Consider the following 41,428-nt stretch of genomic DNA (forward strand, 5'->3'; position numbering starts at 1 on the left):
AGATGTGTATAAGAGACAGGCCTGGGAGCTGGCGGTTTGGGTTTGGGTGGTGGGGGAGGCGCGATTTCCACGGCTTCGACCACTTCCTCCTCCGGTGGTGGCAACTCGGCGACCTGCTCGGGCTCCGGTTCAGGCTCGGGAGGGGGAGGCAGCAGTTCATCCAGATCTATCAGGGCCACTTCGACGCTGCTGTCGTCGTATTTGGGCGTGATTTTCAGGTCCGTGTCCATGCTGCTATGGACGGCCACCGCCAGCAGGCAGATGGCCGGCAAACAGGCGATGGCTTTGCGTGATTTGAAAAAAACCGACATGGCCTACAGCTTCCGCGTCGCAATGGAGACAGACGAGAAGCCGCTGCCCTTGAGCACATCCATCACGCTGACCAGACGCGCCACCTCAACACCTGCATCGCTGTTGAGGATGATCACCATTTTTTCGTCAGGGTTTTCCATGGCCTTGAGTTGAGCCACCAGATCGCTCTGGTTCAGATCCTTGCCATCCAGTTGCAGGCGCTCGTCCAGGCCCAGGGTGATGACCGCCTTGTTTTGCGGCTTGAGCTGCTGCGCATGAGCGGCACCTGGCAACTGGGTCTTGATGCCGAGTGCGGGTATCACGTTGAGACTGATCAATACAAAAAACACCAGCAGGAACATCATCACGTCGATCATCGGGATGATTTCGATATGCAGACGCTTTTTCTTGGGTTCTTCCCAGCTTCGCATTGCGTGTACTCCAATCCACAGAGGGGATCAAAAAGCTGAACATCCGTTCAGGTTTTCACTTGCGGTTTGCCAGGACGCAGAAGAAATGCCCAGAACCTGTCTCAAGTGACAGGTTGCAAAGGTAGAGGGGGGCTGTTTCATTTTGATTTCAGATTTTGTGTATTTTTTTGTTTTTTTTAATATCGAAACTAAACTGATTTTTGTGGTTAAAAGTGCCGTCTTTTCAGGATTTTGCAGGCATTTACTTGAAAGAGTATTTCGTTGCAGGGTGGCCAGGATAAATTTTTATAAACTTGACAGGCCTGTCAGCTTATAGATTTGGCATCAGGAATCATTCGCCATAACTCTGTTTTTCCACGGTTTTGGCTGTGCAGATGTCAAAGTGCTACTAATCTATTGTTGTTATGCAAAGGCATTGGCATGATGATATTAATCTGAAGTGCCGGCTGTTGAGATCAAGGGTTTAGCGGAGCGAACGCCATGCAGTTATTCAAAAAGCTGTTGAATATTTTGGGGCAGGCTGAGCGCAGCCGTGCTCACGTGGATAACCCTTTTCTGGTACCGCTTGAATTTGAAAGCCTCAAGCGTGAGCTGAATATCGTCGAGCAAGCCCGGCGCCATGGCGAGCAAGGCTATCCCCCTGTGGAGGCCACCCGGCTGACGGCCATTGAAGAACAGATCCGCACGACCCTTGAGTCAGAACGGCACAAGGTGCTGGCCTGGGCCGAGGCGCGCATCGCCCTGGTGCAAACCCGCCTGACAGCGCTGGATATTGTTGGCACGGTAAAACGTTGCGGCGAATTTGATCAGGCGTTCGAGCGAGCGGCACAGGACCTGCTGAACAATTACGCCGTACGCCTGCAACGTCTGGAATACCGCGCACGGGAGCGCGAGGCTGAATTGTGCGCCTTGCGTGCGCAAAATCACGCCGGGTATGGCAAACAGCAGAAACGTCGCAACGAAGCACTGGGTGTGTACCAGGACGAAATTGCAGATGTACGCAACGAACTGATGGCACTCAAGCATGAGTTCCTTGAACAGCTGGAGTCCGATGTGCTGGCCTGCAATGAGCAACTGGTGAGGTATCAGTCAGTTCTGGACGAAAAACGCAATCTGAAACCGCGCCTGGCCAGTGGCCTGAACAAAGCCGAAATGGTCATGGCGGGGCTTGTGCAATGCTATCGCGCCGAAAACCAGCTGCACCGTAATGGTCGGCGGGTGCCGGCTTACTTCAGTGACAGTATTGTGTTGCAGTCGCTGGCACTGCCCGACAGCAATACGGCCGAGGATGAAGTGAACCTGGCTTTGCAACAGCAGGCACTGACGCAGCTGATTGAGCAGCTTGAGCCGATTCGCGGGCGGATCCAGTCCTCGTTCTTTCAAAAGTACAATCAGCTGATGCCCCTGTCCTGGCTGCCTGAATACCCTCCGGCCATGGAAAACCGCATCGCCGCAGAGCCGGTTTGACACCCCGCAGGCTGGTTGTCTAGGACCAGCCCAGGGTTGCCGCGGTCAGTAGCAGGTACCGGGTACCTTTGGCCAGGGTGACGATCAGCACGAAACTCCACAGCGGTTCGCGCATGACCCCGGCGATCATGGTCAGCGGATCGCCGATAATCGGCATCCAACTCAGCAGCAGTGACCAGCGCCCGTAACGCAGATAGAACTGCTGGGCCCTGTCGAGCTTTTGCTCGCTGACCGGAAACCAGCGCTTGTGCCGAAAGCGTTCCACCGAGCGGCCCAACAGCCAATTCAGTAACGAGCCCAGCACATTGCCCAGGGTGGCGATAGCCAGCAGGGTCAGGGCTGCATATTTGCCTGACAGCAGCATGCCGACCAACACGGCTTCCGACTGCATGGGCAGCAGCGATGCTGCGCCAAAGGCGGCGAGGAACAGACCCAGATAGCTGGTTAATTCAAACACGTAAGCTTCCAGGGTAGATGGACACCGCCGCATACCTTGTGGGAGCGGGCTTGCTCGCGATACAGGCGCTGCAGTCTGCCAGACCAACCGAGGCGCTGCCATCGCGAGCAAGCCCGCTCCCGCAAAAGTTGGCTGGGCTGGCAGCGGCTACAAGTTTTGCAATACCCGCCGCAGCGAAGCCGGCAGGGTTTCGCCGTGGCTCATGCCGTCGAATGTCTGATAGTCAACCGCCAGTCCCGGGATATCACTCAGTTCACCCGCCAGTTGGCGGATCAGTCTGTCTGGCTCGCCGTCGCTCGGGCCGCGCGGGTTAGCGGGTTCGGCCGTGCCGCGCATCAACAGCAAATCGGCCTTGTGCCCGTTCATGCGTTGCTTGAAGTCCGCGCCGGGGTGGATGTCGGCCCACCACAGCGACGGGCTGGCCGCTGCGTAACGGGCAAATTCGCCGGGGCGGGTGAGCAGGGCGTGCAGCACCAGCAGGCCGCCATAGGAATGGCCCCACAAGGTTTGCTCCTGCAGGTTGATCGGTGCCTTGGCCGCCACCGCCGGGCGCATGCGCTCGCGCAACAGGTCCAGGAAGACATCCGCACCGCCACTGGGCAACCCGCTCAGCGGGTCGGTTTGCACGGTCAGGCCAGGCCTGTTCGGGGTGTAGTCGTAAGTGCGGGCAGTGCGCTCGATGCGCAGTGGTGTCTGGTAGCCGATGGCGACCAGTAATGGTGCCTTGCCACGGGCAAGATCCCGCAGCAGGTCGGCATCCAGTGCGCCGATGGCGGCATTGCCGTCGAGCATCCACAGCACCGGGAAACCGTTTTTCGGCGGCGCGGCATTGGGTCGACCGATCCATAGCTGATAATGGCGCTGGCCATCGGCGGAGTCGATCAGCAAGCGGCTGAAGCGGTAGTCCATATCTGTACGCTGCAGCAGGCGGGTGTCCATCAGCTGGTCAGGCGCGGGCCGGGCCTGGGCGGCTTGCCCGGGGAGGGCCAGGGCAAGCAGCAGCGTCAATGGCAGGGTCAGGTTTCTCATCAGGCGATCTCGTTATGCTTTAAAACGACGCGGTCAGGCTGGTGTAGAGCGTACGCCCCGGCTCGTTGTAAGTCGCCGCCCCGGCCCCGGCGATATTGGTCACACCCTGGGCGTTGCCCTCACGGAACAGGCGCTTGTCGAACAGGTTATCGATACCCGTGGTCAGGCTCAGGTTGGCGGTAATGGCGTAGGTACCGCTGATGCCGGCAATGGCATAAGGCGAAAGCTGGTTGTTGGCGGTGCCGGTGACGCGGTCACCGTGGTAGTCGAATTTTTTCGGTGTCTGTTTGCCGTACCAGGCCACGCTCGCTTGCAGCGACAGGTCATCGGTTGCCTGCCAGTCCAGCATGGAGTTAAGGGTGTAGCGCGGGGTGACGGACAGGGCGTCACCGGTCTGCTTGTTTTTCGATTGCAGCATATAGGTGAAGTTGTTGGTCCAGGTCAGTTGCGGCGCCAGGGGCAGGGTAAGGGTGCCTTCAAGGCCTTCGACCAGTGCCTTGGGTACGTTTTCCCACTGGTAGATCGCGGCATTGGCATAGGTGCCTGTTCCGCCCACGGCATTGCCGATGGGGCTCATGCCGGATTCGATCTTGTTTTTGTAATCGTTGCGAAAGTAAGTCAGGCCCGCGACGACGCCGTTTTCCTTGTACTCGATGCCCAGTTCCTTGTTGACGCTGGTTTCGGCTTTCAGGTCGGCGTTGCCTTGCAGGTAGCAACTGGTGCTCTGGCCATAGCAACCCTGGCCGCGGCTGTAGAGCAGGTAATCGGGGTTGAGCTGGTACAGGTTAGGCGCTTTATAGGCGCGGGCGATGCCGGCCTTGAGGGTGACTGTTTCGGTCAGGGCATGGGACAGGTTAAGCGACGGGCTCCAGTTGTTGCCGACCACGCTGTGGTGGTCCAGACGCAGGCCGGGGGTGAGCATGGTGCCGGGTAGCAGCTCGATATTGTCGGCGGCAAACAACGAGAAAATCTGCGCCGAGGAGGTGGTGCTGCGATTGCTGCTGCTCAGGCCGCTGACCGAACCGCCTTCGCTGGTGGACTGGGTATTGGCGCTGGGGTCGTCGAGTTTTTGCTGGGTCCATTCGCTGCCCAGGGTCAGTGTCTGGTCGAAACCTGCGTGCAGCGGCAGATTGACCTCGCCGTGGGCGGTCAGGTCGCGCAATACCGCAGTATAGAAATCACCACTGCTGAAAATGCCTTCGGTGCCGCCTGCCAGGCCTTCGTTGATCCGCGTATTGCGGGTTTTTTCGTATTGCAGGTAGGCCATGCTGTTACCAAAGTCCCATTCACCACGGTGGGTCAGGGCATAGGTTTCGCGGTAGGTACGGTTGGTCTCGTGGCCCAGCAGGCTTTTGACGTAGGCGTTGCTGTTGGTGTTTTGCGTATCGCCGGTATAGAGGTTGCCCTGACGGCTGTAACCAGCCTCGAAGTCGAGGGTCTGCTGCGGGGTCATGCGCCAGCTGAGCAGGCCGTTGACATCCTTGTTGCGCACGCCTTCGCGGCCAGCGGGCAGGGTGCCGGCCTGATTGCCGGTGCGCTCTGATTCATGGCCTGAGTTGATGTCCCAGTCATCGGGGTCGGTCTTGGCGATATTGCCGTATACGCGATAGCTCAGGTTGTCGGTGAGCGGGCCGTTGAGGCCGAAACTCACGCGTTTGCTGGCGCCTTCGTCCTTGTGGGTCGGGAAGTTGGAATAGACCGTGACGTCGCCGTGGGTTTCGGCCCCGGCCTGCTTGGTGATGATATTCACCACGCCGCCAGCTGCGCCGTTGCCGTAGAGGGCGGCGGCCGGACCGCGCAGCACTTCGATGCTCTCTACCTGATCGGCAGGTACCCAGTTGGTATCGCCACGGCTGTCACGCTCGCCGCGCCAGCCGTAGCGCACCGAATTGCGGCTGTTGACCGGTTTGCCGTCGATCAGGATCAGGGTGTTTTCCGGGCCCATGCCGCGGATGTCGATCTGACGGTTGTTGCCGCGCTGGCCGCTGGTGGAGTTGCCCGTGAGATTGACCCCGGGCATGGTGCGGATGATCTGCGACAGATCGTTGGACGGTGGGCGTTTCTTGATGTCCTCTGCGGTGATCACCGAGACCCCGGGTGCCTGTTTGGTTTCTTCCAGGGCGGTGGCAACCACGTTGGTGTTTTCCAGCTCCAGCGCGGCAGCGGCATGCACGGAGCTGGCCAGCAAGCAGCAGCCGGACAGAACGAAGGGAGCGATAGGGCGCAGCGCATGTTGCAACATCGGGTGATCTCCGGGACAGCCTGATACAGGAAGATCACGAATGATAATGACTGCTAATTGAGAGTAAAGCGCATTAACTTTCTAAACACTTCACTGTGGGAGCGGGCTTGCCCGCGATGGGATCGCCGCTGTTTGTCTGTTGAACCGAGTTGGCGGCATCGCGGGCAAGCCCACAGGGTTTTCTGTTTCAGTCAGGAGGACGCGCCACCGGAAACAGCACATGCATGCACAGCCCCGGCTGGCCATTGCTGGCCCACAACCGGCCCTGTTGCAGTTCAATGGCACGTTGGGCGATGGCCAGGCCCAGGCCGAAGCCTTCGCCTAGCGAACCCTTCAGGCGCTGGTAGGGCACGAACAGGCTGGGCAGGTCCTGCGGATCGACGCCGGGGCCTTGGTCGCTCAGGCACAGGTGCCAGGCATCACCTTCACGCCAGCCGCTCAAAGTCACTTTGCCTGCAGGCGGTGAATAACGTATTGCATTGCGCAGCAGGTTTTCCAGGGCCTGGGCCAGGCTGTCGAGATGCACTTGCACGTAACAGTCTTCGCCCAGCAGACAGGGCAGTCGCTCGACCGGCCAACCGCTTTCAAAGCAGGCGTCTTCACACAGGGCTTCCCATACGGACAGTACCAGCACCGGCTCGCTTGCCAGTTGCGGGCGCTCGGTGTCCATCCAGGCGAGGTTGAGGGTGTCTTCCAGCAGGCGCTGCATATCGTCGATCTCGCGATCGAGTCGCTGGCGCATGTGCTCAGCCGGTAAATGGCTGTCGTGGGCGATGCGCAATCGTGCCAGGGGGGTACGCAGTTCATGGGACAGGGTGCGCAATAAAAGGCGTTGCTGGTTGAGGCTTTGGCGCAGGCGGCTGGCCATGTGTTCGAAGGCCTGGGCCAGTTCCCCCAGTTCATCCCTGCGTTTGATCAGCGGCAGCGGTGCTTCACTGTCCAGGTCATCGGCACGCAAGGCGTCGGCGCGGTCACGCAAACGGTTGAGTGGCAGCACCAGGTGGCGGTAGATCAGCAGCCCGAGGAGCGCGGCCAGCAGCGTTGGCATCACGCCGTGACTGAGCACATGGGTCCAGGGTGTCAGGCCTCCGGGCAACAACCGCTCGGGAAGCTGGATCACCAGCTGGCCTTGTTGCGGCTGCCCGGGAAAGGGGATGCTGACATAGGGCAGCTCGTCCTGCAGACGTCGGCTCATGGGCCAGTTCAGTTGGCGCATAAAGGTCAACTGGCGATAGTTGTGGGCGGTGAGAGGGGTATTGCTCAGGCTTTGCAGGTTTGGCCCCAGTACCGTTGCCCAGGTGTCCTCCCTCGCCATCAGCTCTTCGCTAAAACGTGCCAGCCCGGCCGGGCCCTGGTTGTGCCAGATGCCTTCAGCCTGCTGTGCGTAGTCGGCCAGGTACTGCTGGTCGGCGGCCGAAAGAAAATAGGTGCGACGTTCGGCCGACACTCCCCAGATCCAGATGATCCAGGTCAGCAGCAGGCAGAAAGCGATTTGCAGCAGGGCCAGTTTCCATAGCAAGGGATGGCGGCGCATCAGGGGTTATCCATGCTGACCAGGATATAACCCTGGCCACGCACGGCCTGGATCTGCACATGCCGCACGCCAATGGCCGCCAGCTTGCGCCGCACATTGCACACATGCACATCCAGGCCGCGGTCCAGCCGGGTGTAGACGCGGTGAAGCACCTGCTGGTAGAGAAACGCCTTGCTCAAGGCCTCGCCATCATGTTCGTGCAGGATGCTCAGCAGGCGGAATTCGGAGTGGGTCAGGCCTGCACTCTGGCCGTTGTGCACCACGTCCAGAGCCTCTTCATCAAAGCTCAGCCGCGGGTGGTGCGGCAGCCCCGGCGGGCGCTGGAACATGGCCATGCGCCGCAGCAGGGCATCGGTGCGGGCGTCCAGCTCGGCGAGGCTGAAGGGTTTGGGCAGATAGTCGTCGGCACCTCGGGTAAACCCGGTGATTCGGTCTTGCTCGTTGCCCAAGGCCGACATCAGCATCACCGGGACGTTTTGTTGCAGGCGCAGGGCTTCAAGCAGCGCCAGACCGTCCATGCCGGGCAGCATGATATCGAGCAGCACCAGGTCGAAACACTGCGACTGCAAAGCGCTCAGGCCCTGGATGCCGTCGATGCAGGATGTCACGGCAAAGCCGCGTTGCAGCAGATGTCGCTCCAGATCGTGGCGCAGCCTGAAGTCGTCTTCTACCAGAAGTAGCCGGGGGGATGTGTGCATAGGGGTTCTAATGAGAATATTTCACATTTGCGAATATCCCATCATTGGCCATGCTGCGCAAATGCTATCAAGGATAGAGGGCAAGATTGCACAGCGGATCTGATCAACTACAGGTCGGATTCGCGCAAAAAAGCCGTGCCTGTATCTGTTCGAATGTTCCTCAACGACCCGCCTGCCGGCGGCTCCTGACGCTCGATCAATGACAGGGACATATGCCATGCAAATGCCGAAAACCATCCAGATAAAGAACGGCGAAAAGGTCACTCCGACGTTCTCGGCCCAGGAGTACGCCAACCGCCAGGGAAAACTGCGGGCCTATATGGCGCAGAACAACATCGATGCTGCTGTGTTCACCTCGTACCACAACCTCAACTACTACAGCGATTTCCTGTATTGCTCATTTGGCCGCAACTACGCGCTGGTGGTGACCCAGGACAGCGCGGTGAGCATCAGCGCCAATATTGACGGCGGGCAGCCGTGGCGCCGGACCATGGGCACCGACAACATCGTGTATACCGACTGGCAGCGCGACAACTACTTTGTGGCGATCCAGCAGGCGCTGCCCAAGGCGGGGCGCATCGGTATCGAGTTCGATCACATGAACCTGCTCAATCGCGACAAGCTCGCCAGCCGCTATCCCCAGGCCGAGCTGGTGGACATCGCCGCGCCGTGCATGCGTATGCGCATGATCAAGTCGGCGGAAGAACACGCCATCATTCGCCACGGCGCACGGATTGCCGATATTGGTGGCGCGGCCATCGTCGAGGCCTTGCGCGATCAGGTGCCGGAATATGAAGTGGCGCTGCATGCCACCCAGGCGATGGTGCGTGAAATTGCCCGTACCTTTCCCGATTCGGAGTTGATGGATACCTGGACCTGGTTCCAGTCGGGGATCAACACCGACGGCGCCCATAACCCGGTCACCAGCCGCAAGGTGAACAAGGGCGATATCCTCAGCCTCAACTGCTTCCCGATGATTGCCGGTTACTACACGGCGCTGGAACGCACCCTGTTTCTGGACCATTGCTCCGACGAGCACCTGCGCCTGTGGGAGGTCAACGTCAAGGTACACGAGGCCGGCCTGAAGCTGATCAGGCCCGGCATGAAGTGTTCGGACATTGCTCTGCAGCTCAATGAAATTTTCATGGAACACGACCTGCTGCAATACCGCACCTTCGGGTATGGTCACTCCTTTGGCACCCTCAGTCATTACTATGGCCGCGAGGCCGGGCTGGAGTTGCGTGAAGATATCGATACGGTGCTGGAGCCGGGCATGGTGGTGTCGATCGAGCCGATGATCATGATCCCTGAAGGTCGTCCGGGAGCAGGTGGGTATCGCGAGCACGATATCCTGATCGTCAACGAAAAGGGCGGCGAGAACATCACCCACTTCCCGTATGGCCCGCAGCACAACATCATCAAAAAATAGTCATTGCGCGGCATTGTGGGAGCGGGCCTGCCCGCGAAGGTATCACCGCGGCGCCTCGTCAATCCGGGGTGATACCTTCGCGAGCAGGCTCGCTCCCACTCCGAGCTCGATACCAACGTATGCGCACACAGATTGCGCAGCGTTTTCTGACCTGTTTACCCCTGCCAAAAAGAACACAATGAGGGTATCTGTCATGTCCCATGTCGCGACGTTGCTTGCCATTTTTCCATCACGCATCTCTTTCTCAGGAGGTGCTCAATGAGTATCCCCAGCGCAACTATCGCTTTGCCCCTGACCCCCGAACAGCAGATCGAGCGCCTCAGTGAGCGCAAGGCATTGCGCCGTGCCGCCACAGCCAGCTTTATGGGCAACTTTGTCGAGTGGTTTGACTACGCTGCCTATGGTTACCTGGCGACGGTGATCGCCCTGACGTTCTTCCCGCAAACCGATACCACCACCGGGCTGCTGGCCACTTTCGCGGTGTTCGCCCTGTCGTTTATCGTGCGCCCGTTCGGTGGTCTGGTCTGGGGGCATTTTGGCGACAAGTACGGGCGGCGCAGCGCCTTGTCCTGGTCGATCCTGATTATGACCGTGGCGACTTTTTGCATCGGCATGCTGCCCACCTATAACCAGATCGGTCTCTGGGCACCGGTGTTGCTGTTGTTGATTCGTCTGGTGCAGGGCTTTTCGGCCTCAGGGGAATACGCGGGCGCTTCGGCGTTTCTGGCCGAGTATGCACCTGAGGGCAAGCGCGGTTTTTATACCAGCATCGTACCGGCGAGCACGGCGGCCGGCCTGTTGTTTGGCGCGATATTTGTCGCGGGCATGCATGCCTTGATGACGGTTGAAAACCTGCACGACTGGGGCTGGCGCCTGCCGTTTCTGCTGGCGGCACCCTTTGGCCTGGTGGGGCGCTATATCCGTGTCCATTTGCAGGACTCACCCAAGTTCCTGGAGATGGAAAAGCGTCTGGAAGCCAAGGAGTGTGCGACCCATGCCCCGGTTCGTGAGTTGCTCACGGTGCATCGTCGGCCGGTATTGATCGGGATTGGCGTGACCTGTCTGAATGCGGTGGCCTTCTACCTGTTGCTCAGTTACATGCCGACCTACCTGTCGACGGAAATGGGCATGAGCGAGAGTGATTCCTTTATCGCGTCCACGGTGTCGCTGGCGACTTACATCGGCCTGATCTTTTTGATGGGCAAGCTGTCGGACCGCTATGGCCGCAAGACCATGCTGGTCAGTGCCTCGGTGATGTTCCTGCTGCTGACCTTTCCGCTGTTCGGGATGCTGGGCAACCCGTCACTGCTGGTGATTCTGATGATCCAGATTGCCTTCGGTGCCATCCTGGCAATGAACGACGGCACCTTGCCGTGCTTTCTGGCCGAGATCTTCCCGACCCGGGTGCGCTTCAGCGGTTTTGCCTTCAGCTTTAACGTGGCCAACGCCGTGTTTGGCGGGACTGCGCCGTTTATTGCCACCTGGCTGATTCAGATGACCGGCAACAAAATGGCCCCGGCCTGGTACCTGCTGGCCGCCGCGGCAGTGGCACTGGTGGCGATGCTGGCCAGCCGCGAGACCGCGCACAAGGCGTTGCAGGATTAACCTGCCGCCTCCTACCTCCGTAGCAGCCTCGCTCCGCTCGGCAGCTGCTACGGGTGATGTTTTAGTGCAACGCTACCTGCTTGCGTTCACCAATGGGTGATACACCAAACAGGCGGCTATAGCACTTGGAAAAATGCGCCGCCGAGACAAAGCCACAGGCCAGGGCGATATCCCGCACTTGTGATTCGCTGCGCAGCAACAGGCTCCGGGCCCTGGCCAGGCGTAACTCCAGGTAGTACTGGCTGGGTGTGCGTTGCAGGTGTTTGTGGAACAGGCGTTCCAGCTGACGTACCGACACTTCGTTCAACCGCGCCAGGTCTTCCAGGCTGACCGGCTCTTCCAGATTGGCCTCCATGATTGCCACCACCTGACTCAGTTTGGGTTGCGATGTGCCCAGCTTCTGGCGCAGTGGTACCCGCTGTTGCTCTTGCGGCCCGCGGGCTCGGTCACACAGCAGCAACTCGGCAGCGTGGGCCGCAATCTCGCGGCCACCCGGTTCGCGGGCAATCAATTGCAAGGTCATGTCCATCGACGCCACGCCACCCGAGCAGGTATAGCGGTCGCGATCCAGTTCGAATAACTGATTGGAAATAATGATCCCCGGGAAATGGTCCTTGAGGGTTTCGATATCTTCCCAGTGGATGGTGCAGCGATAACCCTTGAGCAGCCCGGCGCGGGCCAGCCAGTAGCTGCCGGTGCAGATCCCGCCCAGCGCCACTTGTTCGTGGGCCAGTTTGCGCAGCCAGTTGAGCACCGGGCGGCTGCTGAGGTGGGAGACGATCGGGTTTGAACCCACCACCAGCAAAATGTCCAGTTTTGGTGCATCGCCGATCACATAGTCGGGCAGGATGCGCATGCCGTTGCTGGCCATGACCGGATCGAGGGTGGGGGCAATGATAACGCTGCGAAACATTTCACAGCGCGCTGCCATATTGGCCATGCGCAAGGTTTCGATGGCCGAGGCAAAACCGATGGTGGTGAAGTTTGGTATCACCAGAAAGCCTACGGTCTTCACGGCAGGCATATTTATCGGTGACGCTGTAACAGGCGTTGCCATCCTTACGCTCCTTATTATGATCCGGGACGCGTCTGGCGTCGGGGTTCACCCAGGTTGTTGCAGCGCCAGAGCGGAGCCGGCGGTGCAAGGCACTGTGCTGTAGGGGGTAAGGAAGCATTTGTTGTGCCAGTGGCTAACAGCTTGTTATTGCGGCAAAAATTTATCGCTGACAAAGGTTGAATAGTCGGGCAGAACGCCTTCGATCTTGCCCTGGTCCTTGAGGAACAGCGCAGTCTGGGCGATATCTCTGGCCGTGCCACCCCCCAGCAACTGCGCCGATTTTTGCTCGGCCGTCGAAGGGAAGTGCGCGCCGTGCAGCAACTCGGGGATGTCTTCGGGGCTGGCGCCGGTCAGCCTGGCGATTTTCTGTACCTGCGGCGAATCGGTAGTCCAGGCGGTCTGGTGGGCGTTGTAGTCGGCGATGGCATCGAGGCTGACTTTGGCGAATTTAGCGATGATTTCCGGATGTTTATCCGCGAAATCCTTGCGGGCTACCCAGACTTCAAAAGTCGGTGCGCCCCATTCGCTGACCTGGCCGGCGTCGGTGAGGATTTTCCCGGTCTTGCGAATTTCCCCCAGGGCAGGCGACCAGGTGAACGCGCCGTCGATATCGCCACGCTTCCAGGCTGCGGTGATTTGCGCAGGGCTCAGATTGACCACCTTGACCTGCTGCGGGGTGAGGTTCCAGTGTTTCAGCGCGCCCAGCAGGCTGTAGTGCGACGTCGAGACAAAGGGCGTGGCGATGGTCTTGCCGATCAGGTCCTGCGGGCCGTTGATACCGCTGCCGTCACGCACCACCAGGGCTTCGGAACCCTTAATCTGCGCGGTGACGATAAAAGTCACCAGCGGCACATTACGCGAGGCCGCGGCAGCCAGCGGGCTTGAACCCAGATTGCCGATCTGCAGGTCTCCGGAGGCCAGTGCCGACACCACCGCCGGACCCGAATCAAAGCGGCGCCAGTCAATCTTTTCACCGATGGCTTTCTCGTAGCTGCCCTCGGCCTGGGCCAGTTTGGTGGGGTCGATGCCGGTGATATAGCCGATGGTCAAATCAGCTGCCTGCGCGCCGAAGCTGAGGCCTGCGAGGGAAAGAGCAATCAGGAGTGTGCGCACGGACATGGCTTGGACCTTGTTGTAAGAAGATAAGAAGGGGCTGTCCGGCGGTCCGGTGCAGCGAATCTAAGTGCTTTAAATCAAAGGGGAAAATACCGTTTTGGAACTAGCTTAGAGCGCCCGGCCACACACCCTGGTTGCGGCGTGCATGATCCGGGTCAAACGTCGTGGCGGTAAAAGCCGGTACAAGCGTCCTGTGAGGAGTCCATAACAAAACCAGCACGGCCCGTTTCGAGGGGACCACCCCAGATCGACGCCTTAAAGGAATAACGCGATGCTTTCTACCTTTCCACGTCTGGCATTAGCCGGCCTGACGTTGCTGTGTACCCTTGAGGTGCAGGCCAGCGAGCCGACCCCGGCAGCCAACCCCGAGAAAAACCTGATTGAACGCGGCCACTATGTGGCCCGGCTCGGTGACTGCATTGCCTGCCATACCGCCATGGGCGGGGCCGAGATGGCGGGCGGGCTCGAGCTGAAAACGCCAATGGGCACGATTTACTCGAGCAATATCACCCCGGATCCCGAGACAGGTATCGGCCAGTACAGCTTTGAACAGTTCGACAAGGCCATGCGCCAGGGTGTGACACCTGCGGGGAAAAACCTCTATCCGGCGATGCCGTATCCGTCTTACGCGAAGATGAGCGAAGACGATATGCGCGCCCTGTATGCCTACCTGATGCACGATGTGGCCCCGGTAAAAATGGCCAATCTTGAGGCCGATATGGGCTTCCCGTTCAACCAGCGTTGGGGGCTGGCGCTGTGGAACTGGGCGTTTGTCGACAATCAGCCGTTTGTCCCCGACCCGGACAAAAGCGTCGAACTGAACCGTGGCGCCTATCTGGTGCAGGGCTTGGGGCATTGCGGCTCGTGCCATACGCCGCGTGGTATCGCCTTTCAGGAAAAGGCCATGAGCGATGACGGCAGTGCCGGCAAGCACTATCTGGCGGGGGAAACCGTCGAGCACTGGCGCGCCTTGAGTCTGCGCAACCTGTGGACGGTGGGGGACACCGTGCAGTTGCTCAAGACCGGACAAAACCGTTTTGCTACGGTGTCGGGCAATATGGCTGATGTGATCCACCACAGTACCCAGCACTTTACCGATGCAGACTTGACTGCCATCGCCAGCTATTTGAAATCGCTACCTGCAGGCAAGGATGATTTACCGATGCCAGCCGTGGCGATCACACCCGCCAAGGCACCGGATACGCTGTACAGCAGCCGTGGCGGGTTGGGTTACACGCAGTTCTGCGCTGATTGCCATCGCCCGGATGGCGGCGGGGTCAAAGGCATGTTCCCGCCGTTGAACGGCAACCCGGGGATCGTTGCGGCCAACCCGACGACACTCCTGCATATCACCCTGACCGGCTGGAAAACCCCGCAAACAGCAACGCACCCGCGGGTGTACACCATGCCTGGCTTCGCCCGGCTGGGCGATGATGAAATTGCCGAGATCCTCAGCTTTGTGCGCAGCAGCTGGGGCAACGCAGCTCCAGCGATCAAGCCAGGGCAAGTCGCGCAGATGCGCAAGCAGTTGAACCCCGAGACTGTCGACGAGACCGCCTTTGTCACCCCGCGCCTGGCCAATCTGCTCAGTGCCGCCAATGCCGATCAGGTGGTGCGCGGCATGCGCCTGCATCTGCAAACCAAGGCGCTGTTACCGGATAACGTCGGCAATGCCCTGAACTGCACCAGTTGCCACTTGAACGCAGGCACCGTGGCCGATGGCTCGCCTTTTGTCGGGGTCTCGGCGTTCTTCCCCGGCTATGCGCCACGGGCGGGCAAGGAAGTGACACTGGAGGAGCGGATCAATGGTTGTTTCCGTCGCTCGATGAATGGCCAACCCTTGCCCGTCGCCTCGCCGGATATGCAGGCGATGGTGGCGTATTTTGACTGGATGAAAATGAACACGGTAGCGGGGGACAAGGTTGCGGGCCGTGGCGTGGGCAAGGTCGATCCGAAAATCGTCCCCGATCCGGAAAATGGCAAACTGATCTATGCGCAGCAATGTGCGGTGTGCCACGGTGACGACGGCCAGGGCCTGAAACAGGCCGATGGCAGCTTTGTGTACCCGCCGTTGTGGGGTAACGAGTCGTTCAATATCGGCGCGGGCATGGCGCGCACTTACACGGCGGCGGCGTTTGTGAAACGCAATATGCCGATCGGCTTCCACGAGAAATTCCCGTTAGGGCAGGGTGGATTATCGGATCAGGAGGCAGTGGATGTGGCTGAGTACTTCTCCCATCAACCACGACCTGATTTTGTCGACAAGGCCAAGGACTGGCCCAAGGGTGGCAAACCGGTGGATGCGCGGTATTAAGGGCAAGCACTCCTTACCTCAAAACAGCGTTCGTGTTTGTGTGTTTGCCGGGCTTCAGCGAAGCAAAAAAAAGCCCCGCGACCGAATGTACGCGGGGCCAAAAAATGGTTGGTTGCGGCCAACCAAAGGAGCTCGTTGAATCAGTGCGCGCTGGCGACAGTCTCGGCTTGCCAGCCGCCGCCCAATGCTTTGTAAATAGCCACTACGCCGCGATACAGCTCAACCTCGGCCTGGGCCTGGCTGTCTTCTGCCGCAAGACGCTCGCGCTGGGCATCGAGCAGCACCAGAAAGTCCACCGTGCCTTCGCGATAGCGAATGGCTGCGAGGTCAGCTGCTGTACGACTTGACTCACTTTGACGTATTAACGACAGCAAGCGCTGTTGGCGTTTGCCGTAGTCACTGAAGGCGTTTTCCGACTCTTCCAGCGCCAGCAGTACTTGCTGCTCGTAACTGGCCAGAGCGCCGTCGGCCTCTGCATCGGCACCGCGCAGTCGTGCCCGCACGCTGCCCAGGTCAAATGCAGGCCAGGTAATGCGTGGGCCCAGTGCCCAGGCATTGGCTGCTGCTGAACCAATTTGCGAGCCACGTCCGGCAGTAAAACCGAGGAAACCGCTAAGGCTGACCCGCGGGAACAGGTCGGCCTTGGCCACGCCGATACGGGCCGTCGCCGCTGCCAGTTTGCGCTCGGCACTCATGATGTCCGGGCGTCGTTGCAGCAGGTCGCCGGGATTGCCGATATTCAGCGCCTTGGCAATGGCCGGTAGCTGTTTGGGGCTCAGATCCACGCTCAACTGCTCAGGTCGCTGGCCCAGCAAGGTGGCGATACGATTGCGCTCGCGCACCTGCTCGGCCTGCAATTGCGGCACGCTGGCTTCAACCGAGGCAAGGCGGGCGTCAGCGCGCACCACGTCCAGCTGATCGCCAACTCCGGCGTCACGCAGGCTTTCAGTGATGGCCTTGGAGTCCTGCTGGTTTTTCAGGTTGTCCAGGGCGATGCGCTCGCGCAGCTGTGCACCCCGTAGTTCACCATAGGCATCCACCAGTTCGGCAATCATGGTCACTTGCAGTTGATACAGATCGGCCGCAGCCGCCTGCTCGTCGGCATCGCTGGCCTCCAGCTCGCGCTGGATACGGCCAAACAAGTCGATTTCCCAGGCCATGTCCAGGCCCAGGTCGTAGCGCTCACTGTTGACGCGCTTCTCGGTGGTGCCCGGAATCTGGCCCTTGCCCACATCGCTGCTGGCGCGGCTGGTGATGGTCGGCATGATGTCGTTGCTGACATCATCGCGAATCGCCCGGGCCGCCCGCAGGCGGGCAAATGCCACGCGCAGCTCGCGGTTGCCAGCCAGAGACTGGGACACCAGCTGGTTGAGGGTCGGATCGTCAAACTGTTGCCACCAGATCCCTTCAAAATGTGCCCGGTCAAAGCCCTTGAGGTTGTCGGCACTGATCTGTGCCGGGGCCGTGGCCGGGGTCTTGTAGTCCGGGCCCACGGCGCAGGCGCTCAGGGCCAGCACCAACAGGCTCGGCAGAAAAACTTTCACGCTCATTGTTGCGACTCCAACGTGAGGTGCTTGGCCGCTTTGCGCGCTTCACTGCGCTCTACATAGCGGCGAATCAATACATAGAACACCGGCGTCAGCAGCAGGCCGAAGAAGGTCACCCCGAGCATCCCGGAGAACACCGCAACACCCATCGCATGGCGCATCTCTGCACCGGCACCGCTGGACAGCACCAGAGGCACCACACCCATGATGAAGGCGAAGGAGGTCATCAGAATCGGCCGCAGACGCAGACGGCAGGCTTCCAGCACCGCTGCCAGCGGGTCGAGGCCTTCTTCCTGTTTGTCCTTGGCAAACTCGACGATCAGAATCGCGTTCTTGCACGCCAGCCCCACCAGTACGATCAGGCCGATCTGGGTGAAGATGTTGTTGTCACCCCCCGAGATAATCACCCCGGTAATGGCTGAAAGCAGGGTCATGGGCACGATCAGGATCACCGCCAATGGCAGGCTCCAGCTTTCGTACTGGGCAGCCAGTACCAGGAATGCCAGCAGTACACAGAGCGGGAACACGAACAACGCGGTATTGCCTGAGAGGATTTGCTGATAGGTCAGCTCAGTCCATTCGTAGGTCATGCCGTTGGGCAGTTCTTCCTTGAGCAGTTTTTCCATCGCCGCCTCGGCCTGGCCCGAGCTGTAACCCGGTGCTGCGCCGCCGTTGATTTCAGCGGTGACAAAGCCGTTGTAGTGCATCACGCGGTCAGGACCTGCGGTGTCGCTGACCTTGATAAAGGTCGCCAGCGGGATCATTTCGCCCTTGTTGTTACGCACCTTCAGCTGGCCGATCTGCTCGGGTTCGAGACGGAACTGCTGCTCGGCCTGCACATTCACCTGATAAGTCCGACCGAAGCGGTTGAAATCGTTGGCATACAGCGAACCCAGGTAGATCTGCAGGGTATCGAAGATGTCGCTGATGGCAACACCGTGGGTCTTGGCCTTTTCGCGGTCGATAGCGGCATCGACTTGCGGCACGTTGACCTGATAGCTGGTGAACAACCCGGCCAGTTCCGGCACGTTATGGCTCTTGGCAATCACGTTCTGCACTTCTTTGTACAGCTCGTCATAGCCCAGACCACTGCGGTCTTCGACTTGCAGGCGGAAACCGCCAATGGTGCCCAGCCCCTGTACCGGCGGCGGCGGGAAGATGGCGATATAGGCGTCCTGAATGTCGGCAAACTGTGCGTTCAACGCGGCGGCAATCGCCGCTGCCGACTGACTTGGGTCCTTGCGTTCATCAAACGGCTTGAGCGGGGTGAACACGATGCCGCTGTTCGGGCTGTTGGTAAAACCGTTGATCGACAGGCCGGGGAAAGCCACCGAGTTGGCAACGCCAGGTTGCTTGAGAGCAATTTCGGACATGCGTTTTATTACCGCTTCTGTGCGGTCCAGGCTCGCGGCGTCCGGCAGTTGGGCGAAGGCCACCAGGTATTGCTTGTCTTGCGGTGGTACAAAACCGGTGGGCGTGTGGGCAAAGCCAGCCCAGGTCAGCACCATCAAACCTGCGTAAACCAGCATGGCGATGCCGCTGCCACGGATGATCCGTCGCACGGTACCGACATAACCGTTACTGGCCTTGACGAAGAAGCGGTTGAACGGGCCGAACAACCAGCCACCGAACATACGGTCCAGCAGACGAGTGAAGCGGTCTTTCGGCGCATGATGGCCTTTAAGCAATACTGCTGCCAATGCAGGGGACAGGGTCAGCGAGTTGAAAGCCGAGATCACCGTCGAAATGGCAATGGTCAGGGCAAATTGCTTGTAAAACTGGCCGGTCAGGCCCGAAATAAATGCGGCCGGGATAAACACCGCACACAGTACCAGCGCGGTGGCAATGATCGGTCCGGTTACTTCGCGCATGGCCCGCTTGGTTGCATCGACGGGGTTAAGCCCCAGCTCGATATTTCGCTCGACGTTCTCCACCACCACAATCGCATCGTCCACCACGATACCGATGGCCAGCACCAGTCCGAACAGGGACAAAGCGTTGAGCGAGAAGCCAAACATATGCATCACTGCAAACGTACCGATCAGCGATACGGGCACAGCGACCAGCGGGATAATCGAAGCGCGCCAGGTTTGCAGGAACAGGATTACAACCAGTACTACCAGGATCAGGGCTTCAAACAGGGTGTGGACTACCGCTTCGATCGAACCACGAACAAAGATGGTCGGGTCGTAAACGATGTCGAAATCCATGCCCTCCGGGAAGTTCTTTTTCAGCTCGGCCATCTTGGCGCGAACGTCATTGGAGATCTGGATGGCGTTGGAACCCGGACGCTGGAAGATCGGGATCGCTACCGCCGGCTGGTTGTTCAGCAAGGAACGCAAGGCGTACTGGCTGGAGCCCAGCTCAACCCGGGCAATGTCCTTGAGGCGGGTGATCTGGCCATCATCACCGGAGCGGATGATGATGTTCTCGAACTCCTCCTCAGTGACCAGGCGGCCCTGGGTGTTGACCGACAGCTGGAAGCTGGTGGCATTGGGGGCGGGCGGGGCACCGAGGGCACCGGCAGCCACCTGGCGGTTTTGCTCGCGAATGGCGGTCACTACATCAGTGGCTGTCAGGTTGCGCGAGGCAGTTTTGTTTGGATCGAGCCACACCCGCAGCGAGTAATCGCCCATGCCGAACATCTGCACATCGCCAATACCGTTGAGGCGCGCCAACTCATCCTTGATATTGAGGATGGCGTAGTTGGACAGGTAGAGCATGTCGTAGCGCTTGTCCGGCGAGGTCAAGTGCACAACCATGGTCAGGTCTGGCGAGGCTTTGTCCACCGTAATGCCGATGCGCGTCACTTCTTCCGGCAGTTTGGGCTGGGTGCGGGTCACCCGGTTTTGCACCTGCACCTGGGCGTTGTCCAGGTCCGTGCCCAGGGCAAAGGTGATGGTCAGGGTGATCTTGCCGTCAGCGGTGGACTGCGAAGACATATACAGCATGTTCTCGACACCGGTGATGGCCTGCTCCAGTGGTGCGGCCACGGTGTCACCGATCACCTTGGGGTTGGCACCGGGGAAGTTGGCGCGCACCACAACGGTAGGCGGAACCACTTCAGGGTATTCGCTGATCGGTAACTGGAACAGCGAAATGCCGCCCGCAATCAGGATAAGCAAGGAAAGCACAGCGGCGAAAATCGGCCGCTGAATAAAGAACTGGGAAAAATTCATCGGAGTTATCGTCCCTTAACCGCGAGGAGTCGCGACGCTGGCCAACTTCGGCGCGCCAGTGGCGGGCTTGATTTGTGGCAGGTTGCTGGCTTCCAGGGCTTGTCGTTGTTGTGCCAGGGCGGCGAGGGTCTGTTCGTTGGCCATCGGGATCACTTCAGGCGTTACCGGCGAGCCGGGGCGCACTTTCTGCAGGCCCTTGACGATAATGGTGTCGCCCTTGTTCAGACCGCTGCGAACAATGCGCAGGCCTTCGATTTTCGGGCCCAGGTCCACGGCGCGGTAGGTCGACTTGTTGTCGGCGTCCATCACCAGCACGAATTTCTTGCCCAAGTCGGTGCCCACGGCTTCTTCATTGATCAACACGGCGGAGTAGGTGGCGCTACCGACCAGTTTCAGGCGTGCATACAGGCCGGGGGTAAAGCTGCCGTCGGCGTTGTCGAACACGGCGCGGCCACGGATGGTGCCGGTTTGCGGGTTGACCCGGTTGTCGACGAAGTTCATCTGGCCCAGATGCGGGTTGCCGTCTTCGTTGGACAGGCCCAGGTACACCGGTGTGGTCTGGCCGCGTTGACCCTGACGGGCAAGCTGGTTGTACTTGAGGAATACGCGTTCGTCGGCATCGAAGTAGGCGTACACCTTGTCAGTGGACACCAGGCTGGTCAGCGGCGTGACATCGGCGGTGACGATGTTGCCCGCAGTGATTTCGGCACGGCTGACGCGGCCACTGATCGGTGCAGTGACGCGGGTAAAGCTCAGGTTGAGTTTGGCCAGGTCCAGTTCTGCCTGGATGGCCGCGACGCCGGCACGGGCTTGCTGGGCAGCGGTGGTGCGCGAGTCGGCCAGCTCTGCCGAAATGGCATTGCTCTGGCGCAGACGTTCGCCGCGCTGGGCTTCGTTGTCGGTACGGCTGGCATTGGCGCGGGCCTGTTGCACCTGGGCTTCAAGCTGACGCACGGTGGCCTGGAACGGGCGCGGGTCGATCTGGAACAGCAAGTCGCCCTTTTTCACCAGGGCGCCCTCGGTAAAGGCGACCTGATCAATCTGGCCCGACACGCGTGGACGAATTTCTACAGTCTCTGGAGCTTCCAGGCGACCGGTGAATTCATCCCATTCGTTGACCGGCTGTTCAAGCACCTTGGCCACACTGACTTTTGCAGCAGGAGCCGGAGCAGTCGCTTGGGGAGTTTTGCCGCATGCGCTCATCACCACAATGGCCAGGGCCGCAAGTGGGAAGCGCAAATGTTTAAGTGACTGTTCCATGAGGGGGAGTCCGCCGATCTATTGAGATGGGCGGATAATGCTGGCGCGAGTGCTGGCGCACGAATCGAACCCAGCGAAGATCAATATCATCCGGAATGATACAAAGCGTTACCAAGCTCTCTAGCCTGCGCTTTTTGTTAGGAAACTATCAATTAAATTCTGTGTTATTGCCAGCGTAGGGTGTGTTGCACGACGGGTAATAATAACCAATATGTACCACCTGCCACGCTGATTGCTTGCCTAGACTGCGTGCGTCTTTGTGTCAGTCAGGTCACGCATCCATGTCTTCCCTTCATCGATTCACACCTTTACTCACGGCCTACGATTCCCGGGGCTCAACTGTGCGCACGGTGGCATACCACCGGCAGCGTGCTGGGGACGAACCCCAGGCGCGGCTCCATGCGGTTGATGTTTCGCCACCTTGGCGGGCCGCGCTATCTGGTGGTCGGGGTGCGTAACCCGCACTGATGATGCCCTCGCGTGCAAGCCTGCAGGATGACTATTGTGCTCCGGGCCCGGGCTTGCATCGCGATGTGGTTTGTTCAGCTTGAACCAGGCTCCCAGGTGTCGTTTTCATCTTCGCTGATGCTGTACCAGGTGCAATGGGTCTGGCGGCTTAGATGCCCCCTGGCGTTGAGCTTGCTCGTCATACGGCCCAACGGGTCATAGAACAGCTGATCGCAGTAGCCATCCTTGCGCCGGGCTTCATCATCGATAAAGCGATAGTGATCGGCGAAGTAAGGCCGATAGTTTCGAATGGCCAGGCCCTTGTTGTTGTATTCGACCCTGCCGCTGACCCGCCAGCGATGTTCGCTGAACGCACGCAGGGGCTTGCCGTCACTGTCAAGGCTCAGTCGCCCCGACGGGGCAACCACATACGCTTCACCCGCCGAGGTTTTCTGCTTGGTTTGCAGCTCACGTCCAAAGCCATCGGTGAACGTCAGGCTGATCCGGATTTGCCGGTTAACGCTGTCGTCGCTCGACGGGTAGTTATCGGCTTGCAGCACAGCGGCATAGACCGGTTCGCGGCGTGCCTGGAGGATCTGTTCGTTCAGTTGGCGATTCGCCGTGATGCTCATGTCCAGTGTTGCCAGGCGCATGCGGCCGCTGGCACGAATATATCCGTCCGGAGTCAGATATCCCTGCGTTACCCATTGTGTGCCCGGGGGGGCTGCCGGGATGTGGCCCATCCAGTTGAAAGGGGCGTGGAAGCAGGCGCTGGCAGCATCGAGCAGCGCTGTTTGAGGGTTGTCGATGGCAAAAGCGGGGCTGTCATTGGCTGGGCACCTGTAGTCCGTCAGCGGGGCGAACCCTGTTGGTTTGCCATTTTCCTGGCCGTAAACACTGGTTACTTGCAACTGGCCGAATGCATCGTAGCGCGCTTGCCGAACAGTCCCCTGGGGGTCGGTGATTTCGATGGGCAACATTAACCGGTAGTCATAGACGGCTTGGGTGCTGCAACCGTCCACGGCCGTTACTGCGGCGATATGGCAACCGTAACGGTCATGGGTGAGTGTGGTCGCTGAGTGGCTTTCAGAGGCTCGCAACTGATTGGCTCGGTAGAAACCATGCACGTCGGTGTAACGGGTAAAGCCCTGTTTGAGTGACCACAGGGCTGGCGCTGCGCGGGTGTCTGTTGGCTCAGGCAGGAACAGGCTCATGGGATGGTAATGCTCCTGGACGAGGGTGCTGGCCAGGTCGAACGGGGTTCCTCCGGGCAGTGCAGGTACATCGTCGTAGGCGGCAAGTGCCTGGTCGTCGAGTTCGGCCGACTCTTTGAAGGCCGTCAGCGCCTGAAAGCTGGCCTGGCCCGCCGGTAACGGGGCGTCACTCTGCGCCAGGCAGTAATATTGCACGGACAACCCCCCCAGAGTGCGCTGTGCCTGCGGTCGCACAGGGTTGTCAGCGGTGTTACCGATTAACAGTTCATAGCTGGCCTGCGCGCTGTTGAGGGCTTCTTTTTCAAGCACCAGTGCATTGCTGCGTTGCCGGTAAGGCAGTTGCAGGCGCCAGCGTTGAGGATTGTCCAGATGAATGAACTGCGCCCGGATGTCACTGATGTAGTGCATCTGCTGGGCCGGGTCGTGGGTATCGCGCCACCAGGTCTGTTGATGGGCCTCATCGAATGGCGGCAGGTCGGATGCGCGCTTGCGCCGGGCGTAATTTATGGTTACCCCGTGTGTCAGGCTGCCATAACGATCCCGGCGCAGATTGATGATGTGCTGGCAGGCGGGGTCGGTTGCCTCGCGCTCGTAGCGGTAGACCCGTGACTCCAGGGCAAGTACCAGCAGGGATTCGGGCGCCTGCAATTGACGCAGCATATAGCGGTACTGGCTGACGGTAAAAGGCACTCGTGACGGTTCCGGGTCATCGGCCGCAAACACTTCTTCACGCAGTACCAGCCCGCTCAGTGCCAGAGCCATTCTGCGCCCGGAAGCAGGCGGTGGCAGTACGCTGTCTTGCTCCTTATCGGCTTCCAGGCGGGTCAGCAGTGTGTTGCCTGGCGCAAGGGCCAACCTGTCGCCCGCCCAGTATTGGTCCTGCGGCATATCAAGGGCTTTTCCGGTGTGAAACCAGGTCTTGCGCAGCAAGGGTGCGGTTGCTGCCTTGTCGAGTTTCTGGCCGGCAGGGCCCTCGGTGTCGGTTGCCATCAGCAAACCGAAGCCCTGGAACTTGCGTTCCAGACTGTCGTAGAAACCTTCCCTGTAAGTGAAGCGTTGGGTCAGTTGATTGCCGCTGATCTGATCCAGCTGTTGCTGCTCGCTGACCAGATGCAGCGCAAATGGCAGGCCACCGGTGCGCTGTGTCCGTTGCGGTTTTTCGTCCAGCCACTCCTGGGCACTGCTGCGGTAGGTAACCCGGCCTGAGGCTCCCATATTGTTGTCGGTACCGATCAACAAATAGGGTTTTTGCCGAACAAATTCGTATCGCCAGTGACGGGCTGAAGGGAGAAGGACGGAGAGGATCAGGCTGGTACAGCCCAGCCCTTGCAGGTCGGCCACACTGACCTGGCAAAAGCGGTCATACCTGACCCCCTCGGGCCAGGGCAGCGCTGTCGGCACGGCTTGCAGGCCGTTGCCGCAGAGGTTCATGAAAATCAGTGCCCGATCGGGCTGAAGGTAGATCAGGTCACTGGCGCCGGAGCCATCCAGATCGGCCAGCAGTACTCGCGAGGCCTCGAATTCGGCGTAGGTGAAGGGCAGGGTGGCGAATACGAACCCTTTGCCAAATCGGCCCCGGCCCAGATTTGGCCAGCACTTGATTTCATCATGACGAATGCGCACCAGGTGTTGCTGGCCACTGCCCAGCAGATCGCTGAACGCCATCAGTTCAGTTTCGCTATTGCCGGGCAGTGGCAGATCGTTATCGGGATGCGGCATGTCCGCGGCAGGGGCAAAACCCTGCGAGCCCTTGTTGCGATAGAGCCGCACACTGTTGCGGCCAATCAGCGCCAGGTCGTCAATACCGTTACCCATCAGGTCGGCGAGCTGGGCTATCGGCTGGAAGAACTCCTGCGGCAATGCTGCAAAAGGCGCGAAGTTTGCCCAGCTCCGGTCGTTTTCCAGGGTGAAAAAGCCACTCATGCCCGGCTGGGCGATGATCCACTCCAGCTGGCCGTCGCCATTGAGGTCCGCCAGGGACTGGTACAGCGCACCGGTCTGCTGTGCCACCGGGATACGCTCCAGCATTTGCAGCGGGCCATAGGCGACGTCATCAGGCTCGACCGGGTTGGCAGCCCGGACGGGTTCGCGGTAGTACCAGCTTTTGTCAGAGCGCCAGAGCACTCCCGGCAAGCCGTCGTTGTAGAGGTCAACCAGTTGATAGCGCTGGTTGTCGTTGATACCGTCCAAAGCGTCAAAGCGTTGATAGCCTGAAGGCATGCCAGTTAACTGGAAGTCGCTGTAAGTCAGCTCCAGGGGCGGCCAGTGGCAGATCTTTGCGCTGGCATCGCAGGCCTGGCTGTGCAGGGCCTGCAACAGGCTGCCTGCGGTTGCGGTGGTCATGTACTCCAGCAGCAGCCGGCGGGTCAACACCGGTTCGCGGCCCATTGCAGGCTCTTCAGGAAAGTAGTGGAACATCAGGACTTGCCGGCAAAGACGCCGGCTCGCCAGTTCAAAGCCATAGGCATAGTTACACATTGGATCACTGCGTTCCGGCCATGGTTGTTGCACCCCATAGGAAGGGAGGCGAGTCAGATCAGTTGTGCGTTCGCCGTAGTCAAAGAGCAATTCAAAATGCCATTGTTTTTGCGCCGGTGTTTCAACTGTCCACAGTTCCAGATGCTCCCTGGGCATAATATTGGCGTAGCAGATACGGGCAAGGTAGCGCTGGGCGCTGTAGTCTCGAGGGCCACTGCCCCGGGTGTCAGCCTTGTACTGATAGTGGATCTGCTCGCCGTGGGGGTTGAGGCTTTCCTCAAGCAGCCATTGGGCAACATGGGCAGGCGCCTGCGGATCGGCGATGCGGGCCGCGTGCGTTTTGCCAAACAGGTACAGGTTGCCGTCTGCGCCCTGGACCAGCCAGAACCCTGCGGGGTCCGACGTCGATGACCAGTGCTCAATGCGATCGAAAGTGGTTTCGTGGCGTGGCAGGTAGCGCACCACAGTGTAGGTGGTGTTCAGTTGAAGCCCGTTGAAACGGCTGCTGGAACGGGTTTTCAGCATGCCTTGGGCTGTCCGTTCGGGGAGCAGTTCCGTACCTGCCGGACCGATAAATACATCCTCACTGTCATAGGCGGGTACGCCCTTGAGCGTGCTGCGTGCAATCGAGCCAGCAAAAGCTGCCCAACCGGTTCCGAACGGGCCATTACCCAGGGCACTGTTGTAAGTCAGGCTGATGGCCGGGTCGAAACCCCGGCCCGGCGACAGTGGCAGGGGAACCTCGAACGAGGCCGCACCGGTCATACCGACGGCTCCCCATGTGGTGCCGATACTTTGTATTGCGCCTCCGCCCTTGGGCAAGGACGGTGTTTGCACCTCGCCTGTGCCGTGTTGTCGGGTCGTCATCCCTGACCTCCTGCGCTTCTCGCGGTGTAGCGCACATGCACGATGATGTCGCTGAGGGAATTGAGCATGGATGACTGGGCTGCAGGGTTGGGAAACGCCAGTCGCCATTTGGACACTGCCCCGGTGTACTCGAAGGGCAGATAGCGTTCGTCATTGTCGAAGTTGAGGGTGAACAGGCCGCTGTCATTGAGCCCTGTGGACAGTGCGACCTGCTCCCTGACCCGCATGTTGTCGAGCATATCGTCGTCTTTTGCAGACAGGTGGGTTCGGTTCCAGGTCTGGGTCAGGGTCGCGCAAATGTCTTCATAAGGTCCGAGCGTGGCAGGCAGCGAGACGCTGACGCTTTTTATCCGGCGCAGGTAATGACCGGGGTAGTCGTCGTCGAACAGCGCCTTGCTCAACTCAAAATCCACGGTGCCATTGACGATCATTTCGTGCTTCAGCGACGCCCAGTCCTTGTTCAGCGTGGGCACCCGATCCTTGCCATGCAACAGGCGCAAGGACAGGGTTTTGCTGATTTCCAGTTCACGCTGGTTACGTTGCATATAGGCAGTATTCATGTTCTGCAGGTCGAGCTTGAGCGACTCGCCTGCGGTCAGCCCCTTGAATTGATTGTGCCAGTGGCTGCTTTGGATAAAACGGGTGTTCCAGTCCGCACGTTCAAATTGCCAGCATGCCTGTGCGCTCAAGCACAACGAATGGGCTGCGTCGTAGGCCTGATAGTAGAAAGAAGCCAGATGACTATTGAGCCACTGATACAACTGTGCGCTGGAAAAATGCTTGCTGAGCACCTCGTAGGTGAATCTGGCCTGCTCCATAGCTGTTTCCGTGTGTCTGAGTTGCAAGCGCAGCACCGTGTTCTGCTGTTCGTGGGCCTGCAGTTGCAAGTCGGCCTGAATGAGCTCCTGACGGCACTGCTCCAGGGCCTGGGACCACTCCTGGACGCGGCGGTTGAACAGCGCTGTACGATCCAGATGACCGGCATTGGCGCGTTTTTCATTAGCCATATTTCGGGCCGCAGCCTGAATCGCATAAAAGGCGCCTTCATAGCGCATCCCGCCGTTGGAAGTGCCGAAAATATTGGGTGCCAGCATCGCCAGCCCTGCAGCAGCCTCGGCTACGGATGCTTTGGTTTCCCACTGTGCGCTTTCAAGATATTGCTGGCTGGCCTGTGCTTCGGCTGGAGAGATACCTTCATTGAGCAGTTTTTCAAAATACTGCTGGCGGCTTACCAGTACCTGGCGACCGGCCAGCAGCGCCTCGCGGTTGGCCTCGTCAGCCCGCATGCCCTGGCGTTGTTGATCGACGGCGATTCTGGCGAGGTCCCAGGCATGTTGTTGCTGTAACTGAAGGTGCTCGTTCTGCTCTTTGCGCTCGAACAGCACAAGCAGGGTATTACCGAGCTGGATGACATTCTCGACCAGGGTCGCGGCATGGGCATGGACAACCTGGTAGCGATAATGGCCGATTTCCCTGGTTTGTTGGCGGGTCGCAGACAATGGGTCAGAGCTGGCATTGTGGGCGTAGTGGCTCAACAGCAGGTGCGGAGCCAGCGCGGGTGCGAACAGTGCCTGTTGCAAGGGTTTTGCGCTGATACTGAGGTGATGTCGAAGGTTGTAGAGGCGACTTTCAAGTTTGTCCCAGCGTGACACCAGGTCCGGATTCAGGGGCAGGTACAGGGTGCTCTGGCTTGATGCACCCAGATCCTGCAGGGTTATGGGTTGCCAGGGATCGGCTCGGCTGATTTGCGGCCTTGGCCCCAGCAGGCTACTGGCCCGAACGTACCAGAGCTTGGCCTCTGCCAGGCTATCGGCACTGGCTTGACGATAAGCGGCATCGCCGCGATTGAGCAGGATGTCCAGGTACAACATATACAACGCTTGGCGGAAACAGGACGGGCTACTGAGGGCTATCTGATGCGGATCGTCCGGGTTGTCCTGCTGGTAGCCCGGCTCTGATTTGTCCTGGGTCAGGGCGGGCACTTTCCAATATCTTGAGTGTTGCTGCGGTTCAGTTGCCCTGCTTTCTGGATCGAAGATGTATTTGAGCCAGGATTGGGCCTCGGCATAACGCTGCTCCATGTTCAATCGGCAGGCCACCAGCCAAGGAAGGAAGAGGAACAACTCCCGGAAATACTTGCCATGGGCGCCATGAAAATCCAGGGAGTGGGGCGTGGCATTGCTGGTAAGCGCCGGTTCGTGCGATTGATTTGTGGCTATCGTAAACAGCCGGTCGAGACTGACATTGGCGGCGGCGCTCAGGTGTCTGCCAATAGTGGTGTTCATGTGGATCGGCGCACGAAGGGTTCTCGGTGAAGCCACATCGCTGTACTTGAGAAGGGAGCCGCTGAAGTCGATAAACTCGGCTGTTCCTTCAGGCTGCGCCGGGCTGCGTGAGATTCTGGGCGCCAGAGGTGTAATGGGGGTGGCGTTATTGGGGTCCAGTTTCAGTCTCAGTGACTTCAGTGCATAACCTCGCAGGCTGCGGCTGTTATGGCGTGTGTCCGTGTCGTAAATCAATACTCCGTGAAGGATCGTGATTGGCCGGGTACCCGTGCTTGCAATGCTGCTCACTTCCTCTTCAGGCCGTAGCGTTTCAGGATTGAGTTGAATATGGGCGCTGAACAGATGGGCCGGGGTCAGGCTTGTAAATACGCCGTTGAGTGCGCGGCGGGAGGTATTGGGTTCACCGACGATATAGCTGTTGTTGCGATGGATGTTGTAAGGGTGCGGTGTGTTTTCGTCCCGTGGAGTCATGATCACGGGCTTGTAGTGGCGGGTATATAACGTGGCAATGACACTATCAAATAACCAGTCGTTCTGACTGTTCACTTGCTCATTGAGTGTGGCGTAAAAATGAAGAGTAATGCGGTGGTCGGAATGAGCGTTTTCAAACAAGGTATTGAAAGCGTCGTATTCGATGTATCTGCCTTCCAGCGAAACGTTCCAGTCTTTGCGTACGGCACTTAACCTTTGCGGTTTTACGACGCTGAGGGCGTCGTCGGGAAATTCATATATCAGGCTGGAATAGGTAACGCCGGTTTTGTGACTGGTCATTGAGACCGATACCCAGCTGCAGGGTGGGATCAGTTCGGTCTTGAGAGTCAGCAGCGAGCTATGTTCCAGCTTGAGTTTGCCGCTGCTACCGGGAAGCGGGCGCAGAAGGGCAAGATGAAGAGTAAGTTCGGCCCGGTTGGTACTCGCCCTGAAGGTTACCGACTGCTGTTCGGGGAATGCTTTTTCAAGCCTGGCGTTGACTTCCAGCGCACAGGATGTGGTGTTGAAGACAATATCGCTGTGGTAGTGCTGGTCACTTATATAAGCCTGTTTGTTCTCGAAGTTCCATCCTGTAAATGCCGGGGTCGGGGTACTGCTGACGATGTCTGTTATTGCGACGGTTTCGCTGGTCGGGGCGTGGAAATTGAAATTTCGCGAATTGTTGTAGATGAACAGGGATAAATAACGTTTCGCCAGTTTTTCGTGTTCAGCGTTGGGTTTAAGGTCTGCCACTGTGCCCCTTGAGAATAACCGCTCACTGCTGAAGTCCTGGTCGAGTCTCACGGCCTGGAAAAAGTCGCTGCGGGTGTGATCCCTGCCGGCGACGGGCTTTTGCGGAGCATGGGCGTTCAGCCCTAAAAACAAGGATGCCGGGCTAGTACTGGTGTCCAGCACTGCCACTGTTTCAGTCGCCTGCATCAAGGCGTTCTGGTCCAGTTTGTTAAGCTCTTTCATCACGCAGTATTCATCACTGCACACCCGTGGCACGCTCCAGCTGCCATCGTATTTCATGTAGGAGAAGTAAAGGCGGAACTGAATGAAACGACTTTTCAGGTAGTTTTCCAGGCGTGCTTTATAGTTTTTTTCCGATTCGTCAGGCTCTGACCAGAAATAATCAGCGCTGTAACTGGCCGCTGCCGGGGATATGCATTGAGCCCAGACAACAAACAGGCGGTTGTTAAAGCAAATCGGACGGACGCTGTGCTCCGGGATGTTTTCCGAGGCAGGCAGAGGTATTTTTTTCCAGTCAGACCAGGCGCCGGGCTGTGGTGCGTCCTGCTTGAGGGCAGGGGCACCCCCTGTGGCGGGATGCAAGTAGCGCCTGGACATATCCAGCGAGCGCCAGTAGTAAGTGTTCTCGACAGTTGATCGGGCAACAAAGTAGTAAGTGCTCTCGGCGAACCTGTCTTTTTCACCATCAATGTAACCATTCAGGGTCTTGAGGCTGCAGATCTCTTCAAATCGGGCCAAGTAGCGTTGAATGGCAGGCAGTATATTGTCCGAGTTAATTCGACATTGATTTATGTCGTTCTCAAGCTGCTGGAAACTTTCGGTTTTATCACGGCGTAACATCGGGTTCAGATAGTTGGCCGGAAAGCTGCGTAACTGTTGAATCGCACGCCAAACCGAATAGGCATGCAGATTGTTGCGCCAGGTGTTTTGTTGTTTGGTTGTCATGCCAAGTTTGTCGTAGCCAGGCTCCAGCCCCACTGAAATGGCGTTGATATATTGCTGCAGGCTGGCAATGGCGCTGGCCACACGACTGGTAGGCACTGCCTGACTGACTTGCACATCCAGCAGCCAGTAGGTGTACAGGTCGTTGGCGTTGTTGATTGTGTGCTTGCGAGCCGGGGTTTGCAGGGTGGTGTCTTCAGGCAGCACGTAGGTGAGGTAGAACGCGAGCAAGGCATCGCGCAGCTGCTCATTGAGTTGCCGGTGGCGTTGGTCAGACATGGACATTCCTCGGAAAGATGTATGAGCGTTGCGCTCATGGGGCGGTGGCGAAGACGGCGCTGCCGACCTGCTGCCAGTCATCGGAACTGAAGGTGGCGGTCAAGCCTGTCGCCATCAGCAACATGCTTGCCGAAAGACCTGTCTGCCTGGCGGTCTCATGGCAGCGCATTAGCCAGTCCAGTTCAGTCATCGAGCGCACGCGTTTTTCCAGCAGGGGCTTTATCAATACCTCTATCTCGCTGGCGTTCCACCCCAGCATCTGGGCCAGCAATTCGCTGGTTTGCGAGTTCAGATCGGTTTGTTCGCCGTTCTGTTTTTGAGGGTTGGCCTGGTTCAGATAATTGAGCAGTGTGGCGTGGTTAATCCCGTAAACGTCGCTGAAATGACTGAACCTCTGGAACAGATACAGGGTGCTCAGGGTTAACTTGAGGGTTGAATGTGCCGATTGCTCGGACTCCAGCCAACCGGGGTCAAGCAGAAAAGCCTGCAGGGCTTCACGGCTGATGGGCAGTTGCAGCTCGGTTTCTGCATGGGGAAAGAACAGCAGCAGGTGTTTGAGGGATTCATTGGGTTTATCACTGCCAAGGGCACTGGCGAAAATACGCGAAGCTTGCCTGAAGGCCTGTTTCATCAGCTCGGGGGCCTCGCTGGCCAGGGAGGTATCCTTGAGTAATTGATCTATTTCTTTCTTGAAAGGATGCAATTGTGAGTAGGCTGCGGACAGCTGCGTATTGAGTATCTGCTTGACCCGGGCCTTGAGTGCCTGGTTGCGCCCCGCATCGGGGCTCAGGTTGACGTATTTGTCGACCATGTAGGCCACGCCTTTTTCCAGGCTGTCCGCTTTGGGTTGCGCGGGCAGCATGGACTGGACCCGGAGCAGTCCTTTGGCCAGCAGCACATTCCAGGTGTAGGCAAGGGGTTTGCTACCGGCTTCCGGTTGCGGCAAGTCCAGCTCATCGAGTGTGGATTGCGCCAGCAGATATTGGGGCATGCGTTGCAACACCGCCTCGACCTGCGTGAGCCGCTGCTGTACGGAGGAGGGCAGCAACGTGCTCTCCAGTAACAATTGCTGGCGTAACTGTTGAACGCTTTTACCGCTGTCATTGAGCCAGCTAACCGCCCAGTCCAGTTGCATCAACACATCGAGAAAGTCCGCTGGCGAGTTGCTGCCTGACTGACGCAAGCCCGGCTTGACCAGTTGCTGGTGGTAGGTTTTGCCCCCCAGCAACTGGCACAGATGATCGCAGTCCAGGACTGACAGTCCGAACATTGCGGGTAATGTGGCCTGTCGGTAAAAGCTGGAAAACGTCTCGATATTCCGGCGAGGCGTGGCGAAATATTGCTTGGTACGGGTTTTCAGCAACCCCAGGGACTGTGGTGTGTCTTCGAGGCCCAGAGCGCCACAGGCCCGATACAGAACCCCTTGTGTCGTACCGAGATCCAGCGGCTGGTTGTCGAGAGTCAGGGGGGAGTTGAGCCAGTGCGGCGGGTTGAATACCTGGTCGAATAGCGATGGGTGTTGCCCGACCCCATGAACGGGCATGTGGTAAAGCCATGCCGAAAATGTTCCGGGTGTCAGGCCATAGCGTTGGTTCAGGTAGCGAAAGACACCCATTGCACGCAGGCTGTTGTCGTTGATGGCAAGGTGTTCAGGGCTGCTGCCTTCACAACCGGCGATGCTATAGAGCAAGGTATCCAGATCTGCGAAAGGCATATCGAGCCAGCGTTGCAGGCGGATCATCCGTTGCAAACGGTCATGACGCTGTGGAGTTGTGTTTTGCAGGTGGTTTTTTTTTGATGAGTCGATGCTCAGGCCCAGTTTCTTTTGCCCTGTTCTGTAGGGGCCATTGATAAAGCGAGCGCCTGCAGTGTGATCCCGGGTAATCTGATCTGCCGTCTGCACGACGTTACCAGACAAGCGCGGCTGATAGCTGGCGTGGGCAAGCAGTTCATGGAACTGCTCGGTGCTCAGGCCGGTGTGCTGCATGAACCGTTGTTGGTCAGTGATGGGCTGGCTGTGGCCATAGTGTTTTTTGTAAAAGGTGTCTGTGCCCTGTTCTTCAAAGTCCTCGGTCAACAGGTTTTGCTGTGCAGGGCTGAGCAGGGTGAGCAGACGCTGCGCCTCATAGGCTTGCTGCTGCACCGTGCCGTACTTGTTCTCCGGCTGCTGGTCATAGGGCAGTTTCAGGCTGATGCGATAATTCAATGCACCAAGCCCCGGCTTGTTGCCCGCAAGCCCCAGCACGCATTGCTGATGGGCCAGGTCGAAAGGCAATTCAAAGGGGTAGCGTAATTCGGCCAGCACCTGATGCACCGTGCGTCCGCCATAAATGTCGCGATGCGTGTCCAGGTAGGTTTTGACCGGTGCGTTCAGGGCCTCGTTGACCAGCGTCAGCAGTGGCAACTGACGGGAAGTGTTTTCAGCATTGATCACCAGTTCCTTGAGCGCAGGTACACGTTGGGCGAGGGTGATTTTGTCTTGAGTGCCTTTGCCGGTTTGCTCCACTTCCAGGGCAAACCGGTAGAGCGCCTGCAGATACGCCGCGGGCGAGTCGACTGCGGCGAGGGAAGTCGGTGAGCAAAAGGTATCCCAGTCGTCTTTGAACAGGGCTGACCAGGTGGGGCCCGAGTCGGGAGAGGCGGTGTCCGTTGGCATGGTAAATCTCCTGTGCGCGCAGTGGGTGATCCACTGCGCGTGCAGAAAATTAGCATTGCCATACCTGGCGTCTCGGCCAGCTGAAAGCACCGAGAAGCTTGGGAATTGTCGCTGAATGACAAGCGTTCGTGTGTTCCGGACGCAGGCCTTTTATGCAAGAGGGTGAAGGCAGGAGGCTACATGCCCCCTGCAATGCAGCATGATCAGAAGTTGATCGAGGCACTCAACCTTGCCGTCAGCGGCGCGCCCTGGAAGACATAGTTATCGCCCATGTATTCGCCCACATCGCGCCAGTAGCGCTTGTCGAACAGGTTATCGACGGTCAGGCGAAACACCGTGTCGTAACCTTCGATTCGGGTGCTGTAGCGGCTGCCGATATTGAAGATGGCGTACGCGTCGGCCTGTACCGTACCCACCTGGCTGGCGTATTTTTTGCCGCTGTACTGCACGCCGCCCAGCAGGGCCAGGCCGTCGATCCAGGGCAGGGCGTAGTCGCCGTAGAGGCTGGCGCGCAGGGTGGGTACGTTGATGGTCTGGTGGCCTTCATATTCGGGCGTGCCGCTGCCGCTGACCCGGGAGCGGATCGCCGCGACGCTGGCCGCAATCTGCAGGCGCTCGGTGGCCCGACCGTTGGCCGCCAGCTCAATGCCGGTGTTTTTCTGCTGGCCCTGTTGGACGTAAGTGAACTCGCCATTTTCGGGGCGAGCATACTGGTACGCCTGGCGGATCTGGAACAGTGTGGCGCTCAGGCTCATGCGCTGCCAGTCGTATTTGATCCCGGCCTCTATTTGGCGCGACACGGTGGGCGGCAGGATGTCAAAGGCATTGCTGGCAAACCACGGCGCTGTGCCACCCAGGGACAGGCCCTTGCTGTAGCGCGTATACAACGTCATGTTTTGCACCGGTTTGTAGATCAGCGCGGCCTGGGGCAGGAATTCATAGCGTTGGGTGTGGCGGGTGGTGTCGCCCTGATCGTCGAAGGTCTTTTCATCCAGACGCACTTCGCGCCCGCCGATCATGGTCTGCCATTGCTCGTTGAAGCTGATCAGATCATTGAAAAACACCCCGTACTGGCGGCTGTCCAGGCGGCGATGGCTGTCGTTGAGGGCGCCGTTGTAGCGCTCGAGGTTTTCAGGCTCGCTGTCGATATTGCCACTGCCGAGCCAATGGTTGATGGCTTCACGATTATTCACCACGCGCCGGAATGCACTGCTGCCCACGGTCAGCTCATGACCGATTGCGCCGGTATGGAAGCGACCGCTGAGCGCTGCCTGCACCTCATCATTGCGCCGGGTATCGTCAGGGCTGCGGAAGTCATAGATGTCGTAGCCGCCCTCGGGGGTGAAGTAGTTGCCGACATTGGGTGTAACGCAGCCGACAGTACAACCGCCCCAGGCAAACGAGCTGTAGTCGTCGATCACCACCTTGCTGCGTGAGGCGCTCAGACTGCCTTTCCAGCTGTCGTTGAAGCGGTATTCGAAGTTGCCGTTGATATTCAGAGAATCAATGGTCACAGGTTTCGAGCCGCTCTGGTGCGCCAGCAGCTTTTTCGGCGAGGCGTGATGCGGCAGTTCGCTGCCGCCGAGCAACTGATAGCCCGGCACCGAACGCTGCTCCTTGTTCTGATACTCCACGTCCAGTTGCAGCAGGGCATCGGGGTTGATGTTCCAGTCGAACGCCACAGAGGCGAAGTCACGCTGGCCGTTGGCGTGATCGACATAAGAGTGAATATCTTCATGGGCAACGTTGGCACGCAGGCCGAACTGCTGTTCGCTGCCGAACCAGCCCCCCACATCGGTGGCGATGTAACCGCTGCCGCGATCGTCGGTAGACACCGTTACAGAGCGCACATCGGCTGCCCGCTTGGTCACATAGTTGACCGCACCACCGGGCTCGGAAACGCCGCTTTGCAGGCCTGAAAGCCCCTTGAGCAGCTCTACCTGCTGCTTGTTTTCCAGCCCGACATTTTGCTCGCCGGTGATGGTGCGGCCATTGATCTTGTAGCTGCTGGCCGAGTTCAGCGAAAAGCCGCGCACTACAAAATTCTCGTAGTAGCCGACGGGCGCGTAGCTTTCGCCGACCGATGCGTCGTTTTTCAGCACATCGCTGAGCAGGCGGGCTTGCTGGTCTTCAATCAGGGCATCGGTAAACACCGCAATGGCGGCCGGCGTATCGAGCAAGGGCGCCGCGTCGAAACCACCGACCCAGGCGTTGTCGGCCTGATAATCGCCGTTGTCCGTGGCCGTCACCGACGTAGCCGGCAGTTCGGTCCCGGCTGCATGTGCCGCAGGCATGGCGCTGCCCAGCAGCAGGCCGAGGCTGAGCAAACTGAGAGAGAATCGCGGGGCGGACTCTCCCTGGCTGAAAGTCCGGTAAAGCATGTTCATGCACAGCTCCTGAACGGTGGGCAGGCTTGAGACCCGAGCCTGTTTCTCAAGCGCGCCATCATACAGTCGCAAGCCGGGTTGCGCTTGGCGCTTCGCCATCAGGGAGCCTGCCATGACGGCCTGTCAGGGCCTGGCCCGACGGTTTTTTTGCGCAGTCGTTACAGCCTGTTGCTAAAGGCAATCCTTGATTTAGACGTGTTGCATGGGTTATAGCTAAAAAGGTCAGTCGTAGTATTACAGGAAATTAAAACGCCCTTATGGATGGAATCACACGTATCAATCGCCAGTTGGGCTCACACTTCGCATCCCTGATTGCAAGCTGTGGGCCTCACGTCAAATGCTGCATCAGTGCAGTCACAGGGTTTGTTTCCCGCTTTCTCGCAAACTTCGCTATCCCCCACCTGAGACCCTGCTTCTCGGGCAGCTGCGCCAACTGGCGCCATTGTTACGTCCCTCCGCCTGATTATTTCTGACCGCCAGCCGTTCCGGTGCACTCACGCCCCGCTGTCAATGGTGCGTTCTGCTGCCCGGGATTTGTATTTGAAACCACGTTTTTGATCCAAAGCGTTTCCGCGGGCAGCCAATAATTGCTCGCGCTACAAGGAGCTGTGTTGATGATTTATTTTCAGGGTAAAAGAATTTTCAGTGCCATCTTCGATATGGACGGCACCATGTTCGACACCGAGCGCTTGCGCTTCAAAACGCTCAAGCAGGCCGCCGAGGAGATTTACGGCACGCCACTGAGTGAAGAAACACTGATCGGCTCATTAGGCCTGAGTGCCAAAAAAGCTGAGGCCCTGGCCAGGGCCAACCACGGCGAAGACTTCCCCTATGCCCAGGTTCGCCAGCGTGCCGACGAGCTGGAGCTGGCCCATGTGCGTGACCACGGCGTGCCGATCAAGGATGGCCTGCTGGAAGTGCTGGAGCGCTTGCGCAAATACGGCCTGACCATGGCGGTGGCTACGTCGAGCCGTCGCGCCATCGCCGAGGAATACCTGATCAATGCCAATGTGCTGAAGTATTTCGACGTTACCGTGTGCGGTGATGAGGTGACCCAGGGCAAGCCCCACCCGGAGATTTTCCTCAAGGCGGCTAGCGCGCTCAATTGTCTGCCAGAGCATTGCCTTATGCTGGAGGACTCGCAAAACGGTCTGTTGTCGGCCATTCGTGCCGACGGCCAGCCGATCCTGATTGAGGATATCAAGCCGCCAGCGCCTGAAGTCGCGGACTGCGCCCTCAAGGCCTACACCAGCATGCACGGTTTTTTGGGTGACTTGAACGAGTGCATGCCCGATCTCGGTCCTCCCGCGCTGACCGACAGTTTCCCGCCCACCCTCAATCAGTTCAGTGCCGGTATTCATGGTTTTGGCGCAATGGGCGGCGGTTACCTGACGCAGATTTTCTCGCACTGGGACGGCTACACCCGACCCTGCGAGATCATCGCCGCCACCCGCTCACGCATGCTGCGCGAGACCATCCAGGCGTTTGGCCGCTTCAGTGTGCGCTACAGCGCCACGTCCTTCGATCAGACCATCGATAACCTGCGCATGATCGACATGGACGACGCCGAAGCAGTGATCCGCATGTATGACGTGGCGGAAATCATCGGCCTGAGCCTGCCTGAAACGGCAATTCGCAAGCAGGCCGGGGTGATTGCCCGGGGCCTGGTGCGCCGCTACGAGCGCCGGGGGCGTGAGCTGACCATTTTGATTGTGCTGAACAAGGTCGGCGGTGCGGACTTTGTGCGTCGCCATGTGCAGGCGCAACTGGAGTTGCTGGTGTCTGCCGAGCTGTGTCGCAAAATTCTGGATAACACCCACTTTGTAGAAACGGTGGTCAGCCGCATCGTCTCAAAGTTGTCCAACGAAGCGCTGGTGCGCCAGTTGCGGATCAAGTCGAAGATGTTCCAGAACAGCCTCGATGACGAGCCTGACGCACCTCGCGCCGCACCGCGCACTCCGGTGCCTGAGTACGAGCGCCTGATCAGCCGCTTTCGACCTTTTACCCAGTCCAGCAACGCCTTGAGCCAACTGCATCTGATCCTGTTCAACAGCGAGCCGGACATGCCCCTGTACGCCCAGCGCTGCAGCAATCTGCTTGAGCGCTTGCGCCAGGTGAAGACGGTAGACGACATCACCCAGCCACAAGTCATCAAGAACCTGCTGTGGAATGGCCCGCACGCGATCATTGCCTGGTATGCGAGCCTGCTGGGTTACTCCTGGCTGGGGCAGGGCATGGGCGACCCGCGCGTCAGTGAGCTGGCGCAGCGCTTGATCGGTGAGGCAGTCGGCCCGGCACTGGTGGCCGAAAACCCGCAGATGGCAGATGCCGTGGCAGCATTTTCAGCCACCTTTCTGGAGCGCTGCAATACCTCCTTCAAGGACCCCTGTGCCCGTGTCGGACGTGATCCACTACGCAAACTGCAACGTAACGAACGGATCTTTCGCAGTATCGATCTGGCCAGAAAGCACGGGATTGACAGCAGTGCCCTGCAGTTCGGCGCGGCGCTGGCGTTGCACTATGCGCTGCGCAGCACTGACAGCAAGGATCTGGAGTGCCAGCAGATGCGTAGTCTGTATCAGGACAATGGCAGCATCGAGGCGGTCCTGACGTTTACCGGCAGCTATAACGGCCAGCCGTATCCGGGGTTGGACCCGGTCACGGATGCGGCGTTGATTGAGGCAATTGCCGGGTATTTTCATGGCCCGCTCTGTGCTGAATTCGTCATGCCCACGGCCTGAACCGATCAAGCCGTGAGCCTGAGGATGGTCCAGTCTGAAAGGTCTGTTCAAGGAGCTGACCATGAAACGACTGACCCTGGCCCAGGCTTACGAGCTTGCCGAATCGATCCTGTTGCATAACGGTTTCAACCAGGCCCATGCCCGCGCGGTGAGCGCCACGGTGCTGGCCGGGGAGCGCGATGGTTGCGCGTCCCACGGTCTGTACCGGGTATTGGGCTGTGTCAATTCACTGCGCGCGGGCAAGGTCTCGGCCGATGCCGCGCCGCGGGTGATCGACCAGGCGCCGTCGATAGTGCGGGTGGATGCAGCCGGCGGGTTTTCCCAGTTGGCGTTCCAGGCGGGTTTGCCGCTGTTACAGGAAAAAACCCGGGCCAACGGCATTGCAGCCCTGGCGATCAATCGTTGTGTGCATTTTTCCGCACTCTGGGTGGAAATCGAGCAGTTGACCGCGGCGGGGCTGGTAGCGCTGGCCTGTAACCCGAGCCATGCCTGGGTGGCCCCGGCGGGCGGCTGCCAGCCGGTGTTCGGTACCAACCCCATTGCCTTTGGCTGGCCACGGGCGGGGCGTGCCCCGTTTGTCTTTGACTTTGCCACCAGTGCCATTGCCCGTGGCGACATCGAGTTGCATCGTCGGGCTGGCAAGGCTATTCCTGAGGGCTGGGGGGTTGACGCTCAAGGACTGCCGAGCACCGATGCCAATGTGGTGCTTGATACCGGCGCGATGCTGACCTTTGGCGGGCATAAAGGCTCGGCACTGGCGGCAATGGTGGAGTTGATTGCCGGGCCCCTGATTGGCGATTTGACCAGCGCCGAGTCCCTGGCTTACGACGCGGGGAGCAAGTCATCGCCTTATCATGGCGAGTTGATTATCGCGTTTGATCCGCAGCGCTTTCTGGGTGCGGCAACCGAAGAGCATCTGGCTCGGGCCGAGGGTTTGTTTGCCGGGATCGAAGGGCAGGGCGCGCGCTTGCCGTCGCAACGCCGGTATGAGGCGCGGGCGCGCAGCGAGGCGGAGGGGGTGCAGATTCCGTTAGCCTTGTTCAATGACCTGCAGGCGCTGCTGAAGGGATAGATTTGCCGGGGTGGCGCTTGTTGTGGGAGCGGGCAAGCCCGCTGCCACAAGGGGGGAGGCGGCAACAGAGTATCTACAGTAAGCCGTTGATCAAAGGCCGACATCAGGTAAGTGCGGGCGGTTTGCCAGAGCCTTGGCCATGATCCGTTCGACAAATTCACGATCTTCCCGTGGCAGGGCCAGGCGCGGGGGACGGGTCAAGGCGCTGCCGCGACCGGCAATGGCTTCGCATAGCTTGATGCACTGCACCAGGTCGGCACGGGCGTCCAGATGCAGGATCGGCATCAACCATTCATAGATCGGCATGGCTTCGGCGAAACGTCCGGCCCTGGCCAGGCGGAAGATGGTTTCGCCTTCCCTGGGGAACACATTGGACATGCCCGAAACCCAGCCTTCGGCACCCACGGCAAGGCTCTCCAGCACCACGTCGTCGAGGCCGGCAAACAGCACGAAACGGTCGCCTACTTCATTGCGGATATCGATAAAGCGGCGGGTGTCGCCCGAGGAGTCCTTGAAGCACACCACGTTGTCGCAATCGGCCAGAGAAATCAGGATGTCGGGGGTGACATCGTTTTTGTAGATGGGCGGGTTGTTATAGACCATCAGTGGCACGTCGGCGTGCTTGGCTACATAGCGGTAGTGTTCGGCGGTTTCGAAAGGCTTGGAACCGTAGACCAGCGCGGGCATCAGCATCACCCCATCGACGCCGACCTTGCGCACGGCATTGGCCACCTTGGCGGCTTGCACGCTGGTGAACTCGGCCACGCCGCAGATGACCGGCACCCGGCCGCCGGAGGCTGCCACAGCGACTTCGGTCACAGCGATTTTTTCTTCGGCGGTCAGGGAGGTGTTTTCCCCCACCGAGCCACAGACCACCAGGCCCGACACGCCGTCACGGATGACGTTGGAAATCACCTGGTGGGTCTTGTCCAGGTTGATGCTGAAGTCATCGTTGAATTGAGTGGTCACCGCAGGGAAGACGCCACTCCAGTTGATGCGCTTGCTCATGTTTGTTGCCTCCGGTCGCTAGGATGGTATTTCGTATACGTTTAGTTACGGTTTCATGTAGATACTCTGTTGCAGGTCAAGCCCTACTGTGGGAGCGGGGGGGCGCGCGCCCCCCCCCAAACCACCGGCGCCGGGAGCCCCCGCGATACTGTTTTATTTTATAAAACAAACC

General features: G+C 59.1%; 22 protein-coding genes and 1 pseudogene. 6 read left to right on the forward strand and 17 right to left on the reverse strand.

Translation table 11 applies throughout. The features are described from left to right. Together QN377_RS15980 and QN377_RS15985 are read right to left on the reverse strand one after the other, a co-directional pair. A pseudogene (locus tag QN377_RS15980) lies at positions 1-311 on the reverse strand (energy transducer TonB); the annotation flags it as partial. A gap of 3 nt (positions 312-314) precedes the next feature. Further along, the gene (locus QN377_RS15985; protein WP_095000354.1) at positions 315-722 is read right to left on the reverse strand and encodes an ExbD/TolR family protein; all 408 of its coding nucleotides are present in this window, start codon (positions 720-722) and stop codon (positions 315-317) included. Positions 723-1,202: 480 nt separating this feature from the next. Between QN377_RS15985 and QN377_RS15990 the strand changes: the two genes are divergently transcribed. Continuing rightward, positions 1,203-2,189, forward strand: coding sequence for a hypothetical protein (locus QN377_RS15990; RefSeq protein WP_095018007.1), 987 nt, complete (start codon positions 1,203-1,205; stop codon positions 2,187-2,189). Between the two features lie 19 nt (positions 2,190-2,208). Here QN377_RS15990 and QN377_RS15995 read toward each other — a convergent pair whose 3' ends face one another. The 5 genes from QN377_RS15995 to QN377_RS16015 form a co-directional block, all read right to left on the reverse strand. Further along, positions 2,209-2,646, reverse strand: coding sequence for a YqaA family protein (locus tag QN377_RS15995; protein WP_095018006.1), 438 nt, complete (start codon positions 2,644-2,646; stop codon positions 2,209-2,211). A 147-nt stretch (positions 2,647-2,793) separates the two neighbouring features. Beyond that, positions 2,794-3,675, reverse strand: a complete 882-nt coding sequence (locus QN377_RS16000) for an alpha/beta hydrolase (protein WP_095018005.1) — start codon at positions 3,673-3,675, stop codon at positions 2,794-2,796. A gap of 19 nt (positions 3,676-3,694) precedes the next feature. After that, positions 3,695-5,917 (reverse strand): TonB-dependent siderophore receptor, encoded by a 2,223-nt coding sequence (locus tag QN377_RS16005; RefSeq protein WP_095018004.1) that lies wholly within the window; start codon positions 5,915-5,917, stop codon positions 3,695-3,697. A gap of 187 nt (positions 5,918-6,104) precedes the next feature. After that, positions 6,105-7,451, reverse strand: coding sequence for a sensor histidine kinase (locus QN377_RS16010; protein ID WP_322212956.1), 1,347 nt, complete (start codon positions 7,449-7,451; stop codon positions 6,105-6,107). After that, complete coding sequence (locus QN377_RS16015; RefSeq protein WP_095000348.1) at positions 7,451-8,149, reverse strand: response regulator transcription factor; 699 nt, start codon at positions 8,147-8,149, stop codon at positions 7,451-7,453. Before QN377_RS16015 ends, QN377_RS16010 begins: the two co-directional genes overlap by 1 nt. 217 nt (positions 8,150-8,366) lie before the next feature. Here QN377_RS16015 and QN377_RS16020 point away from each other — a divergent pair, with 217 nt between their 5' ends. Together QN377_RS16020 and QN377_RS16025 are read left to right on the forward strand one after the other, a co-directional pair. Then, the gene (locus QN377_RS16020) at positions 8,367-9,578 is read left to right on the forward strand and encodes a M24 family metallopeptidase (RefSeq protein ID WP_095018002.1); all 1,212 of its coding nucleotides are present in this window, start codon (positions 8,367-8,369) and stop codon (positions 9,576-9,578) included. A 363-nt stretch (positions 9,579-9,941) separates the two neighbouring features. After that, on the forward strand, positions 9,942-11,183 hold the full coding sequence (locus tag QN377_RS16025; protein ID WP_370688607.1) for an MFS transporter: 1,242 nt from the start codon (positions 9,942-9,944) through the stop codon (positions 11,181-11,183). A gap of 61 nt (positions 11,184-11,244) precedes the next feature. On the opposite strand, the gene QN377_RS16030 is transcribed toward QN377_RS16025, so the two are convergent. Beyond that, positions 11,245-12,240 (reverse strand): GlxA family transcriptional regulator, encoded by a 996-nt coding sequence (locus QN377_RS16030; protein WP_095000345.1) that lies wholly within the window; start codon positions 12,238-12,240, stop codon positions 11,245-11,247. 144 nt (positions 12,241-12,384) lie between these two features. Then, the gene (gene tauA / locus QN377_RS16035; RefSeq protein ID WP_095017999.1) at positions 12,385-13,359 is read right to left on the reverse strand and encodes a taurine ABC transporter substrate-binding protein; all 975 of its coding nucleotides are present in this window, start codon (positions 13,357-13,359) and stop codon (positions 12,385-12,387) included. A gap of 268 nt (positions 13,360-13,627) precedes the next feature. On the opposite strand from tauA, the gene QN377_RS16040 reads away from it, so the two are divergent. Next, complete coding sequence (locus QN377_RS16040) at positions 13,628-15,670, forward strand: c-type cytochrome (protein WP_095017998.1); 2,043 nt, start codon at positions 13,628-13,630, stop codon at positions 15,668-15,670. A gap of 140 nt (positions 15,671-15,810) precedes the next feature. Here the strand turns inward: QN377_RS16040 and QN377_RS16045 are convergent, their stop codons facing one another. The 7 genes from QN377_RS16045 to QN377_RS16075 all read right to left on the reverse strand — a co-directional run bounded on the left by QN377_RS16045 (position 15,811) and on the right by QN377_RS16075 (position 36,435). Next, positions 15,811-17,220, reverse strand: coding sequence for an efflux transporter outer membrane subunit (locus QN377_RS16045; RefSeq protein WP_095017997.1), 1,410 nt, complete (start codon positions 17,218-17,220; stop codon positions 15,811-15,813). Further along, positions 17,217-20,396, reverse strand: a complete 3,180-nt coding sequence (locus QN377_RS16050) for an efflux RND transporter permease subunit (RefSeq protein ID WP_095000341.1) — start codon at positions 20,394-20,396, stop codon at positions 17,217-17,219. The genes QN377_RS16045 and QN377_RS16050 overlap by 4 nt, the downstream gene beginning before the upstream one ends. 15 nt (positions 20,397-20,411) lie before the next feature. Further along, complete coding sequence (gene mexE, locus QN377_RS16055) at positions 20,412-21,656, reverse strand: multidrug efflux RND transporter periplasmic adaptor subunit MexE (protein WP_095000340.1); 1,245 nt, start codon at positions 21,654-21,656, stop codon at positions 20,412-20,414. Between the two features lie 542 nt (positions 21,657-22,198). Next, positions 22,199-26,662, reverse strand: coding sequence for a SpvB/TcaC N-terminal domain-containing protein (locus QN377_RS16060; protein WP_322212954.1), 4,464 nt, complete (start codon positions 26,660-26,662; stop codon positions 22,199-22,201). Further along, entirely contained in the window at positions 26,659-31,392 is a 4,734-nt protein-coding gene (locus QN377_RS16065; RefSeq protein ID WP_323567641.1) for a neuraminidase-like domain-containing protein, read from the reverse strand. Before QN377_RS16065 ends, QN377_RS16060 begins: the two co-directional genes overlap by 4 nt. 34 nt (positions 31,393-31,426) lie before the next feature. Next, positions 31,427-34,048, reverse strand: a complete 2,622-nt coding sequence (locus QN377_RS16070; protein ID WP_095017994.1) for a Tc toxin subunit A — start codon at positions 34,046-34,048, stop codon at positions 31,427-31,429. Positions 34,049-34,251: 203 nt separating this feature from the next. After that, entirely contained in the window at positions 34,252-36,435 is a 2,184-nt protein-coding gene (locus QN377_RS16075; RefSeq protein ID WP_095017993.1) for a TonB-dependent siderophore receptor, read from the reverse strand. A 614-nt stretch (positions 36,436-37,049) separates the two neighbouring features. Between QN377_RS16075 and mtlD the strand changes: the two genes are divergently transcribed. Next, entirely contained in the window at positions 37,050-39,176 is a 2,127-nt protein-coding gene (gene mtlD, locus QN377_RS16080) for a bifunctional mannitol-1-phosphate dehydrogenase/phosphatase (RefSeq protein ID WP_095017992.1), read from the forward strand. 61 nt (positions 39,177-39,237) lie between these two features. Then, positions 39,238-40,248 (forward strand): Ldh family oxidoreductase, encoded by a 1,011-nt coding sequence (locus QN377_RS16085; RefSeq protein WP_095017991.1) that lies wholly within the window; start codon positions 39,238-39,240, stop codon positions 40,246-40,248. Positions 40,249-40,338: 90 nt separating this feature from the next. Here QN377_RS16085 and QN377_RS16090 read toward each other — a convergent pair whose 3' ends face one another. Then, the gene (locus QN377_RS16090) at positions 40,339-41,256 is read right to left on the reverse strand and encodes a dihydrodipicolinate synthase family protein (protein WP_095000333.1); all 918 of its coding nucleotides are present in this window, start codon (positions 41,254-41,256) and stop codon (positions 40,339-40,341) included. Between the last annotated feature and the right edge of the window lie 172 nt (positions 41,257-41,428).

Origin of the sequence: Pseudomonas sp. CCC4.1, assembly GCF_035019225.1 — a bacterium.
Taxonomy (GTDB): Bacteria; Pseudomonadota; Gammaproteobacteria; order Pseudomonadales; family Pseudomonadaceae; genus Aquipseudomonas; species Aquipseudomonas bubulae.

What these genes read in the sequence shown, in the direction of transcription:
- QN377_RS16050 (WP_095000341.1), bottom strand. Translation starts at nt 20,396, where the DNA reads ATGAATTTTTCCCAGTTCTTTATTCAGCGGCCGATTTTCGCCGCTGTG.
- QN377_RS16000 (WP_095018005.1), bottom strand. Translation starts at nt 3,675, where the DNA reads ATGAGAAACCTGACCCTGCCATTGACGCTGCTGCTTGCCCTGGCCCTC.
- mtlD (WP_095017992.1), top strand. Translation starts at nt 37,050, where the DNA reads ATGATTTATTTTCAGGGTAAAAGAATTTTCAGTGCCATCTTCGATATG.
- QN377_RS16030 (WP_095000345.1), bottom strand. Translation starts at nt 12,240, where the DNA reads ATGGCAACGCCTGTTACAGCGTCACCGATAAATATGCCTGCCGTGAAG.
- tauA (WP_095017999.1), bottom strand. Translation starts at nt 13,359, where the DNA reads ATGTCCGTGCGCACACTCCTGATTGCTCTTTCCCTCGCAGGCCTCAGC.
- QN377_RS15990 (WP_095018007.1), top strand. Translation starts at nt 1,203, where the DNA reads ATGCAGTTATTCAAAAAGCTGTTGAATATTTTGGGGCAGGCTGAGCGC.
- QN377_RS16045 (WP_095017997.1), bottom strand. Translation starts at nt 17,220, where the DNA reads ATGAGCGTGAAAGTTTTTCTGCCGAGCCTGTTGGTGCTGGCCCTGAGC.
- QN377_RS16040 (WP_095017998.1), top strand. Translation starts at nt 13,628, where the DNA reads ATGCTTTCTACCTTTCCACGTCTGGCATTAGCCGGCCTGACGTTGCTG.
- QN377_RS16060 (WP_322212954.1), bottom strand. Translation starts at nt 26,662, where the DNA reads ATGACGACCCGACAACACGGCACAGGCGAGGTGCAAACACCGTCCTTG.
- QN377_RS16090 (WP_095000333.1), bottom strand. Translation starts at nt 41,256, where the DNA reads ATGAGCAAGCGCATCAACTGGAGTGGCGTCTTCCCTGCGGTGACCACT.
- QN377_RS16070 (WP_095017994.1), bottom strand. Translation starts at nt 34,048, where the DNA reads ATGCCAACGGACACCGCCTCTCCCGACTCGGGCCCCACCTGGTCAGCC.
- QN377_RS16085 (WP_095017991.1), top strand. Translation starts at nt 39,238, where the DNA reads ATGAAACGACTGACCCTGGCCCAGGCTTACGAGCTTGCCGAATCGATC.
- QN377_RS16010 (WP_322212956.1), bottom strand. Translation starts at nt 7,451, where the DNA reads ATGCGCCGCCATCCCTTGCTATGGAAACTGGCCCTGCTGCAAATCGCT.
- mexE (WP_095000340.1), bottom strand. Translation starts at nt 21,656, where the DNA reads ATGGAACAGTCACTTAAACATTTGCGCTTCCCACTTGCGGCCCTGGCC.
- QN377_RS16075 (WP_095017993.1), bottom strand. Translation starts at nt 36,435, where the DNA reads ATGAACATGCTTTACCGGACTTTCAGCCAGGGAGAGTCCGCCCCGCGA.
- QN377_RS16025 (WP_370688607.1), top strand. Translation starts at nt 9,942, where the DNA reads ATGGGCAACTTTGTCGAGTGGTTTGACTACGCTGCCTATGGTTACCTG.
- QN377_RS15985 (WP_095000354.1), bottom strand. Translation starts at nt 722, where the DNA reads ATGCGAAGCTGGGAAGAACCCAAGAAAAAGCGTCTGCATATCGAAATC.
- QN377_RS16065 (WP_323567641.1), bottom strand. Translation starts at nt 31,392, where the DNA reads ATGTCTGACCAACGCCACCGGCAACTCAATGAGCAGCTGCGCGATGCC.
- QN377_RS16005 (WP_095018004.1), bottom strand. Translation starts at nt 5,917, where the DNA reads ATGTTGCAACATGCGCTGCGCCCTATCGCTCCCTTCGTTCTGTCCGGC.
- QN377_RS16020 (WP_095018002.1), top strand. Translation starts at nt 8,367, where the DNA reads ATGCAAATGCCGAAAACCATCCAGATAAAGAACGGCGAAAAGGTCACT.
- QN377_RS16015 (WP_095000348.1), bottom strand. Translation starts at nt 8,149, where the DNA reads ATGCACACATCCCCCCGGCTACTTCTGGTAGAAGACGACTTCAGGCTG.